General features: G+C 51.1%; 50 protein-coding genes and 4 pseudogenes (2 of these 54 running past the window's edge). 21 read left to right on the top strand and 33 right to left on the bottom strand.

Annotated elements, in window-relative coordinates; genetic code table 11:
* The 4 genes in view from K7R23_RS24825 to K7R23_RS24810 are tightly spaced (at most 20 nt apart) and all read left to right on the top strand, a layout consistent with a single transcriptional unit that may run on beyond the window.
* On the top strand, positions 1–872 hold the 3' portion of the coding sequence (locus K7R23_RS24825) for an FtsX-like permease family protein (RefSeq protein ID WP_042623153.1). The gene continues 259 nt to the left of window position 1, outside the view; the window shows 872 of its 1131 coding nt (coding positions 260–1131); the start codon falls outside the window, past its left edge; the stop codon is at positions 870–872.
* Between the two features lie 20 nt (positions 873–892).
* The gene (locus K7R23_RS24820) at positions 893–2077 is read left to right on the top strand and encodes a TolC family protein (protein ID WP_231851615.1); all 1185 of its coding nucleotides are present in this window, start codon (positions 893–895) and stop codon (positions 2075–2077) included.
* Positions 2001–2813, top strand: a complete 813-nt coding sequence (locus K7R23_RS24815) for a membrane protein (RefSeq protein WP_012904705.1) — start codon at positions 2001–2003, stop codon at positions 2811–2813. The genes K7R23_RS24820 and K7R23_RS24815 overlap by 77 nt, the downstream gene beginning before the upstream one ends.
* Positions 2806–3435: an ABC transporter ATP-binding protein gene (locus K7R23_RS24810; protein WP_012904706.1), complete on the top strand. Its 630-nt coding sequence runs from the start codon at positions 2806–2808 to the stop codon at positions 3433–3435. The genes K7R23_RS24815 and K7R23_RS24810 overlap by 8 nt, the downstream gene beginning before the upstream one ends.
* Before the next feature lie 663 nt (positions 3436–4098).
* Here K7R23_RS24810 and K7R23_RS24805 read toward each other — a convergent pair.
* A complete protein-coding gene (locus K7R23_RS24805) occupies positions 4099–5439 on the bottom strand; it encodes a carbohydrate porin (RefSeq protein ID WP_024132497.1) in 1341 nt (446 codons plus the stop codon).
* 123 nt (positions 5440–5562) lie between these two features.
* The gene (locus K7R23_RS24800; RefSeq protein WP_012904708.1) at positions 5563–6960 is read right to left on the bottom strand and encodes an MFS transporter; all 1398 of its coding nucleotides are present in this window, start codon (positions 6958–6960) and stop codon (positions 5563–5565) included.
* 425 nt (positions 6961–7385) lie between these two features.
* Here K7R23_RS24800 and K7R23_RS24795 point away from each other — a divergent pair, with 425 nt between their 5' ends.
* The 4 genes and pseudogenes from K7R23_RS24795 (at position 7386) to K7R23_RS24780 (ending at position 11273) form a co-directional block, all read left to right on the top strand.
* The gene (locus K7R23_RS24795; protein WP_012904709.1) at positions 7386–8417 is read left to right on the top strand and encodes a LacI family DNA-binding transcriptional regulator; all 1032 of its coding nucleotides are present in this window, start codon (positions 7386–7388) and stop codon (positions 8415–8417) included.
* A gap of 252 nt (positions 8418–8669) precedes the next feature.
* Entirely contained in the window at positions 8670–9599 is a 930-nt protein-coding gene (locus K7R23_RS24790) for a dihydrodipicolinate synthase family protein (RefSeq protein WP_012904710.1), read from the top strand.
* A gap of 114 nt (positions 9600–9713) precedes the next feature.
* Positions 9714–9911, top strand: a pseudogene (locus K7R23_RS24785) (fumarylacetoacetate hydrolase family protein); the annotation flags it as partial.
* Positions 9912–9983: 72 nt separating this feature from the next.
* Entirely contained in the window at positions 9984–11273 is a 1290-nt protein-coding gene (locus K7R23_RS24780) for an anaerobic C4-dicarboxylate transporter family protein (protein WP_012904712.1), read from the top strand.
* Between the two features lie 128 nt (positions 11274–11401).
* Here K7R23_RS24780 and K7R23_RS24775 read toward each other — a convergent pair whose 3' ends face one another.
* From K7R23_RS24775 to K7R23_RS24770, 3 genes are all read right to left on the bottom strand, one after another.
* Positions 11402–12793 carry an APC family permease gene (locus K7R23_RS24775; protein ID WP_012904713.1) on the bottom strand — a complete coding sequence of 464 codons (1392 nt, stop codon included), beginning with the start codon at positions 12791–12793 and terminating at the stop codon, positions 11402–11404.
* Positions 12783–12947: a YmjE family protein gene (locus tag K7R23_RS26030; protein WP_420830985.1), complete on the bottom strand. Its 165-nt coding sequence runs from the start codon at positions 12945–12947 to the stop codon at positions 12783–12785. Before K7R23_RS26030 ends, K7R23_RS24775 begins: the two co-directional genes overlap by 11 nt.
* Before the next feature lie 156 nt (positions 12948–13103).
* The gene (locus tag K7R23_RS24770; RefSeq protein ID WP_012904714.1) at positions 13104–14522 is read right to left on the bottom strand and encodes a glutamine synthetase family protein; all 1419 of its coding nucleotides are present in this window, start codon (positions 14520–14522) and stop codon (positions 13104–13106) included.
* A 212-nt stretch (positions 14523–14734) separates the two neighbouring features.
* Between K7R23_RS24770 and puuD the strand changes: the two genes are divergently transcribed.
* The 4 genes from puuD to K7R23_RS24750 all read left to right on the top strand — a co-directional run bounded on the left by puuD (position 14735) and on the right by K7R23_RS24750 (position 19074).
* Positions 14735–15499 (top strand): gamma-glutamyl-gamma-aminobutyrate hydrolase, encoded by a 765-nt coding sequence (puuD, locus tag K7R23_RS24765; RefSeq protein ID WP_012904715.1) that lies wholly within the window; start codon positions 14735–14737, stop codon positions 15497–15499.
* 26 nt (positions 15500–15525) lie between these two features.
* Positions 15526–16083, top strand: a complete 558-nt coding sequence (puuR, locus tag K7R23_RS24760; protein WP_012904716.1) for an HTH-type transcriptional regulator PuuR — start codon at positions 15526–15528, stop codon at positions 16081–16083.
* Positions 16084–16303: 220 nt separating this feature from the next.
* On the top strand, positions 16304–17791 hold the full coding sequence (gene puuC, locus K7R23_RS24755; RefSeq protein ID WP_012904717.1) for an aldehyde dehydrogenase PuuC: 1488 nt from the start codon (positions 16304–16306) through the stop codon (positions 17789–17791).
* A 2-nt stretch (positions 17792–17793) separates the two neighbouring features.
* Positions 17794–19074, top strand: a complete 1281-nt coding sequence (locus tag K7R23_RS24750; protein WP_012904718.1) for an NAD(P)/FAD-dependent oxidoreductase — start codon at positions 17794–17796, stop codon at positions 19072–19074.
* Between the two features lie 184 nt (positions 19075–19258).
* Here K7R23_RS24750 and K7R23_RS24745 read toward each other — a convergent pair whose 3' ends face one another.
* From K7R23_RS24745 to K7R23_RS24645, 22 genes and pseudogenes are all read right to left on the bottom strand, one after another.
* The gene (locus K7R23_RS24745) at positions 19259–21940 is read right to left on the bottom strand and encodes an autotransporter outer membrane beta-barrel domain-containing protein (protein ID WP_148222062.1); all 2682 of its coding nucleotides are present in this window, start codon (positions 21938–21940) and stop codon (positions 19259–19261) included.
* Positions 21941–22175: 235 nt separating this feature from the next.
* On the bottom strand, positions 22176–22766 hold the full coding sequence (locus K7R23_RS24740) for a hypothetical protein (RefSeq protein WP_012904720.1): 591 nt from the start codon (positions 22764–22766) through the stop codon (positions 22176–22178).
* 831 nt (positions 22767–23597) lie between these two features.
* Complete coding sequence (locus K7R23_RS24735) at positions 23598–24023, bottom strand: DcrB-related protein (protein ID WP_012904721.1); 426 nt, start codon at positions 24021–24023, stop codon at positions 23598–23600.
* A gap of 16 nt (positions 24024–24039) precedes the next feature.
* Positions 24040–25086, bottom strand: coding sequence for a fimbrial protein (locus K7R23_RS24730; protein WP_012904722.1), 1047 nt, complete (start codon positions 25084–25086; stop codon positions 24040–24042).
* A gap of 20 nt (positions 25087–25106) precedes the next feature.
* Positions 25107–27683, bottom strand: coding sequence for a fimbria/pilus outer membrane usher protein (locus K7R23_RS24725; RefSeq protein ID WP_158304840.1), 2577 nt, complete (start codon positions 27681–27683; stop codon positions 25107–25109).
* A 28-nt stretch (positions 27684–27711) separates the two neighbouring features.
* Positions 27712–28431 (bottom strand): fimbrial biogenesis chaperone, encoded by a 720-nt coding sequence (locus K7R23_RS24720; RefSeq protein ID WP_012904724.1) that lies wholly within the window; start codon positions 28429–28431, stop codon positions 27712–27714.
* 218 nt (positions 28432–28649) lie between these two features.
* Entirely contained in the window at positions 28650–29186 is a 537-nt protein-coding gene (locus tag K7R23_RS24715; protein ID WP_012904725.1) for a fimbrial protein, read from the bottom strand.
* 93 nt (positions 29187–29279) lie between these two features.
* Positions 29280–29534, bottom strand: a complete 255-nt coding sequence (locus tag K7R23_RS24710) for a hypothetical protein (RefSeq protein ID WP_024132501.1) — start codon at positions 29532–29534, stop codon at positions 29280–29282.
* Between the two features lie 20 nt (positions 29535–29554).
* Positions 29555–29869 carry a hypothetical protein gene (locus tag K7R23_RS24705; RefSeq protein ID WP_012904727.1) on the bottom strand — a complete coding sequence of 105 codons (315 nt, stop codon included), beginning with the start codon at positions 29867–29869 and terminating at the stop codon, positions 29555–29557.
* 213 nt (positions 29870–30082) lie between these two features.
* Positions 30083–32212: a peptidase domain-containing ABC transporter gene (locus tag K7R23_RS24700; protein WP_042622935.1), complete on the bottom strand. Its 2130-nt coding sequence runs from the start codon at positions 32210–32212 to the stop codon at positions 30083–30085.
* 21 nt (positions 32213–32233) lie between these two features.
* The gene (locus K7R23_RS24695; RefSeq protein WP_012904729.1) at positions 32234–33547 is read right to left on the bottom strand and encodes an HlyD family secretion protein; all 1314 of its coding nucleotides are present in this window, start codon (positions 33545–33547) and stop codon (positions 32234–32236) included.
* Positions 33513–34007 (bottom strand): TolC family protein, encoded by a 495-nt coding sequence (locus K7R23_RS24690; protein ID WP_232796099.1) that lies wholly within the window; start codon positions 34005–34007, stop codon positions 33513–33515. The genes K7R23_RS24695 and K7R23_RS24690 overlap by 35 nt, the downstream gene beginning before the upstream one ends.
* Positions 34008–34107: 100 nt before the next feature.
* Positions 34108–34368 (bottom strand): annotated as a pseudogene (locus K7R23_RS26025) (TolC family outer membrane protein); the annotation flags it as partial.
* The gene (locus K7R23_RS24685) at positions 34310–34840 is read right to left on the bottom strand and encodes a TolC family protein (RefSeq protein ID WP_232796098.1); all 531 of its coding nucleotides are present in this window, start codon (positions 34838–34840) and stop codon (positions 34310–34312) included. The pseudogene K7R23_RS26025 and the gene K7R23_RS24685, both read right to left, overlap by 59 nt.
* 4 nt (positions 34841–34844) lie before the next feature.
* The gene (locus K7R23_RS24680; protein WP_232796097.1) at positions 34845–35171 is read right to left on the bottom strand and encodes a response regulator transcription factor; all 327 of its coding nucleotides are present in this window, start codon (positions 35169–35171) and stop codon (positions 34845–34847) included.
* A 3-nt stretch (positions 35172–35174) separates the two neighbouring features.
* A complete protein-coding gene (locus tag K7R23_RS24675; RefSeq protein WP_232796096.1) occupies positions 35175–35498 on the bottom strand; it encodes a hypothetical protein in 324 nt (107 codons plus the stop codon).
* Positions 35499–36579: 1081 nt separating this feature from the next.
* Positions 36580–36708 carry an HNH endonuclease gene (locus tag K7R23_RS24670; RefSeq protein WP_232796123.1) on the bottom strand — a complete coding sequence of 43 codons (129 nt, stop codon included), beginning with the start codon at positions 36706–36708 and terminating at the stop codon, positions 36580–36582.
* A 514-nt stretch (positions 36709–37222) separates the two neighbouring features.
* Positions 37223–38171, bottom strand: a pseudogene (locus K7R23_RS24665) (sugar-binding transcriptional regulator).
* Between the two features lie 147 nt (positions 38172–38318).
* A complete protein-coding gene (locus tag K7R23_RS24660; RefSeq protein WP_232796095.1) occupies positions 38319–38645 on the bottom strand; it encodes a hypothetical protein in 327 nt (108 codons plus the stop codon).
* A gap of 30 nt (positions 38646–38675) precedes the next feature.
* Complete coding sequence (locus tag K7R23_RS24655; protein ID WP_232796094.1) at positions 38676–38942, bottom strand: hypothetical protein; 267 nt, start codon at positions 38940–38942, stop codon at positions 38676–38678.
* A 34-nt stretch (positions 38943–38976) separates the two neighbouring features.
* A pseudogene (locus tag K7R23_RS24650) lies at positions 38977–39588 on the bottom strand (dihydroxyacetone kinase subunit DhaK).
* Positions 39551–40150 carry a dihydroxyacetone kinase subunit DhaK gene (locus K7R23_RS24645; RefSeq protein ID WP_232796092.1) on the bottom strand — a complete coding sequence of 200 codons (600 nt, stop codon included), beginning with the start codon at positions 40148–40150 and terminating at the stop codon, positions 39551–39553. Before K7R23_RS24645 ends, K7R23_RS24650 begins: the two are co-directional and overlap by 38 nt.
* 319 nt (positions 40151–40469) lie before the next feature.
* On the opposite strand from K7R23_RS24645, the gene rpiB reads away from it, so the two are divergent.
* The 5 genes from rpiB (at position 40470) to K7R23_RS24620 (ending at position 45600) form a co-directional block, all read left to right on the top strand.
* Entirely contained in the window at positions 40470–40937 is a 468-nt protein-coding gene (gene rpiB, locus K7R23_RS24640; RefSeq protein WP_012904736.1) for a ribose 5-phosphate isomerase B, read from the top strand.
* A 200-nt stretch (positions 40938–41137) separates the two neighbouring features.
* Positions 41138–42433, top strand: coding sequence for an MFS transporter (locus K7R23_RS24635; RefSeq protein ID WP_012904737.1), 1296 nt, complete (start codon positions 41138–41140; stop codon positions 42431–42433).
* Between the two features lie 22 nt (positions 42434–42455).
* Positions 42456–43502: a 4-hydroxythreonine-4-phosphate dehydrogenase PdxA gene (locus K7R23_RS24630; protein WP_012904738.1), complete on the top strand. Its 1047-nt coding sequence runs from the start codon at positions 42456–42458 to the stop codon at positions 43500–43502.
* The gene (locus K7R23_RS24625) at positions 43499–44332 is read left to right on the top strand and encodes a sugar phosphate isomerase/epimerase family protein (RefSeq protein WP_012904739.1); all 834 of its coding nucleotides are present in this window, start codon (positions 43499–43501) and stop codon (positions 44330–44332) included. Before K7R23_RS24630 ends, K7R23_RS24625 begins: the two co-directional genes overlap by 4 nt.
* Before the next feature lie 218 nt (positions 44333–44550).
* Positions 44551–45600: an NAD(P)-dependent alcohol dehydrogenase gene (locus K7R23_RS24620; RefSeq protein ID WP_012904740.1), complete on the top strand. Its 1050-nt coding sequence runs from the start codon at positions 44551–44553 to the stop codon at positions 45598–45600.
* Between the two features lie 11 nt (positions 45601–45611).
* On the opposite strand, the gene K7R23_RS24615 is transcribed toward K7R23_RS24620, so the two are convergent.
* From K7R23_RS24615 to paoA, 5 genes are read right to left on the bottom strand one after another with little or no spacing between them, the layout of a single operon-like run.
* On the bottom strand, positions 45612–46181 hold the full coding sequence (locus K7R23_RS24615; protein WP_012904741.1) for a nucleotidyltransferase family protein: 570 nt from the start codon (positions 46179–46181) through the stop codon (positions 45612–45614).
* Positions 46178–47113, bottom strand: coding sequence for an XdhC family protein (locus K7R23_RS24610; protein ID WP_012904742.1), 936 nt, complete (start codon positions 47111–47113; stop codon positions 46178–46180). Before K7R23_RS24610 ends, K7R23_RS24615 begins: the two co-directional genes overlap by 4 nt.
* 9 nt (positions 47114–47122) lie before the next feature.
* The gene (paoC, locus tag K7R23_RS24605) at positions 47123–49321 is read right to left on the bottom strand and encodes an aldehyde oxidoreductase molybdenum-binding subunit PaoC (RefSeq protein ID WP_012904743.1); all 2199 of its coding nucleotides are present in this window, start codon (positions 49319–49321) and stop codon (positions 47123–47125) included.
* A gap of 3 nt (positions 49322–49324) precedes the next feature.
* Entirely contained in the window at positions 49325–50257 is a 933-nt protein-coding gene (locus tag K7R23_RS24600; protein ID WP_012904744.1) for an FAD binding domain-containing protein, read from the bottom strand.
* Positions 50254–50826, bottom strand: a complete 573-nt coding sequence (gene paoA / locus K7R23_RS24595) for an aldehyde dehydrogenase iron-sulfur subunit PaoA (protein WP_012904745.1) — start codon at positions 50824–50826, stop codon at positions 50254–50256. Before paoA ends, K7R23_RS24600 begins: the two co-directional genes overlap by 4 nt.
* 372 nt (positions 50827–51198) lie before the next feature.
* Between paoA and K7R23_RS24590 the strand changes: the two genes are divergently transcribed.
* Positions 51199–52752, top strand: coding sequence for a peptide MFS transporter (locus K7R23_RS24590; protein ID WP_012904746.1), 1554 nt, complete (start codon positions 51199–51201; stop codon positions 52750–52752).
* Between the two features lie 21 nt (positions 52753–52773).
* On the opposite strand, the gene K7R23_RS24585 is transcribed toward K7R23_RS24590, so the two are convergent.
* Positions 52774–53085 carry a hypothetical protein gene (locus tag K7R23_RS24585; protein ID WP_160291586.1) on the bottom strand — a complete coding sequence of 104 codons (312 nt, stop codon included), beginning with the start codon at positions 53083–53085 and terminating at the stop codon, positions 52774–52776.
* 70 nt (positions 53086–53155) lie between these two features.
* Between K7R23_RS24585 and K7R23_RS24580 the strand changes: the two genes are divergently transcribed.
* From K7R23_RS24580 to K7R23_RS24570, 3 genes are all read left to right on the top strand, one after another.
* Positions 53156–56227, top strand: a complete 3072-nt coding sequence (locus tag K7R23_RS24580; RefSeq protein WP_012904747.1) for an autotransporter outer membrane beta-barrel domain-containing protein — start codon at positions 53156–53158, stop codon at positions 56225–56227.
* A gap of 597 nt (positions 56228–56824) precedes the next feature.
* A complete protein-coding gene (locus tag K7R23_RS24575; RefSeq protein ID WP_042622936.1) occupies positions 56825–56926 on the top strand; it encodes a hypothetical protein in 102 nt (33 codons plus the stop codon).
* Between the two features lie 112 nt (positions 56927–57038).
* A protein-coding gene (locus K7R23_RS24570) for a cytochrome ubiquinol oxidase subunit I (RefSeq protein ID WP_012904748.1) crosses the window boundary here: on the top strand, positions 57039–57671 show its beginning. Its footprint extends 768 nt past the window's final position; the window shows 633 of its 1401 coding nt (coding positions 1–633); its start codon is at positions 57039–57041; its stop codon lies beyond the right edge, outside the window.

The following is a 57671-nucleotide window of genomic DNA, read 5'->3' as shown; positions in this document are numbered from 1 at the left end:
AACGTTCTTTTTTGACTGGGGGAAATTCCCCTTATTCTGATGAAGCTATATCTGTTATAGCAATAGATAAAGCTGGAATTAATCTACTAATGGGGGGGGAGTTTGATGACTCTTTGTTTGAAGGTAACGTTGCTGTGTATAACAACAATAATTTAGATATTTCAAACAAGCCCCAGGAAATATTTTTCAACGGAGTCCCATTTCAGATTATAGGAGTAAAAAACAAATCCAAAGCAGAATTTCTTGATAGTCTTGGGTTATCTCCCGGCAACTCTAATGAGAAATATTATATTCCCCTGGATACTTTATTTAGATTTAATCTGGATAATGAAATAGATAATATTCAAATAATATTTGATAAAGATGTGACAACCGAAATGTCAACATCAATTAAGAATCAATTAAAGAAAAATAATATAGACAAATATATGATTACAACCTCACTTGATGCAAGGGCGATTGTAGAACGTGTATTAAATAGATTTTCTCTTCTGACTAACTCAATATACTTATTATTAACAATTACAGCCATTATTAGCTGCATTGTCGTATGTAAGAGAAACTTCCAATCCAGGTCTACTGAGTTTGCCTTAAAGATAATACATGGTATTTCTTATAAAGAAATTCAGATTGTAGTTGTAATAGAAACTATTTTTACCGTTATAGTAAGTCTGTTGTTGTCAATTGCAATATCAATATTATCGATAATGTTATTATCATCAATATTAAATATTAGTGTAAAAATCAGATGGTTAATGATATTAATGTCATTGTCTGCTGTACTAATTCTATGCTTTATAGCTAATTTATTATATGGGAATAAAACATTTAAAATAAATCCAATTGAATTAATAAAGGCCAGAACAAAATGAGATTTAACAAGAAATATATGGTGATTATATTGGCTAACTTATTAGTGGGAAAAGATGTTTTCTCATGTAGTTTGAATATGTATTTAAGCAAATTAGAAAGTTATGAGCTCTTCAAATTGGAACAGGAAGACAGCCTATTACAAAACAAGTCCGTTGCTTCTTCTTTTTTGCCAAACGTATCTATTGGCATGGGGCAATACATTAATAATAATACTGGTTTAGTAGATATTGGACGAAGCTCATTTTATATAGCTGCTTCACAACTTATATTCTCTGGCGAAAGTTTAGGGAAGAATAGTGAGAAAGAAGAGAATGATAATAAAAGAAGAATAATATCCTTTGAAAAGGATAAAAATGAACAATTGTTGAAATTATATGCTGATATATTACAATATAAATATCTAAAAGAAAATATATCATTGATTTTAAGGAGACTGGATAAGCTTAAATTAGAATATAACAAGACAGTGTTGGATTTAAAATCTGGAATTATCCCATCACTTGAAGTTGATGTTAAATCATTGAATGTTTTAAAGATGGAAAGCTCATTGAATAGGCTGAAAGCGGATTATGAGTTACTCGAAAATAAAATCAATAAGAACTACTCAATACCACCTCAAAACATATCTAAAATTACAGAAAATGACATTTTATCATGTAAAACAATTAGCTATCGGGAGCTAATTGATAAAAACAAACATAATAAATTACAGCAGGCTGATATCGAACTTGATATCAATAATGCTTCACTATTGCCATCAATATACCTATCAATAGGACTAACTCCTAAAAATGAAGGTGCTCTCAGAGATATAAATCTTAGGGAAATGAACTATAATGGAGGAATAAGTGTTAATTTTCCTATAAACAATATTTTTAGTGCCATCGACAATCAAAAAAAATATGCTATTAGTGTGACTAAAGCAAGATTGGAATCAGAAAGGGATCATGAACAGCTTCTCATTGCAAATCGAAATATACTTAATGAGTACTTAGCCATTAAAAGAAATATACCCATTTTAAAAAAAGAAGTTCAATTAAAGAATAGAAGAATGGAGTATAAACTATGGCTGGTTAAAGAAAAAAAAGAAAATATACTGTCATATCTTGACTCTCAGGATGAATTATATGAAGCAGAAATTAATCTTAAAAAAAATGAACGTGATCTTAAATATTATCAGATGTATCTTAATTTTATTAATTAATTCATTCTCCTTATCATCATATGCTGATACTTATTATGGGGTTTTAAGAGGTAGTGAATCTTTAACATTTAAAAGTCCATATTCTGGTTTTATTACTCTTAATTCCTTAAGGGAAGGTGATATAGGTAAAGCTGGGAAACTTTTCACCATTCATAACTACGAGTATAATAATAATAAAAGGATTCTCTCATTAAAAATAAAAAATGCAGAAAAACAAAAAAAAAGAATTCAGAGAGAATATCAGGATGGGCTAAGTGCCTATCAAAAAGGTTTCTTATCCAAACATGATTTATACAGTTATGAAGACAAATTGGATAATATGGAGCTATCTATCATAAGCCTTCGCTCTGAGATAAATTCTTTGAATGACATATTGCATCTTGGTGATGTAAATATGGAAAAACCTTTCATTATAAGAAATATTAATGTAAATAATCAGCAGTATGTAAATTCTGGTGATTTGTTAATGAACATTGAGTTGTTGGATAGGTTTTATGTCGATATAAAAATAGATCCTGTTGTGTTTCAAGGAAATATCAAAGATAAGAATATAAATTATATTTCTCTTGTTGGTAATATGAAAGGGAAAGCCTCTGTAAGAAGGATTTCTGGTATAGTTGATCGTACAAGTTCTAAAACATCAGGAATGAGAATGGTCACACTCCTCATACATGGAGATAGCGCTTCCTTACAGGCACTATTGGATACAGCCTTTGAGATTAGAATCAATGATTAATTTATATATTCATAAAAAGAAATTCAGAGATAAAACCATTCTTATTGATACTTCTCTGAAAATTATGGAGGGTGGTTTTTATATTATAACCGGTCCATCTGGTGTTGGTAAAAGTTCTTTGTTAAATATTATTGGGTTATTGGATGGGGATTTTTATGGTGATTATATGTTTTATGATGAAAAGATATATTTTTATGATTGCAATAAAACGCAAGAATTGAGAAGGTCATATTTTGGATATATTTTCCAGGATTCATTGATTAATGAAAGACAAGATCTTATTCGTAACATTCTTTGTTCTGTTGAATATTCTAAGCAAAAAGAGAAGAAAAAAACTGTAGATCATTTCTTATCCATGGTTGGGTTGCATTTTAAAAACGGATGCTCATCCGTTTTATCTGGCGGGGAGAAACAAAGGCTCGCTCTTGCCCGGGCTCTAATAAAACAGCCAAAAATACTACTCGCAGATGAACCAACAGCAAGCCTTGATAAGGAAAACAAAAAAATAATTATGAGTATTTTAAATTCCTTCAACAACGAAGGGGGGACCATAATTATGGTAACACATGATTTGGAACTAATAAATAATAATATGGAAGTTATAACGCTTAGTAATTGTTAATTATTCTTACCTTCCATTTGATAATTTCTTGTAATTTGTTATGAGGAGGTAGTAGGCTAAGCTCTCTTTTTAACTTACACTCCTTTCATTTAGTTTATTTTTTAAATAAGCTCATGAGTTTTTTGGGGGGCGTAATAAAATATGAGTAGTTATCATGTCCATTCACTTATGATATTTTTTTGTACGGGTATTTTATGTGACTTTAATAATTTTTGCGCAGTATTCATTTTTGCAAATAAATATTATGAAAGTGTTGTATTTTCTTTTTTAAGTTCTCTTTTAGTGATGGTGAACTCAAAGCTGGCCACATAATAGTTTTTAACGACATGCTTCTGTATATCTTTTTTTGTATGAAAACAAACATCTCACATATTGATGATTTATTTCACTGATAACACTCCAAAAAATAAAAAACGAATTTCAGAACAATTATATTTAGCTCATTTATGTGATGTAATTATTATTCACTGTAAAGACTGGAATGAGACGGGGAATTTTCACGGAATGAGATAACCCAATAGTTGATAATATTGATTTTCATATTCCGTCGGCGGCATCTGATCACTCGAACCATGCCGACGCTTACTGTTATAAAACTGGACTGACCCCGCCCCGGTAGACGATCCTGCCCTATAGTTAGGCCAGACAGTGCGGCTTTTTTTATCAGAATTTGACGGTCACCTGATTGCCGACAACCCACGCGTTTTTAATCTCTTCACTTCCTCCAGGATGGGCGAGGAGTTGTAGATTAGGGCGCACGGTCAGCCATGGCGTTATGCGAAAGCTATAATGTAGTTCCGCGGCATACTCGGCTTTACGAACCGGGACATACAGGGGGTTATCATAATCATCAATCCCCCGCAGCTGGTTCAGGAACTGCGCCCGACGGGCGACCCTGTCGTTGGCGTGCATTTTACTGACGCCGAAGCTGATAAAGTCCTGCGGACGGCTGGCGAAAGGACCTTTATAAATAGCTCCTGCCTGGATCTGATAATCCATGGTCGCCGTCTTTTTATCATTTATTGCCAGATGCCCGAAAAGGCTCAGGCCATTTTGGTGCTGGTTGCGCGAGTGGGTTATCTGCTGGCCAATATAGAGATAACCTCCGTAGCGCCCTCCGTGCCGCCGGGCGGCCTGGTGCGTGAGGACATAGGGATCGCCATTGTCGTCATCCAGCACATCATTGGCGTCCGCCGTGTTATACCATCCGCCGATTTTCCACACGCCAGCGAGTTTTGCTGTGTCGAAAGCGGGCAGGTATCCCAGTTCAAAAAGATACATGTATCCCAGATGTCCGGTGCCATCCAGCTTAAAGCTGCCGTGGCGGGTGGCGTAATCAGGATTGTACTGGAACGCGCCTGCCTGGACGTAAAGCGCCGGGATAGGACTGTATTTTATACGGCCGCCCCACTGGCCTATGGGTGTGTTATACCAGACGCCGCTACCGTGTCCGGCTAAAGAACCGCACAGCGACAGGTTTTGAAAAAAGCAGCCGCTGTTATCAAAATCCTCTCCTGGCGGCATCAGGCCCACCTTGAGATCCAGCTTTTTATCCCCCCCGATTTTTTTGAACCAAAACTGCGTCGCGTGCCATGTTTGTTCCCGACCGTAATTGCTCTGCACACCGGAGCCTATTACCGGCGCGCGTGGATCCTGCAGGCGATCCTGAGTCAGGTCACGCCCGTTGCGATTATTCACCGAGGCTTTAAATTCACCGTCCTGAATGCCAAAAATCTTTTCCAGGTCCATGTCTATGCCGAGAATATACTGGTCGCTATAGCGCAGAGTTTTATCGCGATCGTAACCGCCGGACATATTTGTGGCCGTCATCGCGCTATATTCCAGCGTAAAATCATAACCATGACGGCGTAGATCCGTACGCACGCCTCCCCACTCTCCGGTCATATTTTTTGCCGTAGGAGAAAAAAGCGTCTCGTTGGCCAGCGCCAGAAAAGGGTGTAGTAAAGCCAGCAGCATCATGCCGCTTTTGATAAGTTTATTCATGTTTTTCACCGTCCGTTGATGAGCCAGGTCTATGAATGATCCCGGGTCAGGCGCAGCTGAATCAGCCGACTACGCCGACCTTCGGTCCGAAGCGGCTCCATGCTTCCCGGAGCCGCTGACCGTCTAAGGCGACAGCTCTTCTAACGATTTTCCTTTGGTTTCAATGGCAAAAAGCCAGGTAATTAAGCCGCCAATCAGTGCAATAACCGTGAAAGTGATAAATACAAAGCGGATCCCGAAGCCGCTGACGATAAAACCGACCATCAGGGGGCCTATGGAAGACCCTGCCCGGAGCCATGCGCTGGAATACGCGGTGCCGATAGCGCGCAGTCGGGTGGGATAAAGCTCGGCCGCGTACAGATAAAGCGAGAAAGCGATGGTTTGCAGAATGGCGTAGGTGAGACTGCCCAGAATCAGAATTTCAACGGCGGATTTTGCCCCCAGAACAGAAAGGGCAATCAGCGGAACAATGGCCAGTAGAAAGGCCCATGTGTACCAGCGCTTGCGGCCGACACGGTCGATCATCAAGGCGCAGATCACCGAAGCAACGACGCCGCAGGAGGAGGTGATCCAGCCGTAGGCCAGGCTGGTATCGAGGGAGAGGTTAAACCAGGTTTTGTAGAGGGTAGGGAACCAGGTGATCATCCCATTGTTGACGCTATAAACCGTCAGCCACAGCCCCCACAGCATAAAGGTTCGGGATTTGTAGATGCCGCTAAAGAGGGCTTTCGCTCCTTCCGGAGCCGCTTTGTGAACCGTCGGGGCTTTTATTTCCGGTTCAGGTAACGTCATCCCGCGTCTGATGACCTCAGATTCCAGCGTTGATACGACGTTCTCCGCTTCTTTCAGTCGGCCTTTTGCGGTCAACCAGCGTGGTGATTCTGGCATCAGCCAGCGCAGGGGAACGGTCAGCGCAGAGGGCACCAGGCCGATTAAAAACATGACTTTCCATCCATAGATGGGCACCAGAAAATACCCCACCAACCCGGCAAACATCATGCCGATGGGGAAAATCACCTCATACAACAAAAAGAAACGCCCGCGCTTTTTGGCGCCGACAAATTCATTGATATAGGCGCTGGCCACGGGAACCTCGGCGCCGATACCCACGCCCTGTAAAAAGCGAATGATAAGAATTGACCAGCCGTTCCAGGCAAAAAGGCAGGCGGCATCCATCAGCACGAACATGATAATGGTGATACGTAAAACGCCAATACGGCCTATTTTTTCCGCCAGTGAGCCAAAAAAAAGTGCGCCGCACAACTGTCCCACATAGCTGGCCGCAATAATAAGACCGACAAAGGTCGGCGTAAGACCCCACTCCTGAGTAAGCTGGGGGAGAGCAAATGCGATTGCAATAATGGTATAGGCATCGAAAAACGTCGATAAGCCGACGATAACGCGGATCGCTTTCAGCCGTCGGGTGATAGGAAGGCGTTCCAGCCTTGCCAGCAGCGCATCTGGGGTTGACGCCGTTCCGCTGGCAACTGCGTAATCTGAAGTAATAACCTGAGTTGACATAGTATTACCCTGTTAAACGTTTTCTGGGGCATACACGTAAGTTTCTGAATAACCACAGGGTAACGAACCCTAATTCATCGACGTGCTGCATAATTCGTTTGTGATAACGTTATTGCAATCGATTTCATTTGCAGCTAATCCTTTGCTGGATTTGTCGCTAAGTCAATTGCGACAGTTGTATAAATGTCGAACAGTTCACAATCTGATAAAACTAACGCGTAAAAAGGCCAGGCAGCGAACGTCGAGTAAAGTGAACAAGATGAGTGAATAAACCACCGGGAGAGCGGACCCTGGCAAAGTGAAGCACCATTCCTTTTGTCCGGACGAGGTTTGACGTAAGATCCTTTAATCTCTCGGTTTGCATGATGGTATCCCTTGAACGGGCAACACGGATATTTACCCGCATTGATGAGTTGGAGTAGCAGATGGATCAAGAAAGTGAACTGAACGATTTGCCGGAAAAAAAGCTGGCGACAATGCGGGATGTTGCTCGCGCTGCGGGCGTGAGCGTCTCGACCGTTTCGCGCGTACTCGATGAAAGGCTACCCACCTCGCGCAGCACCTCGGCAGATAAAATTCGCCAGGTGGCGCGAGAGCTTGGCTACCGTCGGGACTATGTTGCTTCCAGCCTGCGGCGTGGCGATACCGGAACGCTTGGCGTCCTGGTTCCCAGGCTGACCGATGCCGTCACGGCGATGCTTTTTGAAGAGATAGCCAGGGCGGCGGCCAGGCGAGGCTACTTTGCAATTGTCGCTACCTGCGGAGATAGCAAAGAGCAGGAGAAAAACGCCGTTGAATCGCTGCTGGATCGCCGTGTTGATGGGCTGATCATGTCCACCTGCCGACTGGACGATCCTTTGCCGCAAACCCTGCGTGAACGGGATGTTCCCCACGTACTGGCGCTGCGCACCGACGGTTTTAGTCCTTCATCGGTCGGGGACGATGAGCTTGGCGGCTATCTGGCTACCCGACACCTGATTGATTTAGGCCACCGGGATATTGGCCTGATTGGCGGCCCTGATTTTGCCTCCAACGCGCGCAACCGGCGTAAGGGCTTTGAGCGGGCAATGCAGGAAGCCGGACTCAGGATCGAAGCGGAATGGTGTTGTCATTCTGATTTTAATATCGCCTCAGGGGAGCAGCAGGGAGTGAAGATCCTCAGCCAGCCGCATCGCCCGAGCGCGCTGTTTGCCGTCAATGATGAGCTGGCGATTGGCGTCCTCGCGGCCGCGCACCAGCAGGGGCTGGTGATTGGCGAAGATCTATCCCTGGTGGGCTACAATGATATTCCCCTGGTGAGCAGGCTACCCGTGGCGCTGACCTCGGTCAGGACGCCGCTGGAGCATATCGCCAGCAATGCGGTTGATATGTTATTGAATCCAGAGATAAATAATAATATGCGGGTTACCACGCCTTCCCTTATTCCTCGTAAGTCTACTTCGTCTCCACGTAAATAATCCGCCTGAAATCCTTCCCCGGCTTTCCTGGAGAAAGCGGGGAGGGTTGATTTTTGTATAACGGATCTCATACCGGATGCAGATCGCTGTTTAGTTTGTGATCTGCGTTGCATTTTTAACCAATATGGCGTTGACGGTTTTATTTTTCAGGTTCAATGTCAATCCCGTGAAAACGATTGCAGAAACGATTTCATTTGCGTTTTAAATAATCGCTTAACCGTAAACAAATGATTATTCATCAAGGGGATATTTATGATTAACATCGATCTGAGAGGTTTGACTCCGGCTCCGGTTACGCCATTCACTCGCGATGGACGTGTAGACTATGATGCCATTCAGCGCCTCGGTAACTGGCTGGGCAGCATTGACGGCGTGAAAGGTCTGGTAGTGCTGGGACACGCGGGAGAAGGGACTTTTCTGACCCAGGAAGAGCAGGCGAATGTGATCCGCGCGTTTGTGAAATCCGTGGATGATAAGCTTCCCATTATTGCCGGTATCACCGGGGAAGGGACGGAAGTGGCCGCGCTGGAGGCGAAGCGCGCCGTTGCCGCCGGCGCATCTGCGGGTTTGCTCTATCCTTCACACGGCTGGCTGCGTTTTGGCTATCAGGACGGCGCGCCTCAGGATCGCTACCGCGTGGTGTATGAAGAAAGTGGCTTGCCGCTGATTCTTTTCCAGTATCCGGATGTCACTAAAGCCACCTACAACCTGAAAACGCTGCTGGATATCTCCGCGCAGCCGGGCGTATTTGCCATGAAGAATGGCGTGCGTAATATGCGCCGCTGGGACACTGAGATTCCGGTTATTCGCTGCGAGCGTCCGGATCTGCAAATCTTAAGCTGCCACGATGAATATCTGCTGCATACTGCCTTTGATGTGGATGGTTTCCTTGTCGGCTACGGTAATATCGCGCCTGAGCCGTTAATTGAAATGATCAAGGCGGGTAAAGCGGGCGATTATGTTAAAGCGCGTCAGCTGCACGATCGTCTGCTGCCGGTGACCAAAAGCGTGTACCACCGCGGTTCTCACATGGAAGGGACAGTGGCCCTTAAACATGCTCTGGTTGCGCGTGGGATCCTTGAACATGCGACCGTTCGCTCTCCGCTGCTGCCGTTGGAAAAGGGCGCTGAAAAAGAGATCCACGATGCCATGCGCGCCGCTGAGCTGGGCCGCGTCCGTTAATTTATTCTGAGTCTGTTGTTAATCCGCAATACAGAAATATCTCTTACTGTATTGCGGATAATAGGTTACTTCGCCCGGCTATCTTTTGCTGTTCTTCATCATAACGTCGGGGCTTTCACCTCTGTCTCTTCCCTGGGTGATGTGATCCTGACCGGCACCCCCGGAGGTATCGGAAAAAAACGTACGCCGCCGCTCTTTATGCAGCCCGGGGACAGGGTGGAAGTTGAGATTGAGCATATCGGATGTCTGATTAATACCGTGTGCAGCGATGAATTGTCGTTTACCGGCAGGTTACATCCAAAGATATGGTGAGCGCGCGTTTGCCCAGCGGCCATGTCATCTTGCGAAGGGGTAATGCCGGACAGGGAGCCGTGGAGGCAATATATGATATTGGTTCAGTTTCTGGTGGTGCTGCTGTTTCTGTACATCGGCATGCGGGTCGGGGGGATAGGAGTGGGGTTTGCCGGCGGTGCCGGCGTGATTGTGCTCAGCGCGCTCGGCGCCACGCCGGGTGATATGCCGATGCTGGTTATCGTATTTATCATGGTGGTGATCGTGGCGATTGCCGCCATGCAGGAAGCCGGCGGCATTGAATACCTTGTTGACCTCACCGAGCGCCTGTTGCGCCGCTATCCGCGATTGTTAGTCATCACCGCGCCGCTTTCCACCTGGTTATTAACCATGATGGCCAGCACCGGGCAGGTCTCTTTTGCCTGTATGCCGGTTATTGTCGGCGTGGCGAAAGAGAACAATATAAAACCCACCCGGGCGCTTGCTCTTTCCGTCAGCGCCTCTTTGCTGGGCATTGTGGCGTCGCCCATTTCTGCGGCAGTGATTTTCTTCTCGGGGATTCTGGAAAAGGGCCATTCCGGCTGGGGCTATATTGAGCTCATTGCGGTATCAATACCGTCCACCTTTCTGGCGCTGCTGGTCACCTCTGTTTCTTACCTGTGCTGGGACAGGATCCGCCAGCAGGATCGGCTATATGACAATCCGGTTCAGGTTAAGGCAAGGAATGAGCGGACGATCCCGCCCTATGCCGGTCGTTCGGTATTGATCTTTATCATCGGACTGGTTGTGGTGCTGGTTTATGCGATTGTCACCAGTCCAAAATTAGGGCTGATTGCCCATCCGGTCATGAGCAGCGGACAGGCGCGGGTAGAGATGATGTTAGGCGTTGCGCTGCTGATTGTCGTGTGCTGCCGGGTTAACGTACACAAGGTCCCGTCCGGATCGGTGTTTAAAACCGGCATGACCTCCTGCATCTGTATCCTCGGCGTGGCCTGGCTGGGGTCAACTTTTATGGATAGCAATCAACAGTGGTTGCAAAGCGCGGTCTCGTCACACTTGTTGGATTCGCCCATTATGCTGGCTATCATTATTATGGCGGCATCATGCTTTTTGTATTCTCAGGCGGCTTCCACAAAAATTTTATTCCCCGCCGCGCTGAGCATGGGCATTGCTCCGGCTATTTTAGTGGCCTGCTTCCCGGCCACGTCTTCTCTTTTTATTTTGCCAAACTATCCGACGCTGCTGGCAGCGGTAGAGATGGATGATACCGGTTATACCAGACTGGGCCGACATATTATCGATCATCCTTTTCTGCTGCCCGGCCTGGCATCGGTACTGCTTTCAATGCTCTTTGCTACGGGGCTGGCTTATTTGATTCAGTGAATCACTTCAAAAGTCTGGCTCTAGGCCAGTTGCAGCCTGCGAAGTGGGAAGCCTCGCCAACTCAAAGCCCATATGCTGCCAGCATAAAAGTGCGGCACAGATATCCTTTGCCGCACCGTTTGATTTAATCAGCCCTCGCTTTCTGCAATTATCTTTTGTTCTGCGTTATATAGCGGCACTTTGCGATAGCGTCTCACCAGATAACAGAGATACATCCCACCAAGCATCGCCCAGATGATCCCAAGCGTTAACGACGTGATTTCAAGGTTTATCCACAGCACACCTACGGTTAGCGCTCCAATGAGCGGCATCAGGAGGTAGTGAAAATGGTCTTTCCAGCTTTTGTTATAACCTTTTCTCCGCCAGAAATGGTTGAAGACAGACAGGTTAACAAAGGTAAACGCCACGAGTGCCCCAAAGTTGATCAGCGCCGTGGCGGTGACTAAATCGAAGAACAACGCGGACAGGGATACGATTCCCACCATGATGACGTTGAGCGCTGGCGTTCTCCATTTCGGATGAACGTAGCCGAATACTCGCTCCGGGAAGACATTATCCCGGCCCATCACATAAAGCAGTCGTGACACGCTGGCATGTGAAGCCAACCCTGAGGCCAGTGTGTTCACGAAGGTTGTGCACAGGAATATGGACTGGAACAACTTGCCGCCGACGTACAGAGCTATTTCCGGCAGGGCGGCATCGGGATCTTTAAAACGGCTGATATCGGGGAAAAACAACTGCATGAAAAAAGAGGCGACGATGAAAATAATTCCACCGTATATAGCCGTCAGGAAAATAGCCTTGGGGATTACGCGGGCAGCATCCGGCGTCTCTTCTGACAGTGTGGTGACGGCGTCAAAGCCCAGGAATGAGAAGCAGACTATCGTTGCCCCGGTGATGATGGGGATCAGATGTGCATTTTGGCTGATAAATGGCTGCAGAGACCACACGGTACCGGTGCCTTCGCCTTTATGAAGCCCGTGAACGACCAGCACAATAAAGACCACCATAATGGCTATTTGTACCAGAATAAACAGGGTGTTGAAATTAGCCACCAGGTTAACGCTTTTCAGATTAGCTGCGGTCAGGATAGTGACGAAGGTAGCCACCCATACCCACGGCGGGACTTCGGGGAAGAGGGCAGAGAGATAAATCTTCGCCAGCAGGACGTTAATCATAGGTAAGAAGAGATAATCCAGCAGCGACGACCAGCCCACCATAAAGCCTACGTGGGGGTTTATCGACTTTTGCGCATAGGTATACGCAGAACCTGCCTCAGGAAACTGACGCACCAGTTTGCCGTAACTGATAGCGGTAAACAGAACACCCGCCAGCGCTAACAGATAGGAAGCCGGAACGTGACCGTTGCTGATACCAGAAACGATGCCGAAGGTATCGAATACGGTCATCGGCGTAAGATAGGCAAGCCCCATCATGACGACCTGCCACAACTTAAGCGATTTACGCAGAGAGGTCTTTCCCGCTTGCGCAGGAATATTCAGTGAAGTGTTAGTGGCCATTGGCTTGACCTCCACTGCGCAACGGGGTTTTTGATCGCGTCGACCTGAAATCAAACCTGTTTAGCAGAGGAAGCAAGAGCGTAATAGTCAATAGGGCGCAGCGAGCCGCCAGGATTTCACGTTCGCTGCCTCCTTCTCCCTGGGAAAACGTCATCATCGGTATCATCTCATTTCCTCGTCACAAAATTAATCGTTACGGTAACCCGTTGCCGCCAGAGTTCCATAACGCGACATACGGGAAATGTCTGGATTACCAGAAAATGTCAGACCAGGATCCCCTTAGCCCGTTATTACGGCCCTGTTAAAGGCGCTATGCATTTTTCAACATCCACTCAATTTCTGTATCTGTGATAAGCCGCTCAAATTGCAACAATTCATCGTTCTTACATGCGTGGTATACGTGGCAAAAACGTTCACCCAGATAGTGGCGAAGGTGGTCATTTTGCATAAATTCCCACAGCGCATCGCTCTGGCGGATTGGGAAGGGCAAACCTTCCTGCACCAGACCATTGCCTTCCACCTCTTTCTGCAGCGGCAGATCATTATCAAGACCGTGCAGAATGCCGGCAAAAATTGTCGCCATCACCAGATACGGATTGGCGTCAGCCCCAGCTACACGATACTCAACCCGGTGGTTTTGACGATCGCCACAGGGGATGCGCAGGGCAACCGTACGGTTATTGTGGCCCCAGGATGCCTGAGTCGGGACGTACATCCCCGGCTGGAAGCGGCGATATGAGTTAACGTTCGGCGCCAGTAGCGCCATGGACGAAGGCATTAAATCGATCATCCCTGACAGGGCTTTTTTAAGCAGTGCAGAATCCTCGCCATCCTTGTCGGAAAAGGCATTATCGCCACGATTGTTCAGCAGGCTGATGTGGATGTGCATACCGCTACCGGCATGTTCTTCATAGGGCTTGGCCATAAAAGTGGCGTGCATCTTATGTTTTTCCGCCATCAGACGCACCAGCCGTTTGAGGGCTAACGCATCGTCACAGGCATCGAGTACGTTATCGGTATGGTAGAGATTGATTTCAAACTGGCCAGGAGAAGCTTCAGCAACTGCACCATCGGCAGGGATCTTTTGTAGCTGCGCTATTTCATCAATGTCGTTGAGCACGTCGGCGAAGTGATTGAGGTTATCAACGGAATAGACCTGGCTCTGGGTATTCCGGTCATCGGTGCCCGGTGCGCAAGGGGGCTGCAGATAGCCTTCGGCATCGCGCTTGCGGTCAAGTAAATAGAACTCCAGCTCTACCGCTACTACCGGGAACAGTCCGCGCTGGCGCAGCTGCTGCCACAGGCGGTTAAGAACGTTCCGCGGTTCAACGTCAAAGGGAGCGCCATCTTCATCAATCATGGTAAGTAACATCTGCCCAATATATTCAGGGTCAGCAGTGGAAGGGGTTAAGGTTCCCAGTACCGGCACGCAGGTGCGGTCGGGTTCGCCCACATCCTGACCGAGTCCTGCCTCTTCCACTACATTGCCCAGGATATCCATGGCAAATACGGATGCAGGAAAATAGCAGCCTTTTTCGAGTTTCCGCAGGCCAGATACCGGAATGCGCTTCCCGCGGAAGCAACCGTTCAGGTCGGTGAGGAGCACATCGACATACTGTGTGTTGGGATACTGTTCAAGGTAACATTTAACTTCCTGCGCAAACGCGCTAACCCGTCTCTCTTCTGACTGCTGAACATAGCTTTCAACTTCAACGATATTAGTTTCCATGATTCTTCGCCTTAGGTTTAGTTTTTCACCGGTACTGAAGGTGTAAAATATAATGACCATAATACGAATCTGCATGCAAACAAAATGTTTGTCAAATGTTAATATTGAGTTGCAAGTACGAAAATGTGTTGCTAGATTGAAAAAATATTGAACAGAAAGGTCATATTAAACGCAGTAATGGCTATAATTTAGTCCACTTTGTGAGGGCGATCATGGAAAATATAATGTACAGGCCGGTTATCGGTATTGTGATGTGCAGAAACAGGCTTAAGGGTCATGAGACCCAAACGCTGCAGGAAAAGTATCTGAATGCCATTATTCGTGCAGGTGGTCTACCCATTGCGCTGCCACACGCACTGGCAGAGCCGGAATTACTTAATGAACTTCTCCCAAAACTCGACGGGATCTACCTGCCAGGTAGCCCCAGCAATGTGCAGCCGCACCTTTATGGTGAAAATGGCGATGAGCCTGACGCCGATCCTGGGCGAGATCTTCTGAGCATGGCGCTGATTAACGCCGCACTCGAAAGGCGCATCCCCATTTTCGCCATTTGCCGTGGGCTGCAGGAAATGGTTGTTGCGACGGGGGGCTCATTGCACCGCAAACTGTGCGAAGAGCCTGATTTACTGGAGCACCGGGAAGACCCTGAACTGCCGGTGGAGCAGCAGTACGCGCCTTCGCATGAGGTTCAGGTGATAGAAGGCGGTTTATTATCACGGCTGTTACCAGACTGTAGTAATTTTTGGGTAAATTCACTGCATGGACAGGGAGCTAAGGTTGTTAGCCCTCGATTAAGGGTTGAAGCACGAGCGCCGGATGGCGTGATAGAGGCTGTTAGTGTTAACGATTACCCATTTGCTCTGGGCGTGCAGTGGCATCCGGAATGGAACAGTAGCGAGTACGCTCTTTCGCGTATATTGTTCGATGGCTTTATTACCGCATGTAAGAACCATATCGCTGAAAAACAGCGACTCTGACCTCTACAGTTAAGGAAATGTATATTATGAGTGATGACGGACTGGCGCCAGGAAAACGGTTGTCGGAAATCCGCCAGAAACAGGGGCTTTCACAACGTCGGGCCGCTGAACTCTCTGGATTGACGCATAGTGCCATCAGCACGATTGAGCAGGATAAAGTCAGCCCGGCGATCAGTACTCTCCAAAAGCTGCTGAAAGTTTATGGTCTGTCACTCTCGGAGTTTTTTTCCGAGCCGGAAAAACCTGACGAGCCGCAGGTGGTCATTAATCAGGATGACCTGATTGAAATAGGCAGTCAGGGGGTGTCGATGAAGCTGGTTCATAACGGGAACCCTAATCGCACGCTGGCAATGATTTTTGAAACATATCAGCCGGGAACCACGACCGGTGAGAGAATAAAGCACCAGGGTGAGGAGATAGGCACCGTACTGGAAGGTGAAATTGTTTTGACTGTTAACGGTCAGACATATCATCTGGTTGCTGGGCAGAGCTATGCCATTAACACGGGTATACCACACAGCTTCAGCAATACGTCGGCAGGCGTCTGCCGTATTATCAGTGCCCATACGCCTACTACGTTTTAATCTCTCTTTGCTATAGCGACTGACAGACTATCTGTTATTTGCAGCAGCAAAGAAGACCTTATCCCGTCGGGATGTCATTCGCGGCGGGGTAAGAAAAGTATTCAAATAAATAACAATGTATGAGCGCAATGATGGATTAATTATCCACAGCGCTCTGCGGACTGCTGTCGTCCAGAATTCAACGAACAAATTTCTCTAACTACATGAAACAGGAGTCAAAATGAATTTTCATCATCTGGCTTACTGGCAGGATAAAGCGTTAAATCTCGCCTTAGAAACTCGCTTATTTATTAATGGTGAATATTGTGCCGCGGCCGACGGCACCACCTTTGAAACTATTGACCCGTTCAGTGAGGTTCCGCTGGCGAACATTGCACGGGGGAAAAGCGCCGATATTGATTTTGCGGTAAAAGGCGCTCGCGCCGTATTTGAAAGCGGCGTCTGGTCAAATGCAGCACCGGCAAAACGTAAAGCCGCATTAAATAAACTCGCGGATTTAATTGAAGCCAATGCGGAAGAGCTGGCGCTGCTGGAAACGCTGGATACCGGGAAACCCATTCGTCACAGTCTGCGCGACGATGTCCCTGGCGCGGCCCGGGCCATTCGCTGGTACGCTGAAGCGCTTGATAAAGTTTATGGCGAAGTGGCCACGACAGGCAGCCAGGAACTGGCAATGATTGTGCGAGAACCGGTTGGCGTAGTGGCCGCCATTGTACCGTGGAATTTCCCGTTGCTGCTAACCTGCTGGAAGCTGGGTCCCGCGCTTGCTGCCGGTAACAGCGTTATTTTGAAGCCGTCGGAAAAATCGCCGCTCACGGCACTGCGTCTGGCCGGTCTGGCTAAAGAAGCCGGTATCCCCGACGGCGTCCTGAATGTGGTCAGCGGCTTCGGACATGAAGCCGGACAGGCGCTTTCACGACATCCGGATATCGATGTTATTGCTTTCACCGGTTCTACACGTACCGGCAAGCAGCTTCTTAAAGACGCGGGCGATAGTAATATGAAACGCGTCTGGCTGGAAGCGGGTGGTAAAAGTGCGAATATTGTCTTCGCCGACTGTCCGGATCTGCAACAGGCGGTCAGCGCCACCGCCAGCGGTATTTTCTATAACCAGGGGCAGGTGTGTATTGCCGGTACCCGATTGCTGCTTGAAGATAGCATTGCTGATGAGTTTTTAAACCTTTTGCAGCAGCAAATCTCTCATTGGCAGCCGGGCCATCCTCTCGACCCGTCCACGACGATGGGTACCCTCATCGACAGTGCTCACGCCGATACCGTTCACTCCTTTATTCGTGATGGCGAGCAAAAAGGCCAGCTACTCGTTGATGGCCGTCAAACAGCCTGGCCCGCGGCAATCGGTCCGACTATTTTCGTGGATGTTGACCCGGAAGACCGTTTGAGCCAGGAGGAAATTTTCGGCCCGGTACTGGTGGTGACTCGCTTTACGTCCGAAGAGCAAGCGCTGGCGCTTGCCAATAACAGTCAGTATGGATTGGGGGCGGCAGTATGGACGCGGGACTTATCCCGTGCCCACCGCCTGAGCCGCCGCCTGAAGGCAGGCTCGGTGTTCGTGAACAACTATAACGACGGTGATATGACGGTGCCGTTCGGCGGTTATAAGCAGAGCGGCAATGGTCGCGACAAATCACTTCATGCCCTTGATAAATTCACTGAAATCAAAACTATCTGGATCAGCCTGGAGGCTTAATCATGACCGAACATACAACCAGTTATTATGCTGCCAGCGCCAATAAATATACGCCGTTCCCGACGCTAAACGAATCGATAGACTGCGATGTCTGTATCGTGGGTGGGGGGTATACAGGCCTCTCATCTGCCCTGCACCTGGCTGAAGCCGGATACGATGTCGTGCTGCTGGAAGGCGCACGTATCGGTTTCGGCGCCAGCGGGCGCAACGGCGGGCAACTGGTTAACTCTTACAGTCGCGATATCGATGTTATTGAAAGAACATACGGTATGGACACGGCAAGAATGCTCGGCAGCATGATGTTTGAGGGCGGCGAGATTATTCGCGAACGCATTCAGCGCTATCAGATTGAATGCGACTACCGACCGGGCGGCCTGTTTGTCGCGATGAACCACAAGCAACTTACCACTCTCGAAGAGCAGAAAGAGAACTGGGAGCGTTATGGTAATAAGCAGCTTGAGCTTTTGGATGAAAAAGCTATTCGTCGAGAAGTAGACAGCGATCGTTATACCGGGGCACTGCTGGACCACAGCGGCGGTCATATCCATCCCCTGAACCTGGCCATTGGTGAAGCTGATGCTATTCGTCTGAACAGTGGCCGCGTGTATGAACTTTCGGCCGTGACCAGCATTCAGCACACGTCACCTGCCGTGGTGACGACAGCGCAGGGAAAGGTGACGGCGAAATACGTCATTGTCGCCGGTAATGCCTATCTTGGCGATCAGGTGGAGCCGGCTCTGGCTAAACGCAGCATGCCGTGCGGTACGCAGGTCATTACGACTGAGCCTCTGTCCGATAAGTTGGCTCGCTCGCTGATCCCGAACAACTACTGCGTGGAAGATTGTAACTATCTGCTGGATTACTATCGCCTGACTGCCGACAACCGTCTGCTGTACGGCGGGGGCGTAGTTTACGGGGCACGTGACCCTGATGATGTCGAGCGTTTAGTTTTGCCGAAGATGCTCAAAACTTTCCCGCAGTTGAAGGGCGTTAAGGTTGACTATCGCTGGACTGGCAACTTCCTGCTCACCTTATCCCGCATGCCTCAGTTCGGTCGTCTGGATAAAAATATCTATTACATGCAGGGATATAGTGGCCACGGTGTGACCTGTACCCATCTGGCGGGACGTCTTATTTCTGAACTCCTGCGTGGTGATGCCGAGCGCTTTGATGCCTTTGCCAACCTGCCACACTACCCATTCCCGGGGGGCCGGACCCTGCGGGTGCCATTCACCGCCATGGGGGCAGCCTATTACAGTCTGCGCGATCGTCTGGGTGTGTGATTACTTCGATTAACGATAACAACGTAAAGGTCTGCAATCATGAGCAATATTTGACCTTAAAGTTGCTTATGAAAAGATTGCCCGCTCGATCACGCCGGGCAATCTTCTTTCTTACGAATATTCTCATCTGCAAATGTGAAGAGCAAAACCCGCTGCAGGGACGGGATTTGCGCGTGTAGGTTGCTTAGAACGTTATTCTGAAGCCGGCATTGGCCGTAATGGGTGATTCGATATGTTCGCCATTCTGATATTTACCCTCAAGCCAGACGCCAGCGTTTTTAGATATCTGAGCAGAGAGTCCCGCACCATATTTTCCGATCGTACCAGAACTATCGTTATCGAAGTTCCATGTATCATTGATGGTGACCTGGTTATTATCCACCCACTCATGGCTAACCGCCAGGCTGATATAAGGTTTTACTGTGTTTCCTGCAACTGAAACATCAACTCCTGCAATCACTCCCGCCTCGCTCTGGAATGAGTTTGTCGTGTCGATATTCGTCTCCATCCCGTTATCCAGTTTTACGTCTTCTCCTCCGGCCTGCATCGCAGTTGCACGGATATAGGGCTGAAGCCAGACAGGGGAAGGGGTTGTAAATATCTTGCCGGTCTCGAGAGATCCACCAAATGCATCCTGGCTGTAATGCCCTTTAACGGGGGTACTATCCGCCATCCGCGCATTTACATCCGTACTGAAATGGTTATATTTTGCGACAGCATCTACATACAGTCCGGAATCGGCCATCCATGTCGCGTAGACCCCACCTCCAGTGCTGTTCACGGAGCTTTGCCCGCCACGGGCATGAGAGATTTTGTTGCTGGTGTAGCTGACGAAGGCACCAATCGCAACGCGTCCTGAATCGACGTCAATGACCGTATCAGCACCGGTCTCCATACCGGTCTGGCCAAGTTTATAAGCGGAACCGTATGGCCCGCTTATACGGTTGTCACTCCCTAAAACACGCCCCCAAACGCCGCCCGGGATAAGGGTATTACTCTGTATATCACCGTGACGGAAGCGCAGGCTTTGCATTTCCTCATTAAAAATAGCAACTGGCGCAGATGCCAAACTGAGCATGGCATCTGTGGAAGCCGAAGTAGTGCGATCATTCTCTGATGGTGCAGGAGTGCCCGGATCCGGAGGAGTCACACCGTTGCTATCCTGGGTCAGATACCAGTCCGTTCCCTGTTTTGACAGAGAATATTGCCACGCACCGGCATCAACTTTGCCACCCTCGACTGAGAATGCGGCGTTACCAGACCCCGTATGTACAACCCGTAAATCTTCACCGCCTGACTGAGGCTCGCTCCCTGTATTGGCAATCGCAAGGGTATGCGTACCCGTCGCCTCACCGGTAACGTTCAATAAATCGCCGGTATTTGCAGCAAGGTTCGTGTTCATCAGAAAACGCCCCGTTCCCGACAGAGTTGACACCGTCAGAGTTTTGAACCCGGTATCAGGTGTGCCGAAATTGACCACGCCATTATTGACGGCAAGTACGCCCAGGTTGTCATTGCCAGTAATATTCCATACGGCATTTTCACCTAAATTAAGAGAGGTGGCACCGGTCAGCAAACCGGTTAACTGAGCGTTTTGTAATAAGGAAACCGTTGTCGTACTGCTATTATCCGTCACGATATTACCAGACAGCGAAGCGTTCTCTACGCTTACGTTTGCACTGCCATTATTTGTGTTATTCAGCAAAATATTATCGCCGCCGGAAAATGAACTTCCATTTAAAATGGATATGTCAGCAGTCATGTTTTCTACACTGATGGCAGCACCGGTTTCTCCCGTGACCGCGGAATTATTAATTATCATGTTAACCTGATGGTCACTCCCACCTGGAGTGGTCGGCGTAATCAGGATCCCATTATTATTCCCTTTTACCTGAGAGGAGATTAACTCAAGCGTCGTGGGAGTTTCTGTTACTCCTCTGCTGCCTGCGGTAATGCCATTAGCACCCTCTCCCGTACCGGACACGCTGGATGACTGAATATTGAGTTCCCCATCAGAGAGTAACGCCCCGCCTTGTGCCCCTGTAATAATAGCATTGCGAACAATCACATTCGCTGGAAGATAGTTAAAAGCAATGCCCTGCGTCTGAATACCATATCCTCCTGCATCTACTGTGGTATCAAGCAAAGAACCACTGGCGTTAATATAATTAATCCCGTTTGAAGCACTGTTAACTACCGAACCGGAAATAGTGGATGTAGATGTTGATTCAAGAACCACGGCTCCGCCATTACCACTTGAATTCACGAGGTTTAATGTTGAGTTGCTAATGAGAGTCTGTGGTGAGCCTGTTGCATTTGCATTATTAATTCCAATGACAGCACTGCCACCATTTTGTGTAAGCGTACTGCCAGCTATAGTCAGATTGCTCGCAACTGATAAAACAGATTGCTGGGTGTTTGATGTTGTAGCAGTGACATCGTCCAGGTTAATAGTTGAATTAGATGAATAAATAGCTGCCGGCACGTCACTACCCGCATACGTCCCGCCTTTATGAATAGTAAGCGTGGAATCAGTCACAGAGAGAGCGCCAACAGAGCCACCATCAACAATTAACTCCCCATTGCTGGTAATCTGATAGGGCGTTGTGCTTTGATCGTCCGTTACAGTAACCGATGTGCCACTTACACTTACTGCCTCAGTACTAGGCACCATGCTCAGCGCAGTGAGCATTACCGCCAGTCTGCTTTTTGGGACTTTCATTTCAGGCACCCTCGTTATACTTTGCAGGAAACAACTTGTGTTTAAGACATAGGCAATTCTGGTTAGTTTTGCCAGAGAAATAGCGAGAAAAGGGAAAAGAAAAATGTTGATGTGCTCTTGAATTTTTCTATCATCCTGACGCATAAGAATGACAGCACCCGCCGTTCTACGCCGGTAACCATTAGTGATATCACCGAACAGCAACCCGGACGCTATACAGCGACCCTGAAGGGCTTTATATACGATAGTGCCTCTGTCTGTAACGGTAACGCTCACAGCCAGCCTGCCACAGCCGATATTTCCCTGGGCGATGCAAAGCTCTCCCGGAAACGAGATGGGGCAAACCAGCCTGATTAATTCTACGGGTAGTTAAATATGCTTATGCAGCGCGCTCGGCGGATAGGGTTATATTACTCATCGCGATAATATCCCTGCATATCATGATGGCGGCTGCATCATGCCCATCAATGTTGTTCTTTAAGATGATTTTTCTCTTCAGGGTATAAAGATATTTACAGGATAAATTCAGGTTAGCCATATTCTGTATGCTGATGCCTTGCGTTAGGTAACGAAAGAGCAACACTTCCGTACAGGTAAAATAGCGTCGATAAAACGGCGTTAGCCTTGCTTTGACGATATGCTGGCGGAGATCTGCCAATCCAATGTCATGGGGGACAATCCATGGAAACTGTCTGCCCGAGTGGCTGTAGTACTCCTGCTTTCCGGTGCTTTTCACAAGCATCAGTACTCTGCATTCATGAAGCGCCCTTATGGACGTTATCCTGTGTCGCTCATCCGACGATGAAATAAAAAGAACGACAACGGCCCCCCTTTCGCAGGGTTTAAACGTGCTGGACACATTCTTTGAGAAAACAGGTATGACACTCCCTTCAGAACCTTCTGCATAATTCTCCTGGTTGGCGATGCCAAGCAAAAAGAATTTATTATCAGAAATGACATATGTATTCATAACAAAATTCCATAACTAATGATGACACCCTCACGTACCTTCCTCATACGTGCTCAATTTAATGAGTCTGCAGTTTAAACAAGATGCAATAATTAATTGCAATTGTTTAAAACGATCGATGGATGGTTATTTATAGGTGATGGCTATTTTAAAAATATAAAGTTACAATAAAACTATTAAGAATTTCAGCAAAGTTCTGGAATTTGTTCTACAGGGTAAAAGACATGATTCGACATCTTAATAGTTACCTCCAGTAGTAATGAATGTGTACTGTTGCGGTGCTGGTTTTTTATACTGTTTAATCGGTTTTTTTTAGAGGTTTGTAAATTGTCAGTAAATAAATATTCAACTGGATATGATTAGCACGTTTAATGATATTCAGGCGGTTTAGTAGAATAATCTTAATTAAAAAAACACTAAGAAAATAGATATTAATCTATACGAAATTAAACAGGCAGATGATTCCATGTGCTAAATGAGACAAATCTACATTCAACCGGAGTTGAATTGTCAAGATAATAGAGATAATTCCGAGTGGTAGTTAGCTTTGATATTCTTGTTTATCAGATGTATCTGATGGCTTTGGTCGGTTACATACTCACTGCGTTAAATTTTGCTGTATGGGAATTATCTTTCCTGACTTCTACCCACACTCTGCGCACGGAGACTTGTTAACCGTTTATGCTCAATCACAGAAAGACTTCAGGGATTTATAGGGGAGGGCTGGAGAGGGAACAATGCAAGAATCGATTTTCCAGCGGTGGAGAATGATGCTTGCTCGCGCCGGCTCAGGATATACTTAATCCACCACGAGCCGGCGCTAAGCCTGGTTTAGTGTGGTCTGAATGCTTTGAAGAGTTTGTCCACCTCGCGGCACCCCTGATCCAGCGTGGATCTGTCATTGAATACTGATGTAAAAAGCATAATATTACCCGGTTCTCTTTCCGCCAATATGATGTACTGCCAGTAGGTTATACCTTCTGCAGGTTTAAACGAAAAAGTTAACTTTGAAATTTTAGAAAAAACGGCAGTGGAGTCACAATGCTGCAGGGACAGCTGCTTATAATTGTTACATTTTTCCACCAGTATTCTTAGTTGTCCTTGCAGGTATCCCTCAAAATTTTCTCCGTCAGCGGGCCGATCCCGGGTGATGTTTATCGCCTGACCTGAAGCAAGGCTAATAACGTTAATCGTCTGGCATTTCGCATTGTCAGGAAAATGGATAATGCCTTCATTACATATACAGTTCAGTGTCATCAGTTTTACCTTAGAATTACTCATAGTCGATGTTATAAAAAAGTACCGACTGAACGTCACCAGCGGTAAAGTTGTTTCCAGTTGCATAGTATCGGGCGCGCAGGGGGATAGTCACGGTTGAAAGCCTTTTATCAAAATTACCAATAACAAAGTTTTCGCCCGGTACGACAGGAATATAGGTCGTGCCGTTTACGCCCTGAAGCAGCTGCAGAGCAATGCCCTCAGCATTGGCTCCGGTACTTAAATCGCGCCAGTAAAATAGCCCTTTGTCGGTCATATCCGCTATATTATTCCCGGTAATTTTCATCAGGATGTTCTGTGTACTCCATAAATCAGCGTTACACTTGATGCTGACATCAAAATCGCGGGTTGGCGTTTCGACAGGTCCCACTGAACGGATAGTACTGATGTTCAGCTCTTCAATGGTGGCGGTAAAATTACCGCTGCCGTTTACATCACACGTTTGGGTCGTGAAATTGATAGTGCTTTTGCCATTTTTTAAATAAAAAATCATTTCAGTATCCGTGCCAAGGCTACTCTGGACGGAAAAGATTTTCATGGTATTACTTTTTACACTGAGCACGTTGTTTTCACCGGTTTTAACCAGCTCAATAGTGATATCAACATTGGCACGGGGCAGGTAACTGTTGTCTATGCTATTACTGACCCAGGGAATGTTCGTTTCGATACCCGTGTGGAAAATTTTAGCGTTCGTTCCGCGTTCACCATTGATCGTGACATACAGCTCCAGGCCACTATTACTGCCTAACATATTGGCCAGGTTTTCACGCCTGATCACGATCTCTTCTGGAGAGGTGTCCCATGAGTTTGTCGAATTGATGTCTTTGCCACACCAGATGCTGAGTTTCATCTCCTTTCGGTACAGGATAGTTCCAATCGGTGTATTGCTATTAATTTGTGTTGGAACATCCTTTGCAAAATCAATACCCGCGTTGCTAAGCATGGTTGAATCCGTTCCGCATCTTAAATCAGCACGAGCCGGAACGGCTATCAATAGCAGCGCCGTGACAAATATAAACAGGCTGACGTTTAGCTTATACATAACTTTATTCCTTATCGCATTCACATCAAATCTGTGTCTGGGGAAACGTACTGAGTGAGCGCCAGAGTCTGCTGGAGACTCGGATCATCACCGTCACAAACGGTATTCAGACGTTCAATATTTTTTTCAGGAGAAGACTCCTTAAGGTCAATATCAAAAGTACAGGAAAACTGCTGTTTGTTTCCCCAGTTGATATTGAGGCGATCTTTTCCAACGTTCAGACGGGCGTAGATTTGTCCTCCCTGCGCTACGACCCCAACATCCTCTCCCTTGCTATCCTTAACAGATGCGCCAAACGGCAACGCATCTCCCTCTTGCGTGGTGGCTCGGATCAGAACCATGCGGCCTTTGTGGGAGGCATAATTGAGTTTTACGATTGCACCCTGCGCCGGTGCTATTTGCTGGCTGGTCGTATCAAGCTCAACGTCGAACGGCAGGCCTTTGGGGTCAATGGCCACATTGTTAATGCGATAAGGCGTCAGATAGGGCACAAGCGCATATCCCCGGCTATCGAGCTTAACGCCGGCATATCCCTCAACGCGGGCGCCAGCAGCATTTTTGGATGAGATTATCGCCATGGTATTCAGCCCCTCATAAGGGCTGGTCACGATCCCATCAGAAAATGCGACAACGCTGCCGCTCAGGCCTGCGGAATAGCTGTGATAATCCTTGCCTTTAGAGAAGCTGCCGCTTAGCGTGGCGTCATCAAATTTATAAGCGCCGCTGAGGTTGCCGGAATAGCTATTATCGGCGTCGCGCCCGGCCGATACGTTATAGTTCAACAGATCGTGTTTGCCAGCCACGCCGCTGACCTCAAGCTGCGAGGAGGTGCCGCGCTTATTAATGGTGGTATAACTGTTCAGGTTGGGCGTGTGTAAGCCGCGTCCGCTACCGAGTGGAATAGAGAAATTGAGTAAATATTGCGTTTCCTTATCCCGATTGCGGGTTTCCGTGCGGCTTACCGCTAATCCATATCCCAGCCATTTATAGGTGTTGTTATATCCCGCCTGGTACTGGGTATTGCTGTTCGTATTATTCCAGTAGTTCTCGCGATAGCCCGAAACATAAAACTGGCCTGACTTATTACCAAGATCCTGGCTTAACGTCAGGGAGATACGGTTACGGGGGCGATCGAATACGTCGAATCCGGCGTCGAAATTGTTATGCTCGATTTTGTCCGCTAAATAAACGGCATTATGCAGATCGAGATAGCCTGAAGATGAGAAACGGTAGGCCGCCAGCGAGATATTACTGTTTGTCGTCGCAATATGTTTGCTGTAGCTGGCGCGTACGCTGACGCCGTTTTTCTCATACATACTTTTACCAAAGCTTGCGCCGGTAATATCTAAAGCAAACGCGCCGACAGGAGTGCCCAGCGCTGAGCCAAGGACGCCAGAGTAGTAGAAATCCGTGGCCATCACGCCCGCATAGGCGGTAACCGTGTTACTGATCCCTCTTTTCCAGGTTCCCTGAAACACGTAGGGTTCATCAGAGACGTTAAGGTTACGCAGGCGTCCCATTGTCAGACTGTAGTTTGTGCGTCCGGGGCGCAGAAGTTCAGCCACTGAGGAAAAGGGAACGGAGAACACGCTCCGCGAACCATCGGCTTCGGTAACCATAACCTGCAGATCGCCGCTATAGCCCGTAGGATAAAGATCTTCAATCGCAAATTCACCGGGGGGAACTGAGGTTTCATAGATAACGCGATCCCGCTGTTTAATCGTCACTTTCGCGTTTGTTCGCGCGATGCCGCGCACCACCGGCGCATAGCCACGCAGCGAGTCGGGTAACATTTGTTCAGCGGTTGCGAGCCGTATACCACGGAACGAGAAGGAGTCAAAAAGGTCGCCTGACGTCGTTGCGTCGCCGAGCAAAACGCGTGATTCCCATGCCGGAATATCACGCTGTAGATTTGTCGCAAAAACGTTATAGCGGTCTCCGGAGCGATCGTCCCAACTGTAAGCGCCGGAATGATGCAGCATCCAGGCGCCCAGATTGAATTTTCCTCTCATATCGCCATAAAAGGATTGATGAGTATCGCCCTGGCTGCGCTGTTCAAAATAGGTCGAGTTATAGCTCAGATAAAGCGCTTTCTCCCCATATGACCAGATAGAGGGGGGAACATAGCCGCGGGCCGCCTGGTTGAGATAAGCCTGGGGTATGCTGACGTCAAGTCGCATATCTGAAACATTCAGATATGCTCGCGAGCCAGGAATAAGCGTTTCCAGGTGGGGGCATTCCGACCTGCCTTCCAGCGCCGCCATGCTTTCTTCGGACAGGCGGGTTGTATTTAAATTAAGGCGGGTCAACAGCGCACTATTAAAGCAGAGCTGAGATGCTTCATTATCTCCCCGTACGGTAACGCGTGCGCGGTCAATAAGCTGCCCGTTAAGGTAAATATCCGGAGTGTAATCGCCCGGAAGAATATGAAAATCGCCGTTGAAACGGCTCACATCCACCGTCGTCTGGCCGGAAATATCTTTTAAAAAATCAGGGTTAAAATAGACATCCGCTAAAGCATGAGTAGTGGATAAACCAATAATAATACTGGTGCAAACCAGGGAAAGTTTGAATCCATTAATTTTTGAATTATACATAATCACGTCCATGAACAGTGTTGATTGGTTATTCGTGTTTTATCTGCCGCTTAACAGACGAGCCATAATCGTTAACATATTCAATAAACAATGAATTATTGCCCGGATTAACTTTGACCGGATAGGAGTCAGAACCGAAAGGCGCCAGCATACTTCCCGTCAGAGAGGTCAAAACCTTATCCCCGGACATGACTTTTATCGTTGATATGGTCACAAACACCGGTGTCGGGTTTTTAATTACAATGCACTGTTTATTTTGACAGGGGGCGGTTGACCAGTGCAGCTTTTCAACTTGTTCACTGCTCGAAGCAATATTCAGGCTGCTCGGGCGATAGAAAAGTTTAATACGCGAGCGGAAAGCCATTTCAATACTGTTGGACGGCAGTTTTTGTTGTCTTGCCGGAATATCAAGGACGTTAAGCCAGAATACGGATTCACGATCCTGCGGCAGGTTGCTGCCGGTATAGGAAATACGCAGCGTCTGCCCTTGCGTGGGTTCAATTCGGAATACCGGGGGAAGGATAATAAAGGGCGATTCAATCAGGCTGACCTTAGCTTTACTGTCTCCCTTATCAATCCAGACCTGCACTAACGATGGTTTCTCCCCTTTATTTTCCAGTCGAAGCGTAATCTCCTTCTCATCAGAAGGGTAAATAACCCTGGTGCCATTAATTATGACGCCGGAAAACGACTGGAAGGATGTAAGGGCGAGGCTAAATATTAAAAAGAAGCGTGCGGCGGAATTCATTTCGCTCTCCGAAATTAATTGATCTCATATACAGGAAGACTTCATTGTGGTTTTTATTTTAGATTTATTTCAAGTTGCCTGAATATCATTTGAAATTAACTCCTCTAAACACAGCCAGCTCCAGCTCTTTTTACGGGCATTTTCGAAAACAGGATGCGTATAAGAGACAGGGCAATAACAGGGAACCGAAGTTCCCTGTACTCAATACAAGCGCGGTATTACTCGTAGTCGATCGAGTAAGTCACAGAGCTCTGTACGTCACCCGCTTCAGCTGCGGCCGTTGCGTAGTAACGCGCTGAATAGTTCAGGTTAGCGGCGCCAGAAGCCAGCGGAGTGGCAGCGTTACTACGCTGGCTGGTATTACCTGCTGCCAGGATGTTATCAGCTTCATCACGCAGCTGGATCTGGACATTCTTGGCAACCTCAGAACTCTCCGAGGAGTTATTCAGACGACCCGTGCTGGCATCAACATCTGCGCCAGCTTCAAAGAATGCACGCACTTTACTGGCGCCCGAGCAGCCGGTCAGCTTCATGGTGAAGTTGGTTGCGCCCGCGGTGGCTTCAGCAACGGCCAGCTTGGCTACAGACAGCGTCGGCAGCGTAACGGTGGCGTCACCGGTGGTGCTTTTATCAACCGTAACTTTACAGGTTGCATTCGTCAGCTTGCCGTTGATGGTAATAGTACCGTCAATAGCCATAGCGGAAGTGGAACCCAGAGCCAGAACAACCAACGAGGAAAGAAGTACTTTTTTCATAAAAATCCTTATCTGATTAAAATGCTTTTTATTCATTAAAAGCATGTGTTAGTAAATTAAATCGTTATGCACAAACTGCAAAATAAAGCGTTATTAGCGAAAAATACCGCTAAGAGCCCCGCCAACGACCCTGACAGAAAATAGTGCGATAGCGGCCAGGCCGGTAACAATAGCCGCGCCGTACTGATCGCCTTTTTGCAGTGCCGGAGAGGGGGTGGTAACAACAGACTGCCACTCTTGTTTACCGGTTTCGCTGTCAGTGTTCAGGTTTCGAAAGTAATTAATAATATCGGAGGTTAATCCTCCGCCAGAAACCTGATGCACTTCTTCTTTATTAAGATTATGCATTGCAGTCACCTTATTCCTGTTTATTTAGGAACGTTCTGGGAGAAATCGAAGAACTGCTCGGAATAGTTGTTGAACACCTGAAGAGTGGTATCCCAGTCATTAACAAGACCATATAAAGCCCCTTGTACGCCGTAGACGATACCGCCAACGCACATGCCGACCAGGGCTGCGATAATGCCTGCTCCAACAATCCCGCCGGTGTTGCCACCGCCAACGCCGCCTTTATACAGGCCACTGGTAATGCCCATTACGCCGCCCAGTACGGCTGCGCCGAGAGAGCTAAACAGGCCGGCACCAGAAACTTCGTTGATTTCCTGCACATGTAATTCACGCATATAAAATATCCTTATCCCAGATAACTGATTTAAAATAAAATACAAAACTATTCAACATCACAACAGTATTCAGGGTTTGTTTCTGCTCAAGGACGAAATTAAACCCTGATGTTGTATGCCTGATAATCTTGCTGAGAGTAGGGGGCTTCCCCCTGGCAAAATAATGTTAATGAATGTGAATTTTTAACTCAATAGAATAAAATCCAAATTCATTTACTCTTTTGGTAATGCGCTTTTGGGTAATTCAGTAATAGTTCCGCCATTGACCAGGATAATTCTGTCCGCGCTGCGGATGGTTTCCGGGCGGTGAGCAATAATAATTCTTGTGATATCCATTTTCTTTATTGCATCGTTAATTCCTTTCTCTCTGGCAATATCAAGATGGCTGGTTGCCTCGTCCAGAAGCAGGATTTTTGGCTGTCGATAAAGGGCGCGGGCCAACAGAACACGTTGTATTTGTCCGCCGGATAAGGATGAACCCATATCGCCTACCAGGCTGTTGTAGCCCATTGGCATGGCCATTATATCTTCATGAATGTGGGCCAGCTTCGCGGCCTGCTCGACCCTGTCGGGCGCCATCAGGGAATCGAAGAAGCTGATATTGTCCATGATCGATCCGGCAAAAAGGATATCATCTTGCATCACGCTGCTCACATGCTCCCTGTACCAGCTCATGCCGAGCTTACGAATATCCTGGCCGTTAATTTCAATACAGCCATCTTCGGGTTTGAGCAGCCCCAGCAGCAGTTTCGCTAAGGTTGATTTCCCCTGTCCGGATGGCCCAACGATGGCGACCGATTCCCCTGATTCAATGCGCAGCGAGCAGCGCTGAAAAATCCACGGTTCCGTTGCGGCATAGCGAAAAGTCAGGTTTTTTACCTCGATGGGGAGTGCGGTATCGCTGGAGGGCAGGGCGATAGTACTATCCATATCTCCCTCTTTTTCCGTCAGAACAATGTCGGCCAGACGCTCGCCGTGAAGACGTAGCATCCAGAATTCAATGATAGCGTCGATAAGCCCCGTCGTGCGGCCAGTAAACTGATCGGCAAAGCTGGTGAATGCGATCAACATACCCGCAGAGAAATTACCCTCCAGTACCTCCAGCGCCGCCATCCAGATCAGCACAATACGTCCCACGCCTGAAATCAGCCCCTGCAGGGTATTGAAGCCGATTGACAGACGCTGGATATGGATCCCTTTATTTGTCGCTTCAACCAGTTCGTTAGCGTACGTTGAAACGCGCATCTCCTGCTTATTGTTTAGCTTAACGGCCTGTACGCCCCTTATGGATTCAAGAAGCTGTGACTGCGCGCGCGCCGAGGCGATGAGCTGTTCTTCATTTGCCTGGCGAAACGGACGAAAGGAGATCCAGCGGATCAGGATGTAAACCAGCACCAGCACCAGCACCACAAACGTCAGTTTAACGTTATAGGTAAACAGGACGATCAGCGTCACGATGGCCATTACGCCGTCCAGAATGGAAGAGATAAAGCGACTGGTTAGGGTGTTCTGAATGGTGGTGATCGATCCGTAGCGTGAAACAATATCCCCGACGTGCCGCTCCTCGAACCAGGCCATCGGCAGTCCCAACAGGTGAGAACAGACGTTAGCAGACCATTGAACGCTCAACATGCTTGAAAACCACGTTGTCACCCAGGCGCGTATTGCCGAGAGGATATTTTGCAGGACCACCACCGTAATGAACGCGCAGCCCAGCAGGGTGAGAAGATCGTAGTCGGCGGAAACCAGCACCTGGTCCATTACCCACTGGCTATAAAAAGGCGTCAACAGGCCAAAAACTTCCAGCCCTATAGAGAGGATCATAACCTGAAAAAACGCTGACCCAATGCCGCTTACGTTGCCAATAAGCTTCAGCATGGAGAGCGACTCTTTCTCCTCTTTTTTGACAAAGTCGGCGTTAGGTATCAGTTCCAGAGCGATGCCGGTAAAGGATTTGGAGACTTCGCTCAGCGCCACTTCTCTTCGACCGCGGCTGGGATCGTGAATAATGATTTTCTTTTTAGTGACCTCCTTGAGCACCACAAAATGGTTCATGTCCCAGTGTAAAATACAGGGCATACTGAGCTTGTGCAGTTCGTCAATTTCCAGACGTAGCGCGCGGGTCGACATACCCAACTGCTGGGAAACTTGCATAATATCGGCAAGCGTTGCCCCCTTCAGCGAGGTTGAAAAGCGCCGACGCAGCGTGATCATATCTATTTTATAACCGTAGTAGTTCGCAATCATGCCTGTGCAGGTCAGGCCACACTCTGCGGCCTGCGTTTGCTGTATGACGGGTAGCCGCTTACGCCAGGAAAAGTCCAGTTTTTCAAGTAAATTCATCATATAACCTTGTTCAAATTTTTAGAGAGTGCTGCTGCGGCGAAGCGCGTAAAGCGGCTCCAGTACCCATTCATATAGTCGGCGTTTGTCGATCAGAAAATCAGCTTCCAGAGCGCTACCCGGCTGAAGTTTTACCTGTTGACCATAGGCATGAATAAACTGCTTATCGAGTTTGACCTTCACTATGTAGTGCTGCTCATTAACCTGAGAATTACCGGTGATGGCGGAGACTTCCTGAGGAGAAAGCGAAACGCGGGAGACATCAGAGACAACGCCATACTGCTGGCCAAATTTTTGCCACGGATAAGCCTGGTAGCGCAGCGTGACCCGCTGCCCGGGAACAATAAAGCCAATTGCCCGGCTGCTTACCATCATGCGGGCCTGCAGCGCGGCATTTTCCGGCAAAAGTGACGCCACGGTTTGCCCGGCGTTGACCATTTGTCCTTGCTTAACCAGCACGGAGGCAATTGTCGCGTTTAGCGGCGCATTCAGCACGATGGAACGACGTGATTCATTCTCCATCATGGCCTGCTTAAGTTCTGACAGGCGCCTGTTGATGTCATTAATTTTGTCAATTTTATTGATGGGATGTTCACGCATCTGCTGCAGAACGCGAGTGAGCTGCTGCTGAAGATCAATCTGTTGACGTGCCACGTCCTGCGCTCTGGACTGTGCTTCCAGAAGGGAAACTTCCTGCTCTTCGACCTGGCGATTTGAGGCGTATCCTTCGTCACGCATGAGTTTCAGTTTTTTCAACTGCCCCTCGGCAAGCCGGACTTGCCGGAGACGGCTGGCATAGATACCCTCTAATTTCTTTAGCTGCTGCTCTAAAAAATTCTTTTGGTTTTCATCACCCCGGAGCGTTTCCGCTGAGAGGATATCGAGGTTTTTTAGCTCCTGCTCCAGCGCGTCATTCTGCAGCGAAAGCTGTCGGGCGATACTTTCTCGTGTCTGGCCATACCGGGTTGAGATTTCCGAAGAGAGGGTGGCGATAGTGCTGCCTTTCTTAACGCTTTGTCCTTCCTGGATGGGAAGCTCCACGATGGTACCCGCGCTGACGGCGACGATATCAATAACCCCATCCACGGGTACCAGCGCGCCGGTCATTGTTTCCCGTTTGGTGTAGCTGCCAAAGAAAACCAACAGCAACGTAGCGACCGTCACTAAACCCGCCAGAGAGATAATTACCCAGCGCCAGGGGGGACAATATAATGCCACGCTGCCGATGGATTTTGCTTTATTCGCTTCCAGGGCTTCCTTGCGAAATAATGAATTGGACATAACCTTTTCCAAAAATAATTTATGTTGAGCAACTGAATTTAGTGAGATAGGCATAGTCGAGCTCACCGGTAGCTTTGGCGAGCTGAATATTTGCTGTTATATAGTCATATCGCGCTTTAGCGAGTTCTTTTAATGACTTGTAGTAATCGCTTTCAGCGTTCAGCATATCCAGAACGGTTCTTTGCCCTATTTGTTTTCCATACGTGGTTGATTCGAGCCGTTTCTTTGCAGAAGCAATCGATTTTTGCAAGGCACGTATTTTGGCGTCATTAGCGATAATGGCGTACCAGGCACGTTCCGCTTCCTCCAGCGCTTTACGCTGAGCATCCAGCAGCAGCTCGCGGGATTGTTCTTTACGGTGGGCCGCTTCGATACTCTGCGCAATATGGCCTCCGCCCGCAAATATCGGTATGGAGACGTTAATTCCGATATTGGTGTTTCGCGTCTTGGACGTTGTACCAAACAGAAAATCGAAGTCGTTTTCATTTTCTCCCCCGACTCCAGTTGTTACCATAGGCAGCCTGCAGGGTGACAACCGGTAGGTGGTTACTCGTGCTGGCGATAACGTCGGCCTTGCTTTGATCAAGAGTGAACGGGCTAGCTGTACGTTGAGATTATTTTGATTGCTGTGGGATCTTCACTTTTTTAAGGTCGGGAAGCTGCGGCGATACGAAGCACTCCATGTTATTAAGCGGCACGGTATCCCCCGGCAGCCCCGTGATTTTTGTAAAGCGGATCCTGGCGTTATTGAGATCGTTTTCGGCAATAATAATCTCTACCGCGGCGTTATCGTAGTTAGCCAGGGCTTCATCAACCTCAAGTCGCGTTTGTTCTCCAAGCTCCAGCCCCCGTCGTGCCTGCCGTAACTGCTGCTGGAACGCGTTCCGGGTACGTTCCGCATTTTTTAGCGCCTGAGAGGCATAAGCTACTGAAAAACCAGGCTTCGCTCACGTCGGTAATAAGCTGCTGTTGCATCAACATATAATTAATCTGCCCCTGATCGGCCATCGCCTCTGCACGTCTCCAGGTGGCATATTTTTCGATATCAAAAATCGGCTGGCTTAAATTGATGCTGTAGTTATGGCGGGTTACCCCCGCGGCATAGGCAGCTTTTGGCTGATCCTGTTTAGAATACCCCCCAGTAAGATTTATCTGTGGTAATAAGCCCGAGAAGCCCTGCAGTCGCTTTTGTTGCTCCGCTTCGTTAAGTTCACGCGCCGCGCGTATACCAGTATCGTAACTATCGGCGGCCAGTATGGCCTGTTGGAGCGTCAGGGATGCTGCGTCATGGCTGATAAAAAAGAGTAATAGCGCCAGCAAAGCGTTGTGTAATTCTCTGAATTGCATCGCGTTATTCCATCATCCCGGTCACATACATATATTTAATTAATTCACTGTTGCTGGACAGGTTGAGCTTTTTCATGGCATTTTGTTTTTGCGTCGCCACGGTGCTGTTTGATTTATTTTTCCTGCCGGCAATATCTGAAATTGAGCACCCCTGCGCCACCAGGTACAGAACTTCCCACTCTTTGGCGTAAGGGGACAACTGTCGGTCATCGGTCTCATCGACAATCTGCATTAGATTTTTTGAAATAAAAGGGATATTTTCCGGTACTGGATCAGTTCGATAATCCTGCGAATCCCGGCGAGCCCTTCTCAACGCTGATGGTGGCTTCAAATTTCATATCAATAATATGGGTAACAGATAGGGGTGCTGATTGGCGACGAGAATCGCTCGTTTGATATTGCGTTCGATGCACAATCTATTGAACTTTTTACTGTTGGCAAGCCATGTTTTATTGTTCGATAAGAAGGCGAACTCGGTGAACAGAAGATTGACCCGATCGTTTTCTATCGCGTTAAACAGAGCGGGCATGGTGTGATAAAAGGTGATTTCAATATTGCTGCCTTTCGTTTCTTTTTCAAGATAATGCGCGATCTCTTCCTGAAATAGCGAAAAGTCATAAAATATTGCAACGCTAAGTTTTTTAGGCTTATTGTACATATTTAATCTCATATATTTATATTATGTTTAAGCAGGCTTTCGGTCTGCGCTGGAATGAGTTATTAGTTCTACTGCGATGAGACTCAAACAAAACCGGGGTTGTGCGGATTAACGTATGCTGATGCACTTTAGTCTTGTTGTGAATGTCGTAGTCGCGCGCATATTAAACGAGTTAAACGGCGAATGCTCGAAAGCAGGTTTCCTGAAAATTGACTTGCGTGTCCATAGACCTTATTTCCCTTTGATACTACAGTTTCCATTTCCACCTTACTCGTGCCTGAGGAAGATGGTTTAGAGCCCTTTAACATTACTTTGGGTTTTTAGTTTTAACAAAATGTTACCGTCGACCGTAATTGTTTGTGACGATTGAAATCTTATCGTTAATAGTTAATTGCTATTATTGTGGAGCTATAATGAAAATGGTGGCATTAGAAATGCTTAAGTAATGTTTCGCTTTAAGCTTTGGAGGGGGAATGTGAACAGGGTGGCGGTAAGGGGTTTGATGTGTTTCACTGTTAATGGTGGTTTGCTTGGGTTTTCATGCTTAACTGTTGGTGGATTTACTTGTTTGTGATGATTAAGTCAATCAGAGTTTGTTTAGTTTAATTGATTAAGTGGTGGGGGTTCGACGAGTGTGGTCAGGCTAAATATGTCGGTATTAAAAATAATAATCAATCAGCGCATAGTAAAAAAACAGACAATGCCATACGGCAACCAGGACAATTCCCTGTTACTCCCAGGATGATACCACATATCGGCTGGGATTAACGCCTGTGGCAAATAAGATAATTCCATGCGTGGGTGGTTCTGGATTTTATACATTTATAAAAGTATGGTGAAGAGAATAACGAGGCTGCCTGACAGCAGCAATATTAAGAAGCATTCGCTGCCGCCTGTATCACATTACTCAACGAGAATTTGCTGCTCGCACCCGTAAAGTGGATAGTTGTTGCGGGCTAAGGCCGCTGGTGACGAAAGAGATTACTTGAGCGTTGACTAACATAGTTGCGTATCCACTATTGCAGGATAAGTTAACATAGCCAGCATCTTCATCATCACGCTGTGCTTAACGTTGGTTTCCTCATCTCCACTTTATTTCATCTTTGTTACTCTTACTGACGTTGCACTCATTACACATAATTTGAAGATTAGAGAGATCGAGGGCTAAATGTGGATACAGAGAGCGTGGTTTAATATGGTCAACGTGCATTACCATCCCATCACCTGGGCCACGTCCACACACTGAACATGTGTTGCCATATTCTCTGAAGGCCTGGTAAACGTAAGCGTCTCCACTCTGATGAATCGTAGAATGTGGTGGCTTCGCGGGCTGACTGCTGCCGTTGTTGTTGCTCGCGCTGGAGTTGCTGTTGCTCGTGCTGGAACTGTTCGAATAATCGCACATGCCCATCGGCTTTATAATAATTACCCCATACATCCTTGCTGTTGCCACCATCCCCTTTATCCTGGGACTTCCATCGGGTCAGATGGATATAGCCTGCCTGCTATCATTTTCATCACTATAAAAAGAACCCAACCCACTACAGCAATAAAAAATTATAGCTTCCACTTGTTACCTCTGTTCATACCACATGCTTTACCAGGGCTTTTTCCGGATGGACGGTTACTGTTTGCCAGGCATACACCGATATCTTTCAGGAAAGCCTGGCGGTTACGTTTTTAAGATCGTCGGCGTAGTGCAGCGGCATCTTACGGTTTGACCCTTACTGACTCATACTCAGAATCGTGCGGATATTCCGCGCGCTGGTGGCAATAATATCGATCGCGCCGGTACGCAATGCGCCCATAATCGCCATCGCCTTGGTATTTTCAGAGGCAATCGCGATAACGCAAGGGATCTGGCGTAGTTCATCAATGCTTAAGCCAATCACCCGGTTATCCATCACGGTATTGACATGCTCGCCGCGGGCGTTGAAAAAGTCGTATCCGGCAATATCGCCAATCACCCCCTGATTGAGGCTGGCATCGTTGATCTCCTGGGGCGTAAACCAGCCCAGCTTGACCATGTAGCTCTCTTCGTTCATATCGCCAATGCCGACCAGGGCGATATCCGCTTTGCGCGCGCGATCGAGCGTCTCTTTGATGGTTCCGTTTTGTAATAACAGCTCTTTAAGCTGAATATTTTCCACATAGGCAGGGGCATACAGCGGATCGCTGCTGCCGCCAAATTTCTTCGCCAGCAAACGGCTGATATGGTCGGCGTTAATCACATCGCCAGGACGATGCGTACCGCCAATACCACAAATGAACCGGCAGTCCCGGCCCTGAATCGTTTCCCGAGAACTCCGCCACCGATGCGACATTTCTGCCCTGGCCCACGGCCACCACCACATTATCTTTCAGCACATTATTCAGATGTGCGGGATACCAGGGAGGCTACCTGACGACGCTGCTCTTCTTCGTCCTGATGATCAAGGGCAATCAGCGCCCGGCTGATGGGAAAACGCTCTTTAAGCTGCTTTCCAGCTGCGTGCTGAATACCGGGTGGTAGCGAACGCTGATTTCAACGATCCCTTCCTCTTTTGCCCGTTTCAGCAGGCGCCCAACCTTAATGCGGGAGAAGCCAAACTTATTCGCGATCTCTTCCTGAGTTATCTCATCACAGTAATAAGCAACGGCGATCTCCGTGAGCAACTCATATTCCTGCGACACACATGGGTTTGTCCATTCAGCGCTTTTCTCCTGCTGTGGATGTAATGAATGGGGAAAACTTTGCAGATTGTATACCAAATGCCCCTGTCCAGTATGCAGGTTTCCTCAGCATGGCATGAGGAAACCTGCGGGAGTGAGGCGTTCCGCTCACTGGCGCAGAGGCATCAGCCGCCCCAGCGCGAAAGCGGTTGCATGGCGGAAACCGACAATCGCTTTCACAAACAAACTTTCTCCTGCGCCTCTGCTGTTGGCGCGGAATCTTTCAGACATTCGCCTGCCGTCGTGATAATCATCGCCAAAGAGACGGCCCCGGCATCCGGCGTTCCAAGGCTCACGCTCCGCCAGCGGTCGCGCGCGACCTATTTTCGGCACGAGCTGCGCGGTGTTTTTCCGCACTCTGCCGGGCAACGTCTGCCGCTCTTTGCCACGCCTGCGCCAGCGACGCGCTTCCGGCTGCCGCCTGTAGCGCGTCAACTGAAGGGATGAAGCACATCAACCAGCGTTTTATCTCCCGGTTTTGCCTTGCCGAAGTGCATCACGCCGGAACAGGCTTGCACTACCCGCGCGGGCCACATCCTGCGCATCCGGACGTTTTTCATTGCCCAGCGCCGTACCCAGCGTATTGAGAATCACGCCCCAGATTAGCGCCGGAGGTGCCGCCTGCTTCATCGGCCCAGGCATCCGCGGCGCACTGCAAGAGGGAACCGACTCCCGCTCCCTTTGTAACGCCGCTTCAGCCGCCCGGCGCGCGGCGCTGACGCCTCTTTCCATGCCGATGCCGTGATCGCCGTCGCCAGCGATGGCATCAATTCGTCCAAGCTCTCCGGCACTGGCGGATGATCTTTTCCGCCACGGCGTTAAGAATACGCATCGCCGTTTCCGCTGCCTGCCTGGACTCTTCGCTACCTTGTGGGAGCGTTGGCGCGGCAATTTGTTCGCACTGTTCCGCCGTCAGCGGCTGATGCGCGATGACGGAGCCGCGCTTAAACGCTGGCGTACAGGCCGGAGCAAGCCACAATGACTCCAGATCCTCATCAAACCACACCAGCGTCAGCGACATGCCCGCCATATTAAAACTGGTGACAAATTCGCCAATTTGTACGTCCGCCACCACAATGCCGGCCTCCCGCAGACGCGGCTCGACGTAATGCCAGAGAACAAACAGCTCTTCATATTTCACCGCGCCAAGGCCATTGACGATGACGCCTGCTCTCGCCCCTTTTGCGCCCGCAACCTCCGGCGGCATCTCCTGTAATAATGTTGTCCGTCAACATGGCGGCCAGCCTGTCGGCAGAGGGAACAGGAATATCGTTAATACCCGGTTCGCCGTGGATCCCATACCAAATCCCATCATTCCGTCGGGGACGGTAAAAAGCGGGCTATCGGAACCGGGTAGAGTACAACCGCCGAAAGCCAGTCCCAGTGAACAGGTTCGCGAATTTGCCCGACGGGCGATTCGCCAGCACTTCCGCTAAGGAATCGCCACGCTCTGCAGCGGCGGCGGCAACTTTAAACACCACCAGATCGCCAGCCACGCCGCGGCGCTTTTCTTTTTCCGCCAGCGTGGCGCTGGAAATATCGTCGGTTACCGCGATCGTCTCACAGGGGATCCCTTCCGCCCGCAGCCTTTCGCACGCCAGGCCAAAGTGCAAAACATCGCCGGCGTAATTACCGAATGCCAACAGCACGCCGCCGCCGTTACTGGCGGCGCGCGCGACGGAACAGATTTGTTGCGCTGAAGGGGATGCAAACAGGTTGCCCATGGCGGCGCCATGCGCCAGCCCCTGCCCGACCAGACCGGCGAAGGCCGGATAGTGTCCGGAACCGCCGCCAACCACAATTGCGACGCTACCGGGTTTGCTTTGCGTGTTGCGGACTACGCCGCCCGGAACCTGGCGCACCAGCGATGCGTGCGCATTAACAAATCCCGCGGCCATTTCCTTCGCGAAATCTGCGGGTCGATTAAATATCCAGGTCATTTTGTTCTCCCGAGTGTTGGAATGACTCCCCCCGGTTGCCGGGCCTGTGGCCGTCAGCGCATCATCACAAATGAACACTAGCAGCTCATATGTGATGAGCAAATATTCACTCTGTGAAAATGTGAGCCTGCTCTTATTTTGGTTAAATACCCTTTAAAAGTCCATTTTGCTTCTATTTTAAGCGCATTTTTCTTGCTAAAACTCATTTAACACATGAAACAAGCATGAACATTTGAACAACCTAATCTGTTTCCCCTGAACATCATCACACTTATGTGCATCAGATGGTCAAGTGTTCGGCTTTAAAAGGAGCATATTGATGTTGAAAATCGCTATCGGCGCTGATGACGCTGCGACTGACCTCAAAAATCAGGTCAAAGCGCATCTGCAAAAAAAGGGCCTTGACGTTGTCGACTTCAGCCACGATGTGGCAGGCAATGAGCAAATCTACCCGGATATCGCTTTTAATCTCGCTTCGGCTATTAAAGAAGGTGTGTTCGGGCGCGGCATCCTGCTGTGCGGCACCGGGATTGGTATGGCGATAGTGGCGAATAAGGTGCCGGGGATCCGCGCAGCGCAGTGCCATGATGTTTACTCCGCCTCGCGCGCACGTAAAAGCAATAATGCGCAAATCATGACGATCGGGGCGCGGGTCGTCGGCGAGGAGCTGGCGCTGATGCTGGTTGATGCCTGGCTTGAGGCCGAATTTGAAGCCGGCCGCTCAGGACCAAAGGTACAGCGTATCGATTATTACGAAACGTTAACGCGCTCTGGTCAGACGGCCTGAAAGGAAGAGAAGTTGTTCGATGACGATACCTGCAACGTCAGGCTGTCGCCACCGCTTAAATAAATAAGAGAAAAAGTACTGCACCCTACAATCAAATGCGCAGGGATCGCCATTTGATCAATAACACTCGCGAGTTTTACTTCTGTCCGGTTGACGAAGTGTGGTGAAGCATCGCAATGATAATATTGCAGGATACACTTATGAATATGATGAAAAATAAAAGCACAAAGATCCTGGCGCTGTTTTGTGCTCTTTCTTTTCTGATGTATGTAGACCGGGTCAATCTGTCTGCCTCGGCGGCATTAATTAAAGAGGAGATCGGTCTCGATAATACCGAACTGGGCATTGTCTTCTCAGCGTTTGCTTATACCTACCTGGTTTTCCAGATTATCGGCGGTTGGTTTTGCGATCGCTTCGGCGCGAAACGAACCATTATTATCTGCGGCAGCATCTGGGTTGTCGCGACCATATGCACGGGCTTTGTCGGCGGTTTTGCCTCGCTGTTTTTCAGCCGTCTCTTATTAGGTATTGGGGAAGGTGCGGCGTTGCCCTCGCAGGCGCGCGCCATTTCCTTCTGGTTTAAAAAGGAAAAACGCGGATTCGTGCAGGGGCTGACGCATTCATTCTCCCGCTTTGGTAATGCCGTCACGCCTTCCTTAGTGGCGCTGCTGGTGCTGGCTCATTCCTGGCGTTTTTCATTTATTGCGCTCGGAGTACTGACCGCTATCTGGCTGCTGATGTGGATTGCCTGGTTTCGCGATACGCCGCATCAGTTCACACAATTAAGTAAAGAAGAGCTGGCGCAATATCCGCAGGCCGATCCGGACGTGTCGGAAAAGGTAAAAGAACCTACTCCGTGGGGCGCGCTGTTAAAACGTATGGGGCCGACAATGGGCGTCTATTTTTGCTACGGCTGGACGGGATGGCTGTTTTTTACCTGGCTACCGACATTTTTTATGAGTGGCCGCGGCATGGATATTAAATCGTCAGCGCTGTTTACTTCCGGCGTCTTTCTTTCCGGCGTGGTGGGAAATACCGTTGGCGGCGTCCTGAGCGATTATATTTATAAACGTAGTGGTAATGTCGTCGCGGCGCGGCGCAACGTTATTATATTCAGTTTTCTGAGCGCGCTGTTACTCCTGATCCCGGTTATTCTCTCATCGTCAATGACTGTGATTACTTTGTGCCTGGCCGTCGCCTTCTTCTGTCTTGAATTAACTATCGGTCCTATCTGGGCGGTGCCGATGGATATCACGCCCAAACATGTGGGTATTGCCAGCGGTCTGATGAATGCGGGCTCCGCCGTCGCAGGGATCATTTCTCCGATTCTGTTCGGCGTCATCATCGACAGAACCGGCAACTGGAGCCTGCCATTTTATGGCTCTGTCGTCCTGCTGATGGTGGGCATCATCCTGACCTTCTTTATGCGTCCGGATATTCCGTTGCAGGAAAAGAGAGGCCGTACCGACGCGCATCCGCAAGTCAGCCATCCGTAACCCCAGTTATTAAGGAAATATTATGTCTTTACCTGTCATTGCTATGGTGCTCGGCGATCCCGCTGGCGTTGGCCCGGAACTGGTCGCTAAAGTGCTCTCCGATCGCGCATTACTGCAGAAAGCGCATTTCATCCTCATTGCCGATCGCGACGAAATGAAAAAAGGTATGGCGATCGCTGGCCGTGAATTCCCGTGGCGCGACGTTGCCGCGCCGACAACGGCGGATCTCACCGTTGGCGAAGCGCTGTTGATTCACCATCGCTGTAGCCATCCGGCGCCGTTTGAGTACGGCAAAGCGACGGCGCAAAGCGGCGTGTATATTCTGGAGACGCTGAAAAAAGCGCTGGAGCTCACGCAGTCAGGGCTTGCACAAGCTATCTGCTTCGCGCCGTTAAACAAACAGGCCATGCATATGGGCGGACTGGCGTTCCGCGATGAGCTTCACTGGTTTGCCCATCAGCTGGACTGGACGCCGTTTTGCTGCGAAGTGAATGTCGTTGACAACGTATGGGCCGGACGCGCGACGTCGCACATTCCGTTTCGCGATATTGTGAGCAACCTGTCCATCGACGGGGTGCTGGACACCATCACCCTTATGCACAACACCCTGCGTCAGGCGGGGTTCGCCACGCCCCGTATTGCGGTGCAGGCGCTGAATCCACACGGCGGCGAGAACGGGCTGTTCGGCGACGAAGAGCAGACCATCATTCGTCCGGCGATGGAGAAAGCGCGTCAGCAGGGGATCAACGTCTTCGGACCTTATCCCGCAGATACCACCTGGAAGGCGATGCAAACCGAGAAACTGGACGCGGTCGTTTCGATGTATCACGACCAGTTTGCCACCGCCTTAAAAATGCTGGGCTTTGAGCGCGGCGTGACGGTGCAGGGCGGCCTTCCCGTACCGATCACGACAGCGAATCACGGCACGGCCTACAACCTGTATGGTCAGAATGCGGCAACGCCGTCCGCTTTTGAACAGGCGGTGCTGTTAGCGATACGTATGGCGAAAGGAAGCCAGCAGACGCGGCAGATAGCGCCCGCTCCGGTCGCTGAGGAGGAGAAACAGTGAGCTTACGCATCGGTGTGAACACCGCGATGTTTGATGGTCTGGACCCCGACATTGCCTTTGCCACGATAGCGGAGGCGGGATTTCACTCTGTTGAGCTGGCGTATAACCAGGGATATGTCGGTGGCCTGAGTCCTGAGCTGTTCAGCGCGCGCCATGCCGATCGCATTCTCGCTCTCCTGGAGAAGCACCGCCTGACAACCCACACGCTGGGCGCCACGATGAATCTGGCCGCTGACGATGCCATCGCAGACTTTAGTCAGCGGATTCGCTTCGCTGAGATGATTGGCGCCAGGCGGCTTACGGTGTGCCTGGGGCGTCGCGCCGATCGCGAATTGATTATCGAGCGGCTGAAGGTCCTGGCGGACGTCGCCCTGGCGCATCAGTGCGTCATCTGTATTGAAAACGGCGGCGATCCGGGCTTTGATCTGTTCGCGCTGGCGGAAGATGGCTTTGCGATATTAGAGGCGGTAAACAGCCCTGCGCTGGCGTTTAATATCGACGCCGGCAATATGGTGTCGCTATGCCCGCAGGTCGATGCCATTGCGCAGGCGCTGGCGATGATGCCAGCTGCCGCGCATTGTCATATTAAAGACGTCAGCGTCCGCCAGGGAGAGTTCTTTTTCCCCGCCATTGGCGAAGGCGACCTTAATTATCCGCCGTTGCTGGATGCCCTGGCGGAACAGGGCATCCCTTGCAGCTTTGAAATCCCGCTACGGATGCACCGCCGCGGCGACAGCTATCCCGAGCGCGCTTCCCGCCCCGTTCCGCCAGCGACCAGCCTCGCCGTTCTGCAACGCTCACGCCAGACCCTGCTGCCCTGGCTTGAATAAGGCGGGGCTATGTATGTCAGGGTGAACGCTGACAGGGTTATAGCTGAGGGGATTGTCACTTTGTGCTTATCCGGCCAGCGGACATAGACAAATCAACGCAACTTTTATAAACCGGATAGCTGGCCGGTTTTCTTGCCGGTCAGGGAAAGGTTCCGTCCCGCTGTACTAATCTTAAGGTCATCCCCCAGTCACACCATAACCAGGCAGGAGTGAACACAATGAAAGTCAAAGCTATTGGCGCCTATTCGGCAACGCAACCGCTGGAGTCGATGGATATCTCCCGTCGCGAACCGGGCCCGCATGATGTGCAAATTGAGATTGCCTATTGCGGCGTCTGCCATTCCGATATCCACCAGGTGCGCTCAGAGTGGGCGGGCACCCTCTATCCATGCGTGCCGGGCCATGAAATTGTCGGGCGCGTGACGGCGACGGGGGAGCAGGTTGAAAAATATCAGACGGGCGATCTGGTCGGCGTAGGCTGTATCGTCGACAGCTGTAAACACTGTGGCGACTGCGATGACGGGCTGGAGAACTACTGCGACCATATGGTTGGCACCTATAACGGCCCGACGCCAGATGCGCCAGGCCATACTCTCGGCGGCTATTCGCAGCAGATTGTCGTTGATGAGCGCTATGTCTTACGGATAACCCATCCGGAATCACAGCTGGCTGCCGTCGCGCCGCTGCTGTGCGCGGGCATCACCACTTACTCGCCGCTGCGCCACTGGCAGGTCGGGCCGGGGAAAAAAGTGGGCGTGGTCGGCATTGGCGGGCTTGGTCATATGGGGATCAAGCTGGCGCATGCGATGGGCGCGCACGTGGTGGCTTTCACCACATCGGAATCTAAACGTGACGCCGCGAAAGCCCTCGGTGCCGACGAGGTGGTTGTTTCGCGTAACGCTGAAGAGATGAAGGCCCATCTTAAGAGCTTCGACTTCATTCTGAACACGGTCGCGGCGCCGCATAATCTGGACGCCTTTACGACGCTGCTGAAACGCGATGGCACCATGACGCTGGTGGGCGCGCCGGCCACCCCGCACGACTCGCCGGAGGTGTTTAACCTGATCATGAAGCGCCGCGCGATTGCCGGTTCAATGATCGGCGGCATCCCTGAAACCCAGGAGATGCTCGATTTCTGCGCCGAACACGGCATCGTCGCCGACATCGAAATGATCCGCGCGGAGCAAATTAACGACGCCTACGAGCGGATGCTGAAAGGCGATGTACACTACCGTTTCGTGATTGATAACGCTACGCTGACCGCCTGAGGCCACACCTCTTAACGCCGCATCCGACAGGGTGCGGCAGCGTCATGCAGCCTGCTTGCCGCCAGCAGATCGGCAACCGTATCGATATCATGCGTTACGCCGGGGTCGGCAAGCGCAAGATCCAGCACTTCACCGCACGCGCGCGCCGCTTTTACCACCGTTCTGGCTCCCACGTCGCCGTCAAGCGCCGCCAGAAGGGGGAACCAGCGACGGGAAAAGCCGACCGGATGCCCCGACAGCTGGCGATAGCGGGGGAGCACTACCGATTTCTGGCAAAGCGCCTGCGCCACGGCGCGCAGGGAAGCGGGGCGGATAAGCGGGAGATCGCCGGGCAGAATTAACCATCCGTCCGCATCTGCCGTCGCGCGAACGCCCAGCGAGACAGATTCTCCCATACCGCGCGTTCCGCCTGCGGGCCTGACCAGATGGCCGCGCAGTCCGGCCTCTGCCACCGCCCGGATGACGTGTTCCAGAACGGAATAAGCGCCAAGCGGCGTATCCAGCTTATGCGTCGTCGCGCCGGAGGCGAGAAACCGCTCGCCTTTGCCCGCGGCAAGGATAATCACCACTGGCGGATTCATCCGCTTTCTTCCCCTTGCAGACGCGCCGCCGCTACGTCCGCCAGCACCGACAGCGCCAGCGAACGGGCGTCGCGCGCCTGCGGGAAAATGCCGACCGGGGCTTTGATACGGGCGATATCCGCCTCGCGCCAGCCCTGTTCAACCAACTTCGCCACCCGCTTACGGTGGGTGCGACAGCTGCCCAGCGCGCCGATATAAAACGGCTTTGCCGCCAGCGCCGCCTGCAAAACCGGCAGTTCGCGATCGAGATCGTGCCACAGCAGGATCACCGCCGTGTCGGCGTCCGGCATCTGCGGTAGCGAAGCGTCGGCGCACAGTTGGACATCGTAGCCCGCCGCCTCAGCGAGCAGGGCGGTGGACTGCGCCTCGACGGAGCGGCCAAAAATCATTACCCGAACGCAGGGGCGAAAACCCTGCACAAACTCGTCGTCACGCCAGCGCGCGCGGGCGTAGCCGGGCTGCATGTGCAGCGTTTGCGTCGCAGAGTTGTAGCGCAGGCTGGCCGACTGGCGCTGCTCCAGCGCCTTCAGCACCGCCAGCAGCGGCTGCGCCGAGCGGAGCTTATGAATGCGCAGGGTAATCCCGCCGCCGCAGGGTAGAACGATGTCGAACCACGGCGAACCCGCGCCATAGCGCACCGTGCGATCCTGACCGCTGCGGATGACCTCCAGCGCTTCAAAGGCAACCGCCGACTCCACGCAGCCGCCGGAGACAAAGCCGCAATAGTGACCGTCCTCGCGAACGGCCATCTGCGCCCCCAACGGGCGCGCCGCGCCGCCCGTAATCTCAACCAGCGTCACCAGCGCCGCCTCCATACCGGCGGCTAGCGCCTCCCGCGCGAAGCGCAGCACATCCCGACCATCGTCGGTAAGAAAAGCGACCTGCGGATCCCTGACCGCCTCTGCCGTCAGGCCGGTAAGCGATTGCTGCATCCTCTCTCCTTATACCGCATCCGGTAGCGCGCTGAGCAGTTTGTCCAGCCTGATCGGGTAATCGCGCACCCGCACGCCGGTGGCGTTATAAACGGCATTGGCGATGGCGGCGCTGACGCCGCACAGCCCCAGCTCGCCGACGCCTTTGGCCTTCATCGGAGAGGAGATGGGATCGGTGTCCTCAAGGAAGATCACCTCCTGCTGCGGAATATCGGCATGGACGGGCACTTCATAGGCCGCCAGATCGTGATTAACGAAATAGCCCTGCCGGGTATCCACCGCCAGCTCCTCCATCAGCGCCGCGCCGATCCCCATCGTCATTGCGCCAATCACCTGGCTGCGGGCGGTTTTCGGGTTCAGAATGCGGCCTGCGGCGCAGACCGCCAGCATCCGCCGCACGCGGATCTCGCCGGTCGCCACGTCAACGCCGACCTCCACAAAGTGACCGGCAAAGGTCGACTGCTGGTATTTCTTCGCCAGATCGCCAAACTCAATGGTATCTTCCGCGCTGAGGGTGCCGTTTGCCGCCGCCTCGCGTAGCGCTACGCTGCGTCCGTCGGCGTGGATTTTTTCTTCCGCAAAGGTCGCCGTCGCCGGGTCAAAACCCAGCGTCGCGGCTATTGTTTCGCGCAGTTTTACACAGGCGGCATAAACGCCCGCAGTAGAGGTATTCGCTCCCCACTGGCCGCCGGAACCGGCGGAGACCGGGAAGGCGGAGTCGCCCAGCCGTACCTCGACCTTCTCCAGCGGCAGCCCCAGCATCTCGGCGGCCGTCTGGGCAATGATGGTGTAGCTGCCGGTGCCGATGTCGGTCATGTCGGTTTCCACCGTCAGCGTACCGTTGGCATGGAACTGCACCCGCGCGCCGGAAGGGACGACCACGTTGTCGCGATAGCCCGCCGCCATCCCCATGCCGATCAGCCAGTTGCCGTCGCGAACCTGTCCCGGCGTGGCGTGACGATGCTGCCAGCCGAAACGTTCAGCGCCGGTGCGCAGGCATTCGATTAACTGACGGCGCGAGAAAGGGCGCTCTGGATTGGCCGGGTCAACCTGGGTGTCGTTAAGAATGCGGAATTCAACCGGATCGACGCCCGCCCTGATTGCCATCTCATCAATGGCGATTTCCAGCGCCATCAGGCCCGGCGTTTCGCCCGGCGCGCGCATGGAGTTGCCTTCCGGCAGATCGAGATGCGCCAGCCGCAGCCCGGTGTGGCGGTTCGCGCCAGCGTAAAGGAATTTACTCTGGTTTACCGCCGTCTCCGGCGAGCCGCCCGGCAAATTTCCGGACCAGCTGTCATGGGCGATAGCGGTGATCCTGCCCTCGCGGTCGGTGCCGATGCGAATATGCTGAATGGTCGCCGGACGGTGAGTGGTATTGTTAGGAATGACCGGACGCGGCACCATCACTTTCACCGGGCGATTGACCGCCCGGGCGCCCAGCGCCGACAGCAGCGCGTCGCTGCGCAGAAACAGTTTGCCGCCGAAGCCGCCGCCGATATAGGGCGATATCACGCGGATATTCTCTTCCGGCATCTTCAGCGTGGCGGCAAGATCGGTTCGCGCCCAGTTAATCATCTGGTTTGAGGTCCAGAGAGTCAGCTTATCGCCTTCCTGGATAGCCATTGAGGCATGAGGCTCCATCGCCATATGGCTCTGATCGGGCGTGGTGTAGATGGCGTCGAGCTTCACTTCCGCCGCCGCCCATGCGCTGGCGAAATCGCCGACGTTCTGATCCGGCTGATCCTCCGGCGGGGTGGTGACTGACGGCTTCTCTTGCGCCAGATCGTACGCGCCCGGCTCGCGCTGGTACTCCACCTGTACCAGAGAGGCCGCCGCGCGCGCCTGTTCGAAGGTTTCCGCCACCACTAACGCGACGGCCTGCTGGTAATGTTCGATTTCCGGACCGCCCAGCAGCGTGGCGGCGTTGCGTTCGCCTTTGCCGAGTGGCCCGGCATTCTCAGCGGTCACTACGGCCAGCACCCCCGGCGCGTTCAGCGCGGGCTGGATGTTCATGGAGACAATCCGCCCCTTTGCAATCGCGGAATCCACGATATAGCCGTACGTCGCGTCGGGGGCAATATCGTGCCATTCATACGCATAAGGCGCGGTGCCGGTGGTTTTACGCGGCCCGTCGATGCGATCGTGCGGACGTCCTACCACCTTCATCTGGTCGATGGGGTTGGTGCCTGCCGGTTCTTCAAATTTCATCGCTTATCTCCTCGCTTCGCTCAGCACCGAGGCGAGCGTGCGCTTCGCCAGCTCCAGTTTGTATGCGTTATCGGCGGTAATATGGGCGTCAGCAAACAGCACGTTACAGACGGCCTGCGCACCATGCGGCAGCTGCGCGTCGGCTTCGGTCAGTCGCCACGGCTTGTGCGCCACGCCGCCGAACGCCACGCGTCCGGTGCCGTCGGGCTGCATGATGGCGGCAACCGACACCAGCGCGAAGGCGTAAGAGGCGCGGTCACGAACTTTGCGATAGATATGCGTACCGCCCGGCGGCGGCGGGAGCGTGACGGCGACGATCAGTTCGCCCGCCTGCAACACGGTTTCCAGATGGGGCGTATCGCCCGGCACGCGATAAAAATCGGCAAGCGGAATCCGCCGCTCACTGCCGTCCGGGTTGACCGTCTCGACAACCGCGTCGAGCAGGCGGCTGGGATGGGTGGCGATGCAGGCGTCGCTGACGCCAACTATCGCCAGCTGGCGGCTGTAGCCGTCACGGGCGGCGCATCCGCTGCCGGGCGAGCGTTTATTACAGGGCTGGTGGGTGTCATAAAAATAGGGGCAGCGAGTGCGTTGCAACAGATTGCCAGCGGTGGTGGCCTGATTGCGCAACTGCCCGGAGGCTCCGGCCAGCAGGGCGCGGGAGAGCACCGCATAGTCGCGGCGGATGCGTTCATCGGCAGCCAGATCGGTATTGCGCACCAGCGCGCCGATCCGCACTCCGCCGTCAGCGGTTGCCTCAATCTGGTCCAGTCCCAGTCCATTAACGTCGATCAGATGTTCAGGCGTTTCAATTTCCAGCTTCATCAGATCGAGCAGGTTGGTGCCGCCCGCAATAAATTTCGCATTAGCATGACGCTGTGCGCCGAGCGCGGCTTCGGCGGGCGTGTTCACTTTTTCATAGCTAAAAGCTTTCATGATTTCAGCTCCCCGGCGGCGTCTTCAATGGCGGCGAGGATATTGCTGTAGGCCCCGCAGCGGCAGATATTGCCGCTCATGCGTTCGCGGATTTCGTCAGCGCTCATCTCCGGCGGAGAAACCAGATCCAGCGTGACGTGGCTGGGAATGCCCTCTTCGATCTCTTTGAGCATCGCCACCGACGAACAGATCTGCCCCGGCGTGCAGTAGCCGCACTGGTAGCCGTCATGCCGGACAAAAGCGGCCTGCATGGGATGCAGATCGTCAGGCGTGCCGAGCCCTTCAATAGTGGTGATTTCGGCGCCCTCATGCATTACCGCCAGGGTCAGGCAGGCGTTGATCCGGCGACCATTCAGCAGAACGGTACAGGCGCCGCACTGTCCGTGATCGCAGCCTTTTTTGCTGCCGGTGAGGTGCAGATGTTCGCGCAGGGCGTCCAGCAACGTCGTTCGGGTGTCCACGGTTAACTGCTGCGGTTCGCCATTGACGTTCAGCGTCAGGGAAAGGGTTTCAGGTGGCGGCGTTACGGGTAAATGATTCTCACCCTGAGTATTGCCTTGGTTGCTCATGCCAGGCCTCCGGTATGCAAAAAAAAAGAATAAGAACGTGTTTTTAACGTTTACTTCGGGCGTTTTTTAAACATTAAGCATAGACGGCGCGACCGATGGGAATAGTCTTAAAACGAGCGGGGGCTTTTGCTGCGCGGGCGTTAACCAGAGAAAGTCAATCAAAATCCATTTTTTGCCAACAGAAAATCTGTAAAACCGGACAATGGTCGAGTTTTTGCCTTAAAGATCCCCCTTAGCCACTGGACAAAACTGCTGTATGGTTATCAAATGGTTAAATAATATTTCGCCGAATGTAATCTCCGGTCTGATTTTTCAGGAACGGCGGCAATCCGGCGGCTGCACACAATACGACACACCATTTCGGGAGAAATTATGCATTCCTCTGTTAATAAAAACGAAAGCCGGACGTTCTTCGGCCATCCTTATCCGCTGGGGTCGTTGTTCTTCACGGAAATGTGGGAACGCTTTTCGTTTTATGGCATTCGTCCATTACTGATTCTGTTTATGGCCGCCACCGTGTATGACGGCGGGATGGGGCTGGCGCGTGAAAACGCCTCCGCCATCGTCGGGATTTTTGCCGGTACGATGTATCTGGCCGCGCTGCCGGGCGGCTGGCTGGCGGATAACTGGCTCGGCCAGCAGCGGGCGGTATGGTACGGTTCGATTCTTATCGCGCTCGGCCATCTCTCTATCGCGCTCTCCGCCTGGATGGGTGATAACCTGTTTTTCATCGGCCTGATGTTTATCGTGCTCGGTTCCGGCCTGTTCAAGACCTGTATCTCGGTGATGGTCGGTACGCTGTATAAAAAAGGCGACGCCCGCCGCGACGGCGGTTTTTCACTGTTCTACATGGGTATCAACATCGGGTCGTTTATCGCGCCGCTGATCTCCGGCTGGCTGATTAAAAGTCACGGCTGGCACTGGGGCTTTGGTATCGGCGGCATCGGAATGCTGGTGGCGCTGATTATCTTCCGGCTGTTTGCCGTTCCGGCGATGAAGCGTTACGACAGCGAAGTGGGGCTGGACTCCACCTGGAACAGCCCGGTGGCGAAGAAAAACGGCGTGGGCGCATGGCTGCTGGCGCTGGCGGTTGGCATCACTATCCTTGTGACTCTGATTGCGCAAGGGGTGATTGTCATTAACCCGGTGGCGGTGGCCAGTATGCTGGTGTACGTCATTGCCGCTTCGGTGGCGCTGTACTTTATTTATCTGTTTGCCTTTGCCGGGCTGACGCGTAAAGAGCGCGCCCGACTGCTGGTTTGTTTTATTTTGCTGGTTTCCGCCGCCTTCTTCTGGTCGGCCTTCGAGCAGAAACCGACCTCCTTTAACCTGTTTGCCAATGACTACACCAACCGGATGGTAGGCGATTTTGAAATTCCCGCCGTCTGGTTCCAGTCGATCAACGCCTTGTTCATCATCCTGCTGGCGCCGGTCTTCAGCTGGGCATGGCCCGCGCTGGCGCGTAAAAACGTGCGTCCCGGCAGCATCAGCAAATTCGTTATCGGCATTCTCTGCGCGGCGGCGGGCTTTGGCCTGATGATGCTGGCGGCACAAAACGTGCTGAGCAACGGTGGGGCGGGCGTGTCGCCGTTCTGGCTGGTGGGCAGCATCCTGATGCTGACCCTGGGCGAGCTGTGCCTGAGCCCAATCGGTCTGGCGACCATGACGCTGCTGGCGCCGGAAAGAATGCGCGGACAGATGATGGGACTCTGGTTCTGCGCCAGCGCGCTGGGCAACCTGGCGGCGGGGCTTATCGGTGGACACGTAAAGGCCGACCAGCTGGATATGCTGCCGGATCTCTTCGCACGCTGCTCTGTTGCGCTGCTGATCTGCGCTGCGGTATTAATGGTGTTGATTGTTCCGGTACGCCGGATGCTGGAAAATGCCCAGCAGAAGACGGAGCAAAAACCGATAACGCATGCCTGAATAACAATAAAACTTTTATTTTCAAACCGGTGCTAAAGGCGCCGGTTTATTTTTGCCATAAATAAAAAAGCATCTTCCGCAGTTTATCGCCATATAACGAAAAATCTTAAAGGGAGGAGGGGCAGGCGCGTTATTTCTTCTCTGTGATTTAAGAAATGATCTTTTCTTACTTTTCTGGTTTTTAATTCTTAATTTAAGATTATTTAAAGAATTTAGTTCTGCTTGTATTTTTGATTTCAGACTTACCATCTGGTCTGGAGTTAAGGTTATTTCATTTGAGATCCCCCCATTCAGACGGGAAAATAACCCCATCAAACCGGTTGCTGCTGGCAACCCTCTTTTAAGTAACTATCCCTCACGTATTTATGTCGTACAGGCAAGTGGGAATATTTGCCTGGAAAATATGTCTCGTCAGGTATCGGAGTACTTTTTAATTATGAAACCTGTGACGTCTTTTTATTTATTTAAACCCAGTAAAATCGCCTTATTATTGAGTTCGATTTTATCTGCCGCCTCGCTTCCGGTTTACGCCGAAGGCGAACGCATCGTTATCGATAGCCGCACGCCTGTGGCTGAACGCACGCTAACTATTGCCGATGGCGCCGCCATGGAATATATCGGCGTATCGGCAAGTGACGCCAGCGTTACGGTTAACGGTAAAATTGATATGGTCAGCCCGGAAGGCAACACCGGCGCCAGCGTGTATGTCAGCAGCGGTCTGCTGGATTTCGGTAAAGGCTCCACTATTGGCTATCAGACGCTCTCCAGCTCCGTCGCCGATGCGTTGCGGGTCTATGGCGGCACTTTTAAAGCCGAAGATCTCTCTATCACCCAGACCGGCGTCCCGACAATTGGCATTTCTGCCGACAACAGCGGGAATGTGGTCCTCACGGGCGACACCCGTATTGATATGACGATTACCGACCCGGTGACGGTATCGTCAAGCATTATGGCCTCCGCCATCACTTCATATCGGGATTCAACCATCGCGCTGGATAACCTGACCGTCAACTATGCTGACAGCAAAACTCCCGGCGACGTGGGCACCACGACCGTTGAGGCGCTGGAGTTCCGCGGCCTGAGCACGAAGGTAACCGGCGATATTAACGTCGATTTGCAGTCCACTTCCGCGATCTATCTGGAAGGGATGAACGTGGGCAGCAATGGTGATTTTGAAGGAGACACCAATATCCGTATTAACACCGCCACCGCGAGCAATGGGGTGAAAGGGCTGGTGCTTGAAGACCACTATGTGACCACGGCCAGACCCGGCAGAGAAAATAAGATCAACTTTAACGACGTGAATATCGACGTCACTAATAACGAAGACGCCTATACGTTTGCTTTAAACACCGGGCTCTCTTTCCTCGGCGAAGTCTCTGATTTGACGATGAATAATCTCAATATCAAGGTAGCGGCGCCCGGAGACACCAGCGTTATTGGCGCACTGTTTCACGGTAGCGAAGAGTCCAGCGTCAGGATTAACAATGTAGACATTTCGCTTACCGGCGGCGAAAGCACCAATATGTACGGCCTGCAGGGCGTGAGCGCGGAAGACATTGTGCTCAACACGCTGAACGTACAGACGCAGGGCGGCGACCGGGTGGAACTGTTACGCAGCACCAACGCGCGCATTCTCGGCGACGTTACGCTGGGCAGCCAGCAGGGGCTGGCGAGCGCGAAAGGTAATCTGCTCGCCATTTACGGTTCTGTCGATATCAGCAACAACAATAAGTTTATGGCGTGGGGCGATATTCACTCCGAAAGCGGGCATGTCGTCAACATTAAAACCGGCGACAACTCGTATCTCTACGGCAGCACGAAGAGAGTCTCTGACGGGGTGATCGATCTGGCCTTTAACGGCAGCAGCAGCCGCTGGGATATGACCAATTCTTCCAGCGTCACTAACCTGACGCTGAATGACGCGACGCTGAATTTTGCCCCGGCTATGGCGAGCAGCCGTAATCTGACCCGCGAGACGACGCCTTTTAAAACCCTGACGGTAGGCGGCGATTACGCGGGTAACAACGGCACTATCATCATGCGCACGCAGCTGGGTGATGACAGTTCTCAGACGGACCGGATGATCGTCAACGGCAACACCTCCGGTACCACCAATGTGACGGTAGTGAACGCGGGTGGCGCGGGCGGTCTGACCACCGACGGTATCGAACTGATCAGCGTGGCGGGAAATTCTGACGGCGAGTTCAGACAGAGCGGACGTATCGTGGCGGGGGCGTATGACTACACCCTGGCGCGTGGCGAAGGCCAGAATGAGAAAAACTGGTATCTGACCAGCGGCCTGACGCCGGAGCCGCAGCCGGAACCGGTAGACCCTGTGGACCCTGTAGATCCCGTTGACCCGGTTGACCCGGTTGATCCGGTTGACCCGAGCGAACCGCAGCCGGACCCGGCAAGCCCTGTCGACCCGACAGAGCCGGTTATCCCGCAGGCGCCGACTAAGCCTGAACCGCAGAAACCTTCTCCGGCCCCGCGTGAAAACGCGGTACGTCCGGAAGCCGGTCTGTACGGTATGAACCTGCAGGCGGCAAACACGATGTTCAACACCCGTCTGCACGACCGCCTGGGCGAAACCCATTACATCGATGCGCTGACCGGTGAGCAGGCGGTGACCAGCCTGTGGCTGCGTAACGTCGGCGGTCATACCCGTCAGCAGGACGGCAGCGGCCAGCTGGATATGCAGGCCAACCGCTATGTAATGCAGCTTGGCGGCGATATCGCGCAGTGGTCTTCAGACAACACCGACCGCTTCCACCTCGGTCTGATGGCAGGCTACGCCAACCAGAAAGCGCGGGCGGAAAACCAGCGTAACGGTAACCGCGCCGACAGCCGCATCAGCGGTTACAGCGTCGGTCTGTACGGCACCTGGCTGCAGGACAACGCCACCCAGGAAGGCGCGTATGTTGACACATGGGCGCAGTACAGCTGGTTTGACAACACTGTTTCCGGCCGCGGCGTGGAATCCGAAGAGTACGACTCGAAGGGCTTCACCGCGTCGGTGGAATCGGGCTACACCTGGAAACTGGCGGACATCAACGAGCGTAACGCGCTTTACATCCAGCCGAAAGCGCAGGTTACCTGGATGGGTGTGAAGGCGGACGAACATCGCGAAGCCAACGGCACCCGCGTGACAGGCCACGGCGACGGCAACGTGCAGACCCGCGTCGGCGTGCGTCTGTTCGGCAAGGGCCATAACAGGCTGGACGACGGTAAAGGCCGCACCTTCCAGCCGTTTGTTGAAGCCAACTGGATCCACAACAGCAAGGAGTTCGGCACCGCGCTGAACGGTGAGAACGTGACGCTGGACGGCACCCGCAATATCGGCGAACTGAAGGCTGGTGTTGAAGGCCAGCTGACGAAGAACGTCTCCCTGTGGGGCAACGTTGGTCAGCAGGTTGGTGACAAGGGTTACAGCGACACCTCTGCCATGATCGGTATTAAAGCGTCGTTTTAACGGCATTGCCCGGTGGCGCTGCGCTTACCAGGCCTACAAAGTCTCCCGTAGGCCGGATAAGCGTAGCGCCATCCGGCAAGGGAATCCCGCAGTGTCGTAGGCCGGATAAGCGCAGCGCCATCCGGCAAGTGAATCCCCAGTGTCGTAGGCCGGATAAGCGCAGCGCCATCCGGCAAGTGAATCCCCAGTGTCGTAGGCCGGATAAGCGCAGCGCCATCCGGCATGGGAATCCCGCAGTTTCGTAGGCCGGATAAGCACAGCGCCATCCGGCATGGGAATCCCGCAGTTTCGCAGGCCGGATAAGCGCAGCGCCATCCGGCAAGGGGATCCCGCAGTGTCGTAGGCCGGATAAGCACAGCGCCATCCGGCATTTACCAATAACCCTTACGCTTCTTTCCGCGATATTTCCTTTCTCCCGCCTCGCTATTTTCTGCCTTGAATATCGGTGGTTAACGTCTATTCTTAATGCTCAGGCAGGTTTTGCAATTAAGTATTAAACGTGCGCTCGCAATGATTATTTTCTGCAATGCCATGCGGTAATTTTTTTAACTTCCGTATAAATAATCAACGTGCGCGAAAATAACCGAAGGAGGCGCTATGCTATATCACCTTAACCGTTTCGCTGTCGAGAAAGATGATCCTTCCGAAGCCCCGGAATCGGGCGACAAACCGGACAGTACGCCGAAGAAACAATCCTGATTCACTCTAATCCCCCCACGGTTCCTCCCGGGGGGATTTTTACGCTTCGCTTAACTTTTTCTGGATGTTGTTATTTCCATGCGCAGGTATCGTCATATAAACGGGAGAAAATATGGATATTGATGCGTTTTTGCTGGCACGAATCCAGTTTGCCTTTACCGTTTCTTTTCATATTATTTTCCCGGCCATTACCATTGGATTAGCCAGTTATCTGGCTGTACTGGAAGGCCTTTGGCTGAAAACAAATAATCCGGTCTGGCGCTCGTTATACCAGTTCTGGGTGAAAGTGTTTGCGGTGAATTTCGGCATGGGGGTGGTGTCCGGGCTGGTCATGGCCTATCAGTTTGGCACCAACTGGAGCGGATTTTCCCAGTTTGCCGGTAGTATCACCGGCCCGTTGCTGACCTATGAAGTATTGACGGCATTCTTCCTCGAAGCCGGTTTCCTCGGAGTGATGCTGTTTGGCTGGAATAAGGTCGGACCGGGTCTGCACTTCCTTTCCACCTGTATGGTCGCGCTGGGTACGCTGATGTCCACCTTCTGGATCCTCGCCTCGAACAGCTGGATGCACACGCCGCAGGGCTTTGAAGTGGTCAACGGCCAGGTGGTGCCGGTGGACTGGTTCGCCGTCATCTTTAACCCGTCATTTCCCTACCGTCTGCTGCATATGTCGGTGGCGGCCTTCCTCAGCAGCGCGATGTTTGTCGGCGCGTCGGCGGCCTGGCACCTGCTGAAGGGCAACGAT

This window comes from Citrobacter rodentium NBRC 105723 = DSM 16636 (assembly GCF_021278985.1).
In the GTDB taxonomy this organism is placed as follows: domain Bacteria; phylum Pseudomonadota; class Gammaproteobacteria; order Enterobacterales; family Enterobacteriaceae; genus Citrobacter_A; species Citrobacter_A rodentium.
Note: the sequence above shows the minus strand (reverse complement) of the source record. Positions and strands in the feature narration are given on the sequence as shown.

What these genes read in the sequence shown, in the direction of transcription:
- K7R23_RS24815 (WP_012904705.1), top strand. Translation starts at nt 2,001, where the DNA reads ATGAAGCAGAAATTAATCTTAAAAAAAATGAACGTGATCTTAAATATT.
- K7R23_RS24810 (WP_012904706.1), top strand. Translation starts at nt 2,806, where the DNA reads ATGATTAATTTATATATTCATAAAAAGAAATTCAGAGATAAAACCATT.
- K7R23_RS24805 (WP_024132497.1), bottom strand. Translation starts at nt 5,439, where the DNA reads ATGAATAAACTTATCAAAAGCGGCATGATGCTGCTGGCTTTACTACAC.
- K7R23_RS24800 (WP_012904708.1), bottom strand. Translation starts at nt 6,960, where the DNA reads ATGTCAACTCAGGTTATTACTTCAGATTACGCAGTTGCCAGCGGAACG.
- K7R23_RS24795 (WP_012904709.1), top strand. Translation starts at nt 7,386, where the DNA reads ATGGATCAAGAAAGTGAACTGAACGATTTGCCGGAAAAAAAGCTGGCG.
- K7R23_RS24790 (WP_012904710.1), top strand. Translation starts at nt 8,670, where the DNA reads ATGATTAACATCGATCTGAGAGGTTTGACTCCGGCTCCGGTTACGCCA.
- K7R23_RS24780 (WP_012904712.1), top strand. Translation starts at nt 9,984, where the DNA reads ATGATATTGGTTCAGTTTCTGGTGGTGCTGCTGTTTCTGTACATCGGC.
- K7R23_RS24775 (WP_012904713.1), bottom strand. Translation starts at nt 12,793, where the DNA reads ATGGCCACTAACACTTCACTGAATATTCCTGCGCAAGCGGGAAAGACC.
- K7R23_RS26030 (WP_420830985.1), bottom strand. Translation starts at nt 12,947, where the DNA reads ATGACGTTTTCCCAGGGAGAAGGAGGCAGCGAACGTGAAATCCTGGCG.
- K7R23_RS24770 (WP_012904714.1), bottom strand. Translation starts at nt 14,522, where the DNA reads ATGGAAACTAATATCGTTGAAGTTGAAAGCTATGTTCAGCAGTCAGAA.
- puuD (WP_012904715.1), top strand. Translation starts at nt 14,735, where the DNA reads ATGGAAAATATAATGTACAGGCCGGTTATCGGTATTGTGATGTGCAGA.
- puuR (WP_012904716.1), top strand. Translation starts at nt 15,526, where the DNA reads ATGAGTGATGACGGACTGGCGCCAGGAAAACGGTTGTCGGAAATCCGC.
- puuC (WP_012904717.1), top strand. Translation starts at nt 16,304, where the DNA reads ATGAATTTTCATCATCTGGCTTACTGGCAGGATAAAGCGTTAAATCTC.
- K7R23_RS24750 (WP_012904718.1), top strand. Translation starts at nt 17,794, where the DNA reads ATGACCGAACATACAACCAGTTATTATGCTGCCAGCGCCAATAAATAT.
- K7R23_RS24745 (WP_148222062.1), bottom strand. Translation starts at nt 21,940, where the DNA reads ATGCGTCAGGATGATAGAAAAATTCAAGAGCACATCAACATTTTTCTT.
- K7R23_RS24740 (WP_012904720.1), bottom strand. Translation starts at nt 22,766, where the DNA reads ATGAATACATATGTCATTTCTGATAATAAATTCTTTTTGCTTGGCATC.
- K7R23_RS24735 (WP_012904721.1), bottom strand. Translation starts at nt 24,023, where the DNA reads ATGACACTGAACTGTATATGTAATGAAGGCATTATCCATTTTCCTGAC.
- K7R23_RS24730 (WP_012904722.1), bottom strand. Translation starts at nt 25,086, where the DNA reads ATGTATAAGCTAAACGTCAGCCTGTTTATATTTGTCACGGCGCTGCTA.
- K7R23_RS24725 (WP_158304840.1), bottom strand. Translation starts at nt 27,683, where the DNA reads ATGTATAATTCAAAAATTAATGGATTCAAACTTTCCCTGGTTTGCACC.
- K7R23_RS24720 (WP_012904724.1), bottom strand. Translation starts at nt 28,431, where the DNA reads ATGAATTCCGCCGCACGCTTCTTTTTAATATTTAGCCTCGCCCTTACA.
- K7R23_RS24715 (WP_012904725.1), bottom strand. Translation starts at nt 29,186, where the DNA reads ATGAAAAAAGTACTTCTTTCCTCGTTGGTTGTTCTGGCTCTGGGTTCC.
- K7R23_RS24710 (WP_024132501.1), bottom strand. Translation starts at nt 29,534, where the DNA reads ATGCATAATCTTAATAAAGAAGAAGTGCATCAGGTTTCTGGCGGAGGA.
- K7R23_RS24705 (WP_012904727.1), bottom strand. Translation starts at nt 29,869, where the DNA reads ATGCGTGAATTACATGTGCAGGAAATCAACGAAGTTTCTGGTGCCGGC.
- K7R23_RS24700 (WP_042622935.1), bottom strand. Translation starts at nt 32,212, where the DNA reads ATGAATTTACTTGAAAAACTGGACTTTTCCTGGCGTAAGCGGCTACCC.
- K7R23_RS24695 (WP_012904729.1), bottom strand. Translation starts at nt 33,547, where the DNA reads ATGCCTATCTCACTAAATTCAGTTGCTCAACATAAATTATTTTTGGAA.
- K7R23_RS24690 (WP_232796099.1), bottom strand. Translation starts at nt 34,007, where the DNA reads ATGGTAACAACTGGAGTCGGGGGAGAAAATGAAAACGACTTCGATTTT.
- K7R23_RS24685 (WP_232796098.1), bottom strand. Translation starts at nt 34,840, where the DNA reads ATGCAATTCAGAGAATTACACAACGCTTTGCTGGCGCTATTACTCTTT.
- K7R23_RS24675 (WP_232796096.1), bottom strand. Translation starts at nt 35,498, where the DNA reads ATGTACAATAAGCCTAAAAAACTTAGCGTTGCAATATTTTATGACTTT.
- K7R23_RS24670 (WP_232796123.1), bottom strand. Translation starts at nt 36,708, where the DNA reads ATGCACGTTGACCATATTAAACCACGCTCTCTGTATCCACATTTAGCC.
- K7R23_RS24655 (WP_232796094.1), bottom strand. Translation starts at nt 38,942, where the DNA reads ATGGAAAGAGGCGTCAGCGCCGCGCGCCGGGCGGCTGAAGCGGCGTTA.
- K7R23_RS24645 (WP_232796092.1), bottom strand. Translation starts at nt 40,150, where the DNA reads ATGACCTGGATATTTAATCGACCCGCAGATTTCGCGAAGGAAATGGCC.
- rpiB (WP_012904736.1), top strand. Translation starts at nt 40,470, where the DNA reads ATGTTGAAAATCGCTATCGGCGCTGATGACGCTGCGACTGACCTCAAA.
- K7R23_RS24635 (WP_012904737.1), top strand. Translation starts at nt 41,138, where the DNA reads ATGAATATGATGAAAAATAAAAGCACAAAGATCCTGGCGCTGTTTTGT.
- K7R23_RS24630 (WP_012904738.1), top strand. Translation starts at nt 42,456, where the DNA reads ATGTCTTTACCTGTCATTGCTATGGTGCTCGGCGATCCCGCTGGCGTT.
- K7R23_RS24620 (WP_012904740.1), top strand. Translation starts at nt 44,551, where the DNA reads ATGAAAGTCAAAGCTATTGGCGCCTATTCGGCAACGCAACCGCTGGAG.
- K7R23_RS24615 (WP_012904741.1), bottom strand. Translation starts at nt 46,181, where the DNA reads ATGAATCCGCCAGTGGTGATTATCCTTGCCGCGGGCAAAGGCGAGCGG.
- K7R23_RS24610 (WP_012904742.1), bottom strand. Translation starts at nt 47,113, where the DNA reads ATGCAGCAATCGCTTACCGGCCTGACGGCAGAGGCGGTCAGGGATCCG.
- paoC (WP_012904743.1), bottom strand. Translation starts at nt 49,321, where the DNA reads ATGAAATTTGAAGAACCGGCAGGCACCAACCCCATCGACCAGATGAAG.
- K7R23_RS24600 (WP_012904744.1), bottom strand. Translation starts at nt 50,257, where the DNA reads ATGAAAGCTTTTAGCTATGAAAAAGTGAACACGCCCGCCGAAGCCGCG.
- paoA (WP_012904745.1), bottom strand. Translation starts at nt 50,826, where the DNA reads ATGAGCAACCAAGGCAATACTCAGGGTGAGAATCATTTACCCGTAACG.
- K7R23_RS24590 (WP_012904746.1), top strand. Translation starts at nt 51,199, where the DNA reads ATGCATTCCTCTGTTAATAAAAACGAAAGCCGGACGTTCTTCGGCCAT.
- K7R23_RS24580 (WP_012904747.1), top strand. Translation starts at nt 53,156, where the DNA reads ATGTCTCGTCAGGTATCGGAGTACTTTTTAATTATGAAACCTGTGACG.
- K7R23_RS24575 (WP_042622936.1), top strand. Translation starts at nt 56,825, where the DNA reads ATGCTATATCACCTTAACCGTTTCGCTGTCGAGAAAGATGATCCTTCC.